The sequence below is a fragment of the Lewinella sp. JB7 genome (genome assembly GCF_024297185.1).
Taxonomy (GTDB): Bacteria; Bacteroidota; Bacteroidia; order Chitinophagales; family Saprospiraceae; genus Neolewinella.
On the sequence record NZ_JANCTD010000001.1, the window covers coordinates 453,565 to 511,235 of the forward strand.

Annotated in this window: 41 protein-coding genes (1 of these 41 running past the window's edge); 9 read left to right on the forward strand and 32 right to left on the reverse strand. The window is 62.6% G+C overall.

Going from position 1 to position 57,671, the window contains the following annotated elements; all coding sequences use genetic code 11:
• Positions 1–206 precede the first annotated feature (206 nt).
• Positions 207–458 carry a hypothetical protein gene (locus NMA52_RS01735; protein ID WP_254825905.1) on the forward strand — a complete coding sequence of 84 codons (252 nt, stop codon included), beginning with the start codon at positions 207–209 and terminating at the stop codon, positions 456–458.
• Here NMA52_RS01735 and NMA52_RS19030 read toward each other — a convergent pair.
• From NMA52_RS19030 to NMA52_RS01845, 22 genes are all read right to left on the reverse strand, one after another.
• A complete protein-coding gene (locus NMA52_RS19030; protein WP_254825906.1) occupies positions 455–1,798 on the reverse strand; it encodes an AAA family ATPase in 1,344 nt (447 codons plus the stop codon). The genes NMA52_RS01735 and NMA52_RS19030 overlap by 4 nt on opposite strands.
• Before the next feature lie 5 nt (positions 1,799–1,803).
• A complete protein-coding gene (locus NMA52_RS01745; RefSeq protein WP_254825907.1) occupies positions 1,804–2,349 on the reverse strand; it encodes a hypothetical protein in 546 nt (181 codons plus the stop codon).
• 6 nt (positions 2,350–2,355) lie between these two features.
• On the reverse strand, positions 2,356–6,624 hold the full coding sequence (locus NMA52_RS01750; protein WP_254825908.1) for a DNA/RNA non-specific endonuclease: 4,269 nt from the start codon (positions 6,622–6,624) through the stop codon (positions 2,356–2,358).
• Positions 6,621–7,808 carry a contractile injection system tape measure protein gene (locus NMA52_RS01755; protein WP_254825909.1) on the reverse strand — a complete coding sequence of 396 codons (1,188 nt, stop codon included), beginning with the start codon at positions 7,806–7,808 and terminating at the stop codon, positions 6,621–6,623. Before NMA52_RS01755 ends, NMA52_RS01750 begins: the two co-directional genes overlap by 4 nt.
• The gene (locus NMA52_RS01760; RefSeq protein ID WP_254825910.1) at positions 7,808–11,794 is read right to left on the reverse strand and encodes a carboxypeptidase-like regulatory domain-containing protein; all 3,987 of its coding nucleotides are present in this window, start codon (positions 11,792–11,794) and stop codon (positions 7,808–7,810) included. Before NMA52_RS01760 ends, NMA52_RS01755 begins: the two co-directional genes overlap by 1 nt.
• Before the next feature lie 12 nt (positions 11,795–11,806).
• Entirely contained in the window at positions 11,807–15,103 is a 3,297-nt protein-coding gene (locus NMA52_RS01765) for a hypothetical protein (protein WP_254825911.1), read from the reverse strand.
• A complete protein-coding gene (locus NMA52_RS01770; protein ID WP_254825912.1) occupies positions 15,100–19,224 on the reverse strand; it encodes a hypothetical protein in 4,125 nt (1,374 codons plus the stop codon). The genes NMA52_RS01765 and NMA52_RS01770 overlap by 4 nt, the downstream gene beginning before the upstream one ends.
• A gap of 7 nt (positions 19,225–19,231) precedes the next feature.
• Positions 19,232–19,645 carry a GPW/gp25 family protein gene (locus NMA52_RS01775; RefSeq protein ID WP_254825913.1) on the reverse strand — a complete coding sequence of 138 codons (414 nt, stop codon included), beginning with the start codon at positions 19,643–19,645 and terminating at the stop codon, positions 19,232–19,234.
• A gap of 7 nt (positions 19,646–19,652) precedes the next feature.
• Positions 19,653–19,949 (reverse strand): PAAR domain-containing protein, encoded by a 297-nt coding sequence (locus NMA52_RS01780; protein WP_254825914.1) that lies wholly within the window; start codon positions 19,947–19,949, stop codon positions 19,653–19,655.
• 2 nt (positions 19,950–19,951) lie between these two features.
• Positions 19,952–21,670 carry a type VI secretion system tip protein VgrG gene (gene vgrG / locus NMA52_RS01785; RefSeq protein ID WP_254825915.1) on the reverse strand — a complete coding sequence of 573 codons (1,719 nt, stop codon included), beginning with the start codon at positions 21,668–21,670 and terminating at the stop codon, positions 19,952–19,954.
• The gene (locus NMA52_RS01790; RefSeq protein WP_254825916.1) at positions 21,667–22,362 is read right to left on the reverse strand and encodes a hypothetical protein; all 696 of its coding nucleotides are present in this window, start codon (positions 22,360–22,362) and stop codon (positions 21,667–21,669) included. The genes vgrG and NMA52_RS01790 overlap by 4 nt, the downstream gene beginning before the upstream one ends.
• 3 nt (positions 22,363–22,365) lie before the next feature.
• Positions 22,366–22,545 (reverse strand): DUF5908 family protein, encoded by a 180-nt coding sequence (locus NMA52_RS01795; RefSeq protein ID WP_254825917.1) that lies wholly within the window; start codon positions 22,543–22,545, stop codon positions 22,366–22,368.
• Between the two features lie 10 nt (positions 22,546–22,555).
• A complete protein-coding gene (locus NMA52_RS01800) occupies positions 22,556–22,990 on the reverse strand; it encodes a phage tail protein (RefSeq protein ID WP_254825918.1) in 435 nt (144 codons plus the stop codon).
• A gap of 1 nt (position 22,991) precedes the next feature.
• Entirely contained in the window at positions 22,992–23,420 is a 429-nt protein-coding gene (locus NMA52_RS01805) for a phage tail protein (protein WP_254825919.1), read from the reverse strand.
• 30 nt (positions 23,421–23,450) lie between these two features.
• The gene (locus tag NMA52_RS01810) at positions 23,451–25,163 is read right to left on the reverse strand and encodes a phage tail sheath C-terminal domain-containing protein (RefSeq protein ID WP_254825920.1); all 1,713 of its coding nucleotides are present in this window, start codon (positions 25,161–25,163) and stop codon (positions 23,451–23,453) included.
• A gap of 12 nt (positions 25,164–25,175) precedes the next feature.
• On the reverse strand, positions 25,176–26,615 hold the full coding sequence (locus tag NMA52_RS01815; RefSeq protein WP_254825921.1) for a phage tail sheath C-terminal domain-containing protein: 1,440 nt from the start codon (positions 26,613–26,615) through the stop codon (positions 25,176–25,178).
• Positions 26,616–26,621: 6 nt separating this feature from the next.
• Positions 26,622–27,392, reverse strand: coding sequence for a hypothetical protein (locus NMA52_RS01820; protein WP_254825922.1), 771 nt, complete (start codon positions 27,390–27,392; stop codon positions 26,622–26,624).
• 2 nt (positions 27,393–27,394) lie between these two features.
• Positions 27,395–28,033, reverse strand: coding sequence for a DUF4255 domain-containing protein (locus NMA52_RS01825; protein ID WP_254825923.1), 639 nt, complete (start codon positions 28,031–28,033; stop codon positions 27,395–27,397).
• 102 nt (positions 28,034–28,135) lie between these two features.
• Entirely contained in the window at positions 28,136–28,759 is a 624-nt protein-coding gene (locus NMA52_RS18965) for a response regulator transcription factor (RefSeq protein ID WP_305884737.1), read from the reverse strand.
• Between the two features lie 179 nt (positions 28,760–28,938).
• On the reverse strand, positions 28,939–29,958 hold the full coding sequence (locus tag NMA52_RS01835) for a Gfo/Idh/MocA family oxidoreductase (protein WP_254825924.1): 1,020 nt from the start codon (positions 29,956–29,958) through the stop codon (positions 28,939–28,941).
• Between the two features lie 140 nt (positions 29,959–30,098).
• Positions 30,099–33,536, reverse strand: coding sequence for a T9SS type A sorting domain-containing protein (locus NMA52_RS19035; protein ID WP_254825925.1), 3,438 nt, complete (start codon positions 33,534–33,536; stop codon positions 30,099–30,101).
• Between the two features lie 831 nt (positions 33,537–34,367).
• The gene (locus NMA52_RS01845) at positions 34,368–35,732 is read right to left on the reverse strand and encodes a T9SS type A sorting domain-containing protein (RefSeq protein WP_254825926.1); all 1,365 of its coding nucleotides are present in this window, start codon (positions 35,730–35,732) and stop codon (positions 34,368–34,370) included.
• 389 nt (positions 35,733–36,121) lie between these two features.
• Between NMA52_RS01845 and NMA52_RS01850 the strand changes: the two genes are divergently transcribed.
• Positions 36,122–36,907, forward strand: coding sequence for a M48 family metalloprotease (locus NMA52_RS01850; protein ID WP_254825927.1), 786 nt, complete (start codon positions 36,122–36,124; stop codon positions 36,905–36,907).
• Positions 36,908–36,956: 49 nt separating this feature from the next.
• Here the strand turns inward: NMA52_RS01850 and NMA52_RS01855 are convergent, their stop codons facing one another.
• From NMA52_RS01855 to NMA52_RS01865, 3 genes are read right to left on the reverse strand one after another with little or no spacing between them, the layout of a single operon-like run.
• Positions 36,957–38,036: a hypothetical protein gene (locus NMA52_RS01855; protein ID WP_254825928.1), complete on the reverse strand. Its 1,080-nt coding sequence runs from the start codon at positions 38,034–38,036 to the stop codon at positions 36,957–36,959.
• Positions 37,966–40,314, reverse strand: a complete 2,349-nt coding sequence (locus NMA52_RS01860) for a pyridoxal-dependent decarboxylase (RefSeq protein ID WP_254825929.1) — start codon at positions 40,312–40,314, stop codon at positions 37,966–37,968. The genes NMA52_RS01855 and NMA52_RS01860 overlap by 71 nt, the downstream gene beginning before the upstream one ends.
• Positions 40,315–40,324: 10 nt before the next feature.
• Positions 40,325–41,173 carry a hypothetical protein gene (locus tag NMA52_RS01865; protein WP_254825930.1) on the reverse strand — a complete coding sequence of 283 codons (849 nt, stop codon included), beginning with the start codon at positions 41,171–41,173 and terminating at the stop codon, positions 40,325–40,327.
• 177 nt (positions 41,174–41,350) lie between these two features.
• Between NMA52_RS01865 and NMA52_RS01870 the strand changes: the two genes are divergently transcribed.
• The 5 genes from NMA52_RS01870 to NMA52_RS01890 all read left to right on the forward strand — a co-directional run bounded on the left by NMA52_RS01870 (position 41,351) and on the right by NMA52_RS01890 (position 46,453).
• Positions 41,351–43,405, forward strand: a complete 2,055-nt coding sequence (locus tag NMA52_RS01870) for a tetratricopeptide repeat protein (RefSeq protein ID WP_254825931.1) — start codon at positions 41,351–41,353, stop codon at positions 43,403–43,405.
• Complete coding sequence (locus NMA52_RS01875) at positions 43,402–44,001, forward strand: DNA-binding response regulator (RefSeq protein ID WP_254825932.1); 600 nt, start codon at positions 43,402–43,404, stop codon at positions 43,999–44,001. Before NMA52_RS01870 ends, NMA52_RS01875 begins: the two co-directional genes overlap by 4 nt.
• Before the next feature lie 104 nt (positions 44,002–44,105).
• Positions 44,106–44,639 (forward strand): cupin domain-containing protein, encoded by a 534-nt coding sequence (locus NMA52_RS01880; protein ID WP_254825933.1) that lies wholly within the window; start codon positions 44,106–44,108, stop codon positions 44,637–44,639.
• 41 nt (positions 44,640–44,680) lie between these two features.
• A complete protein-coding gene (locus tag NMA52_RS01885; RefSeq protein ID WP_254825934.1) occupies positions 44,681–45,433 on the forward strand; it encodes a DUF5602 domain-containing protein in 753 nt (250 codons plus the stop codon).
• A 99-nt stretch (positions 45,434–45,532) separates the two neighbouring features.
• Positions 45,533–46,453, forward strand: a complete 921-nt coding sequence (locus NMA52_RS01890) for a sugar phosphate isomerase/epimerase (protein ID WP_254825935.1) — start codon at positions 45,533–45,535, stop codon at positions 46,451–46,453.
• A gap of 23 nt (positions 46,454–46,476) precedes the next feature.
• On the opposite strand, the gene NMA52_RS01895 is transcribed toward NMA52_RS01890, so the two are convergent.
• Both NMA52_RS01895 and uvrA read right to left on the reverse strand, forming a co-directional pair.
• Positions 46,477–48,630, reverse strand: a complete 2,154-nt coding sequence (locus NMA52_RS01895) for an ATP-binding protein (protein WP_254825936.1) — start codon at positions 48,628–48,630, stop codon at positions 46,477–46,479.
• A 58-nt stretch (positions 48,631–48,688) separates the two neighbouring features.
• Positions 48,689–51,595 carry an excinuclease ABC subunit UvrA gene (gene uvrA, locus NMA52_RS01900; protein WP_254825937.1) on the reverse strand — a complete coding sequence of 969 codons (2,907 nt, stop codon included), beginning with the start codon at positions 51,593–51,595 and terminating at the stop codon, positions 48,689–48,691.
• A 175-nt stretch (positions 51,596–51,770) separates the two neighbouring features.
• Between uvrA and NMA52_RS01905 the strand changes: the two genes are divergently transcribed.
• Entirely contained in the window at positions 51,771–52,631 is an 861-nt protein-coding gene (locus tag NMA52_RS01905) for a nuclear transport factor 2 family protein (RefSeq protein WP_254825938.1), read from the forward strand.
• Between the two features lies 1 nt (position 52,632).
• On the opposite strand, the gene NMA52_RS01910 is transcribed toward NMA52_RS01905, so the two are convergent.
• Complete coding sequence (locus NMA52_RS01910) at positions 52,633–54,219, reverse strand: sulfatase (protein WP_254825939.1); 1,587 nt, start codon at positions 54,217–54,219, stop codon at positions 52,633–52,635.
• A gap of 66 nt (positions 54,220–54,285) precedes the next feature.
• On the opposite strand from NMA52_RS01910, the gene NMA52_RS01915 reads away from it, so the two are divergent.
• Positions 54,286–54,744, forward strand: coding sequence for a DinB family protein (locus NMA52_RS01915; protein WP_254825940.1), 459 nt, complete (start codon positions 54,286–54,288; stop codon positions 54,742–54,744).
• 69 nt (positions 54,745–54,813) lie between these two features.
• On the opposite strand, the gene NMA52_RS01920 is transcribed toward NMA52_RS01915, so the two are convergent.
• The 4 genes from NMA52_RS01920 to NMA52_RS01935 all read right to left on the reverse strand — a co-directional run.
• Positions 54,814–55,539, reverse strand: a complete 726-nt coding sequence (locus tag NMA52_RS01920; protein ID WP_254825941.1) for a hypothetical protein — start codon at positions 55,537–55,539, stop codon at positions 54,814–54,816.
• Between the two features lie 51 nt (positions 55,540–55,590).
• Positions 55,591–56,808, reverse strand: coding sequence for an AraC family transcriptional regulator (locus NMA52_RS01925; protein ID WP_254825942.1), 1,218 nt, complete (start codon positions 56,806–56,808; stop codon positions 55,591–55,593).
• 77 nt (positions 56,809–56,885) lie between these two features.
• Positions 56,886–57,149, reverse strand: coding sequence for a PepSY-like domain-containing protein (locus NMA52_RS01930; protein WP_254825943.1), 264 nt, complete (start codon positions 57,147–57,149; stop codon positions 56,886–56,888).
• A gap of 75 nt (positions 57,150–57,224) precedes the next feature.
• Positions 57,225–57,671, reverse strand: the 3' portion of a protein-coding gene (locus NMA52_RS01935; RefSeq protein ID WP_254825944.1) for a DUF1080 domain-containing protein. 312 nt of this gene lie beyond the right edge of the window; only the last 447 of its 759 coding nucleotides appear in the window; its start codon lies off the right edge, out of view; it ends in the stop codon at positions 57,225–57,227.

A 57,671-nucleotide genomic window follows, 5' to 3' on the forward strand; every position in this document is an offset into this window, starting at 1 on the left:
GTGGTCGCTGGTAGTTCGTTAGTCTCGCTCCCGGTGGTCCCTGGTCGGGAAGTTTTTAATAGGGAAGTTGGGGGTTTTGTGAACCTGTAGGCCGCGAAATGGCTTGCCCGACTAACCGACTAACCGACTAACCGACTAACCGACTAACCGACTAACCGACTAACCGACTAACCGACTAACCGACTAACCGACTAACCGACTAACCCATGACTACCGATCACGAAGCAATTAAGAACTGGACGAAGAAGCACAACGGCGTACCCGGCGTCATCGAGGAAGCCACCACCGCAAACGACAGCCGACCGCTGGCGATCATCTGGCCGGAGAATCGGAAGGAGGCCAAGTACCGGGAGATCAGCTGGGATACCTTTTTCGATCACTTCGAGTTGCGACAGTTGGCGCTCGAATTCGACGGGCAGGGGATGTCGAAGGATCACCGCTTCGTGAGCCGGGGCTAGGGGGCGGGAAATAGGCGATCTTCCTTCTCGTATTCCCGCTGAATGGCGGAGTGCAGTAAGGGTGCGGTCAGTACGTCCTTTTTATCCGCTACCGCTTGGTAGACGCAGTGCCGTACGGCGTTGGCGATGCTGGCGCCGGTGAGTTCGTATTTGTGGGCTAAGGCCGTCAGGTCGACCTCCGGACCCGGAGGGAGGTGTTCGGGCAGCATATTCCGCCACAAGCGGTACCGCTCGGCCGCGTCGGGCAAGTAAAAGGCGACGATCGATTCGAAACGACGGGTGAATGCTTTGTCCATATTCTGCCGGAAATTACTGGCGAGAATGCAGAGACCGTCATAGTTTTCGACGCGCTGGAGAAGAAAGCTGGTTTCCTGGTTGGCGTACTTATCCCGACTGTCCTTCACGTCGCTACGCTTGCTGAACAGGGCATCGGCCTCATCGAAGAAGAGGATCCAGCCCTTGCTTTCCGCCCGCCGGAAGAGTCCGGCGAGATTCTTTTCGGTTTCGCCGATCCACTTGGATACGACCATCGACAGGTCAACCCGGAAGACCGGCCGGTCGACCGATTTGCCCAGCAGAGCGGCGGTCAGGGTCTTACCGGTACCGGGGGGGCCGTGAAAGAGCGCCCGGTATCCGCGTCGGTTGTGCCGACCGTATTTCGGATCGTCGGCCAGCGTTTCGTAGTGGTTCAGATAATTGCGCAGGTAACCGATCTCCTTCAGGGTGCGGTCGGGGAGCACGAGGTCCCGCCAGTCGAGCGTCGTGTCGACGCGCTGGGCGGGAAATGCGGGAGAAAAGTCGGGAAGCGCGGTCCGGCCCGTAAGCATGCGCTCGACGAATTCGGGGTTAGCGATGAGTTGTCCGGCTAGTGGTGGCTCACCGGGCGGCGGCGGCAGAAGCTGGATGATCTGTCGCTGACGTAGCGTGCCGTGGGGCAGGAGCAACTCCCGCAGCGCCAACTGAAGGGGCAGGTTGTCTCCACCCAGTAGAAAGAGGGCCGTCTCTCCCGTCGGCAGGACGCCCCGGTGTTGCTTGCCGCGGAGGCCGCCGAATGCCGGCAGATCGACTCCCGCCGACAGGTAGGGTGCCAGGCACGCGTCGAGCATCCCCGGCCGCACCTCCGGAACGAGGGCAAGCACGATGATGATCTGCTCGGGGACGGAAAGTGTAGTCTGTAGAAGGTATTCCGACAGGGGCGACCCATCGTCGGGGACCCGGAAGGGAACGACTTTCGGCTCCCGCTCGGGCTGAAACCGGGCGATCAGTCGGGCGTGCAGCAGCGATTCGAGATACTCGAGGAGGGTAGGTAGACAGGCCGGGTGGGGGGTAGGGGTACGCACGGCGATTATTTATCGGCGAGATAATCCCGGACCGCCGCGGGGTCGCTGGTCGGGGGGAGCAGGCGCACGATTTCTTCCGGCGATCCGACGGCAGCGAAGGTGATCCGGGCATCCCCGCTGTGAAAGAACCATTCCTTCACGGGCTCTTCCCCCCAGGGCCAGGTATAGTCGGCCAGTATCCCCGGCTCGCTCCCGTCTCCCCCGGTCCACCAGAAGCACTTCTGGTAGTCCACCCGCTCGGAGGACTCCAGCCAGGGGGAGGAGGCGTACACGGCGTATAGTTCACCGAAGTCGGCGGTCCGATACCGGCTGATCTTACAGCAGCGGCGGCGCATGGGGGCCGTTGCCAGGGCGGCGTAGCGGGCGGCCTGCTCGGCCGGCCAGGGGCCCGTCCGGGACGCGTAAACCGCCCGCAGACCGGGGTGGCGGTGGTAAGACTTCAGGGACTGCAGGGTTGCGTTGTACGCTTCCGGCGACGGGGCGGTGTAGGTTACCTTCAACTGGCTTTCCAGATCGAAGAAATGAGCAACCGCCTGTCTGATCTTATCCATAGCTGATCAAAGACTTTCCGTCTTCATTTCGTCGGGGCCGGTTTCCAGTATCGGAAGCACGTCGAGGAGGGTGTGGTTTCCGAGGTAGATTTCGGCGGAATAGGTGATGTTGTCGCACAGTCTCATTTCCTGTTTCCCCCTTAAGATATCGAATAATTGCTGGGCGATCTCCGCGCGACGGTCGGCGATCTCGGCGGCATTGGCGGCGGTGATCAGGTCACGGACCTTATTAGCGGTCTGTTGGTGATCGAGGACTTCGTAGGTGGCCCGCACCGTTAGGCGCATATTGACGGGGTAGCCGGGATACTGATTTTCCCAGTTGCTCAGGTTCTGGGCGAGCTGGATCTCGATGTTCTTCATGTTCACCTGGTTGAAGTCGCGGGAGGTGTGGATGATGTTCAGACCATCCCGGTAGCCCGTGCCCTGGAACCAGTCGGCGATCAGGTGCGAGCGTTCCAGGCGGATGCGCTCGTCGCGGTGTTCGATCTGCCCGCCCTCGCTAGTGGTGACGGTGAGTTGTCCGCGGGTCCCCGGGGCCTTGGTGACGAGATTGTCGCCCACGACCACGTGCTCGAACATCTGGCCGTTGATGTCGGGCATGCCCACGGAAACCGTGAACGTCTTCGCGGCCGGATCCGCGGCGGAACGGTAGGAATAATCGATGACCAGTTTGCTGTGCTCGATGCGGGGCACGGGCGGCGGGTCGATCTTGTATTCCTGGTGTTCGGCGGAGAGTTTAAGGGTTTCGGCGAAGTAATCCTTCGCGAGGTTGACGGCCTGACCGATCGAGCCGCCCGCCAGCAGCATGCGTTGCAGTTCGTCCCGTAGCGGTTGCCCGAGGGCCACCGCGCCGGACTCGCCGGGGGGAGCTTCCCGGCGGTGAATGGTCCGGCGCCGCGCGCGCGCGAAGGCTTCCGGCGTCGTATTCGGTCCCATGAGCTGAGCGTCCGTCGGGGGGGTAGCACGTTCGGCACGCGCGATCGGCAGGGCGAGGTTGAGGCCCGCCACGAATATCTGGGTGAAGTTGCGGGCCTGCCACGGGCGCTCGAGCGCGTCGGTGCCCAGGGGAGCTTCGTGGAGAGACTTGATCGTCCCGGGACCCTCGACCAGGGCACCCTGGAAGCCCGGCCAGTTTTTCGTGGGTTGGAAAGCCGCGTAGCTGTCCTCCCGCTCGGTCACCTGGGTGGTGATGTCGGGCTGAGCTACGGAGTCCGACCGCCCGAGCTCCTCGGTGTAGAGGACGATGAGGGACGTCTCGCCGTAATATTCGAACAGTTGGGTAAGGATCGGTACCAGTTCCCCCTCCTTAGCTTCCGCTTCCGCATCCTGTTGCTCGGCTACGGCCCGGTCGGCGGCGGCATCTTCCCCCTCCTCTACCGTAAGCGCGTCGACGATCGCTAACTGGGCCTGCTCGGCTTCGGTGAGGGTGAGGTCCAGTTTCGCGGAGGCCTGAGTGAGCAGCCCCCGGATGGTGTTCCGATCGGCCACCGGGCGCTCCTCCACCCGCGCGATCCAGTCACGAATCTTTACGTCGAGCTTCGTGGGCGTGCTGGCGACCATCACGTCCAGCCCGCCGGAACTGTCGATCCACAGGCGGTGGCCCTCGCCGTCGGAAGAGAACCGGAATTCCTTGCCCACTTCGGTATCTTCCAGCGCTCCCTCGTCCCCGCCGTCCTCCTCATCTTCTCCTCCGATACCGAGCGCGGCCAATAAGCCGCGCGCTTGCTCCACGAGAAATCCGATGGCCCGGTCGACGGCCTCGAGCACTACGGCCTGGAATCCCCCCACGACCTCGGCGATCTTCTCCGGCAAATCGCCCAGTCCGAGAAAGCCGGCAATGAAGTCAATGACGGGCACCAGCAATCCCGCCAGAGCCTGCTCGGTCTTTGCGGCCATACCGGCGATGTTTCCGGCGATGAGATCGGCGACCCCCCCGACGATCGTCTGGACCAGGGTGAAAATGCGGGCCGCGTTTTCGAAGATCCACTTCAGGACCTTGTAGATCGCCTCGATCGCCTGGAGTATGGCCCCGGCCGGATTGAACAGCCCCAGGATCCAGACGGTGGCAATGCTCACGATGGTTTCGACCATATACGACACCGCCGCCTCAATGATAGTGTTCAGGATGGCCGCCGGATCGAGCCGTTCCTTGATCATTTCAAAGATGCCCCCCGGGCCCTCTTCGATCAGCAGGGTCAGCAGCTCGTAAGCCTTCTCGATCAATTCGACGTTCTGCTCCCCGATATGGCGCACCAGGATGATGCGAATGTTCGGCCAGGTAAGACCCATCAACTGGAGAAAGAAGGTAATGATGCTCTTCAGGGATGTATCGGGGGGCAACTGTACGCCGACCGTGCCCATGGCGGAGAAGAGCCAGTTGATGAAGCCGGTCATCAGGTGACCGAAAAAGTTGTCGAAGAAATTGCTGAACCCGAGCCCCACGGCCGAGAGCAGGTTATTGGCGAAGTTGATCGGATCGTCGGCAATGTCGCTGGCCACTTCCTCGATCTGCGCGAGTAAGGCCCAGAAAGCCCCGGGGGCGATCCCCACTACGGTGAGCAGTCCGTTAATGATGGCCCGTACCGGGTCGTCGATGAAGGCCTCGATGGCGTCGGCTACCTTCTGGATGAGGCCCTTCGCCGCTTCCCGCAGGGCATCGATGCGCTCGCGGGCTTCCTGCACCGCGTCGCCTGCCTGGGTCACGAGATCGTTGGTGAAGTTTTGCTGGGTATCGTGGACGTTGTCGCGCATGGTGTCCAGTCGACCCTGAAATCCGGCCTGCTGCTGGCTGGCCCAGTCCTGCAGGTTGTCCGGCAGCAGTCGGAAGAGTTCGGCGATATCCCGGTCGGCCTTATCGATAATTTCCTCGCAGGCGATTACGATACCGTTCACGTAGGTGCTCACCTCACGGATCAGGGTGCAGATGTCGCGGCCGAAGGTGCGCTCCGCGGAGGTATAAATATTGGTGATGCTGGAGGGTAGGCCGGTCACGTCGTCCCAGATGGAGACGATAGCCCCCCCGATGCCCTCGTGGCGCTCGTCGACCATTTCCTTGGCCCTTTGCAGCTCATTGTCGAAGGCGGTGGCAATCCTTTCCTTCCCGGTGTTCCACAGGCTCATGGCGGCGGGCACCATGGGCGTCAGCAGGTCGTTGACGGCCGTCTGGGCCGTGGTGAAGATGGTCTCCGCCGCCCGGGCCGCCGCGATGCGTTGTTCTTCCTCGGACCCGGCCATGGCGATCTGCTGGGTCAGGGCCCCGTCGACCGTCGTACCCCGACTGGCCTCCAGCGCGGCGATGGCCCGGGCTTCCACTTGCCGCATCTCGCCCCGACTGGCCGCGATGGCTTCCTCCTGTTCCTGCAACACCCGGGCGGGGTCCTCGGCGGCTACCTGCTCCAACTCGGTCATCCCCTCCCGCGCGTCGGAGAAGGGGGGCGTGGGAATTTCCCGGGTGACGTCGTTGTCGATGTTGGCTTCCTCGATGCGGGCCGCGGTGGCCCGGGCATCCTCGTCCAGGTTCACGTCGGCGTCCATGGCGGCGGGCGGAGTTACGCTGGCGGCGTTGACTTCCGGCGCGCTCACCTCCCGCGGGGTTTCCGGCAGGGGGGCGCTCACCTGGGTCGGTTCTCCGGTGGCGGGATCGTTCACGCCGGCGTATTCTCCGGAAACGCGATCACCATCTTCGGATATGTCGTCGTTCAGGGCGTCACCCACCGCCTGGGCTTCCGCGGCGGGGTCGGTCCGGCGGAGGCTGTCCTCGTCGGGCGGACGCCGGTTTTGGATGGCATCCTGAATATCGGCGCAGAGCTGCTCGATTTCCGGACTGGGTTGGGGCTGTTCGCGCAAGGTAGCCGCGATCGCTCCCTGGGCGCGGGAGGTGGTTTCTTCGGTGGGTTCATCGACGTTGGCGCGGGCGGCGGCAATGTCTTCGTCCGGTGCGGGCAGCGTTTGGTTGGCCGTTCCGGTGGCACCCATGCGTGAGGTCGCCCGGCTCGCACGTGCCTGGGTGCGGCTTTCCAGGTCGGGCGGTGGGGGTGGGATGATCAGTTCGACCTCGGGAGGGGCGGCCTCGGCAACCTCCAGTAGCACCTCCTCCGTGGGCGGAGCTTCCGCAACTTCCACGGCCATTTCCGGGGGCGGGGCCGCGGGAGCCGGTTCCACCAGGAGAGCGGGGCGTTCCGGTGGGGGGCTCAGTCCGCTGCGGGTCGGAAGGAGCGGTTCGCGCCGCCGGGCCGGTGGGGCCGGCGGCCGTTGTGCCCGGGCGTGCTCCCTCATGACCAGTCGACATGCAGGATGCGGGTCATCCAGGGTGTCTTGACCAGGCTGATGGCCCACGGCAGCCGGTCGAGGAGAAGATCGTGGGGGTGGCGCTCTACCGTGAGCCGCCAACCGCCGTCCACGGATGCCAACTTTCCGGCGCGCTGAAGAAATCCCTCCCGCAGGGCCGTGATGCTGGTATTTTTCAACACCGACCAGTGGCCGATCACGTCGCGCAGGAGTTCGTCGGCGGCTTCCCGGTGGGCTTCGTCGAGGCTTTGCTGCGGTTCGAGGTAGTCGTCGGGGTGCAAACCGAGCAGGAGCTTCGTGAGGGGCAGGTCCCATTCCTCGCAATCCGCGTTTCCCCATACCAGGTAGTGCAGGAGGGTGGCGGCGTGTCGGGGACCGCTACTGTCGACCGCATCGAGCAGGTACTTCAGGTAGGGGTGCAGCAACACGATGCCGGCATTGCGGGGGAACCAGGCGGGCGGGGTGGGGGCGCCGGCCGGTCCTTCCCCCGTTGGACGGGGTACCACCGTCCAACCGCTAGCCGTTGGACGGGGTAGCTCATCCACCGGCGTCGATGTCCCGAATCCCGCCCGCCGCAGTAGGTCGGCCCAGGCCCGGGCCGTAGACGGTGGGTGACGAGGATCGGGGGAGTCACCGGACGTGCCGGTCGGGATTCGCCGGTACAGCCAGGGAAGCCCGCTTTCCGCGAAATTGTGTTGCACCCGCGTTGCCCGCCCAAATACAACTTCCGGTTGCCGCGACCACTCGGTGAACAGGGTACGCCACTCCGCCGCACCGGCTCCGGGCAACCACGTCGCCAATCCCGCACGCAAGTGCTCGATGGTATCGTAGGGCCAGGTCAGGTTTCCTGTACGGAGAAAGTGGAGCAGCGCATCGAAGTAGGGGAGCTCGGTAAGCGGAGTCCCCCGGACGGGGAGGTGGTGCGATAATGCCCGGCCGATCGCTTCCTCGATCGCTCGCGGGGAGTCGTCGAAACCGACCTCGATCTCCAGCCGGTCGACGTACACCCGGTCGGGGGAAGAGTCGGCAAGGTCGAGTTGCCGTTGCAGGGCCGGAAGGAACACCGCTTCCTGGAAGCGCTCCAGTCGTGCATGCCACGCCCCCGCCTCCTTCGGGCCTATACCCGCCGCTTCCGCGGTCAGGTACTGACGGGCGATGTGGTGGGTAGCCATCAGTTGAAGTCATCGTGGGAGTCGACGGCGAAGCAACCGGTTTCCGGGTCGACCATCAGTACCCAAATCAGAGAATGGCCCTCTATGTTAGCGTAGCGGGAGGTGACGGATTTGCCGATCGCGAGGCCCGGCTCGGCCAGGGGGATGTCCCACCAGAATACCGGCTCGTCCACTCCGTCGGAGGGCTGAGCATCCAGGAACAAATCCCGGCCGTCCGCGTCGAACTCGATCGTAACCGATAGTTCCTTCTCGCACTGGGGTCGCGGGTCCGCATCCCGGTCGCAGCGGTCGATCCGGAAGCGGTCGAAGGCGGGAAATGGCTCGTTCTCGCCGCCGGGTCGCACCCCGTCGTTGGTGTATTCATATTCGTGGGCCCGTTCCACCTTGGTGCCGGTGCTGCCCTGGGTTTCCACGTAGCCTACGGATACCCGGAGCTCGAAGCGGTCGCAGGTGAAGAACTCGGCGGTGAGGCGATTGAACCGTTCCGCCACGTCGGCGGACAGTTGTAGGGACCGCTCGTCGTTTTCCAGGCCGATCGGCCCGTTGATGTCTGCATCCACCGACTTCATGATGGATTCGAGGATCGGCTGCATGGCACTGCCGAAATTCCCCAGGGTAAGCGGTTGGTTACGCGACAGGATGACGGCGATGTTTCGGTTGAGGGCGCGCAGCGTAGGGTCGTCGAAGGCGAACACGTTGCCGTCGGCCGTAGTCAGGCGTAGATCGTCCACGGTGAGGCGGAAGTCCTCGTACACGACCGATTCGTTGACGGGTTGCTGAGCCCACAGCGGATAGCTCTGGCGGGTCGCGATGCCCCCGCACGGCAGACCACACTCTGGGTCGGTGACGTCGCAGGTATGGGCGGGCACGTCGATGGTCTGGCTGCAGGGTTCCGGGGAGTCGTCCGTTACCGTTAGATCAAATCCCTTACCGCTGGGGATGCCGCTGATGGTGGCTACTTCATTGGTTTCGACCCTTTGGCTCGTGCCGTCCGGCTGGGTAAACTGGTAGGGGGGCTTTCCGCCGCTGACGGTAAAGTCGTGGGTATAGGTCAGGTTATCGTCCGCGCAGTTCGGGGAGCCGACTAACTGGACGGACAGTACCGGCAAGAGGGCTACGGTAAGGGGCACTTCCTGACCGTCGTTGTCGGTCACGGTGACCTCGGCCCCGTTCGGCAGGACGATCGGATCGGGGGGCAGGGGTTGCCGGTTACCGTTGGCGTCCCGGATGAAGTAGGGGGGAACCCCGCCACTCGCGGTGAAGCGCACCGGCGCCGTTACCCGCTCCCGTACCTGGCTGCTGCATCCGGCCTGTTCGAGACTCGCCCGCAGTTCCTCGGCCGGCGGCTCGGGGGGCGTAGGGGGAAAGACGTGGATGGGCGCGCCGCTACCGCAGCAACGGTAGGGCAGGTAAAAATCGGCGATGACGATATTCGTTCTGATGCCCGGAATCGGTGTTTCGCCCGTCGGTTGATCGTTGCCCAGCAGGTCGATGACGTGGAAGTCTTCTTCCCGGGTCACGACGTACTCCCGGCTGGCGCTCACCAGAAAACTCAGGCTCAGGCGCAGGGTCACCGGGAGGTTGTTCACGGTAAGACTGAAGCGCCCGTCGGCGTTCGTGACCGTGCCGATGGTAGCATCCCGGACCACGACGGTAACGCCGGGAACCGGCTGACTTCCGATCAGTACCCGGCCCGCGATCCGAAAGCTGCCGGTGCGGGGGGCGGTTCCGTCGCCGCGGCCCTCTCCGTGGTACACCAGCACGAAGGTGCCGCCCGGGGGGGCGCCGGCCCTGAACTGAAGCCCGGGGTGCTCGTCCTGGAATTTTACGAACAACTGCCGTTCCAGGACTTCCTTCCGCCGGGTTACGTAAGTATCGTATAGGGCGCGCAGGGCGTCCAGGTCGCCGGCGGTGATGAGCTCATCCAGTTGGTCGGAGTACTCCTCGAGGTCGATCTTCGGATTCGTGGTGACGCCCCCGCTCTGGGCGTCGTTGAGCCCGAGTGCGGCCACGCGGGCGAAGAAGCGGCCCCCGCCCTGAATGGTGGAGAGGGCATTCTCGGCGGCGCTAAAGTCCAGATCACGTAGCCGCAGGGCGAAGCTGTCTTCCAGCCGGACCATACGGTGGATGGCCAGGAGGTGCACGAAGTAAAACCCGTTCAGGCCGGTGCCGAAGGGAGAGGCTGCCGTATGGAGATCGTAGTTCTGCTCGTAGAATTCGCCGACGGTGCCCCGCAGGTAGCGATAGCTTCCCAGCCGCTGCAGCAGGGGTGCGCGGGGAGTTCCCAGCAGCGTTGGTGGCTGCGCCTGCCCCTGGTCGTCCAGGATTTTCGTGTCGTAAAAGCGCACGGCCACCTCCGCCAGTCGCCCCAGCAATCCGGCCCGGAAGGTGGCGTACTGACTCTCGAGATCGGCGAAGTGCAGCGCATGATCCGCTACGTTCGTTTCTGCTCCCAGATTACCGGTCCGCAGGGCCACCAGGTCGATGGGGAGACGAAAGGCCGTGATCTGATCCCGCAGTTCCTTTACGACCATGGGAAAGGGTTGTCCCACCGCCCCCTCGATGCGCAGGAAGTTGCGGGGTTCCGGATCGTACACCAACGGCCGGCGTACAAAATCGTCGGTGGCGTTCCAGGTTGGTGCATCGTAACCCAGGTTCTGGTCGGCCCGGCCCCGGCGGGTGAGGCGGTAGTTCCAGTATGTGAGCACGGCGCTCGCGTCGTAGTAGTAGGGAATCGCTTTGTCGGAAAGCGGCCGGCCGAGGAAGGACGGCGTGATGCGGATCGTTTGTCGGAGCGGCGCGGTGGGCAACTCGGTGGGTTGCACCAGCGCGACCAGGCGTGCGAAGAGCGACGCCAACTCCCGCCCCGCTTCGGACTGGCGATTTTGTACCGGCGAACTCACCCACACGTGTCGCAGATCGTTGGAAATTCCGTTGGCCGTAAAGTGGTGCAGCACCAGGTGGCGCGGAAAGATCCGGTCGTCCGGACAGCAAAGGCCGAACAGATCTTCGGCGCGGTCGCGCAACTCATCGTAGGCCGCGATGATGGTGGCCAAGTGATCGAAGTAGTACTGGTAGCTCAGGGCCTGAACACTCTGGAGCAGACTCCCGTCGTGCAGGTGGCTCAGCCCGGTCACCAGGCCCGCGAAGGGATTGGCCGGGTGCCCGCTCAGCAGGGGAGCCAGGGCGGTGTAGGCGGCGTCGAGGGCCGATTGCACGCGGGCGAGCAGGGGGGCGGACAGGGCCGTACGGTAGGCTTCAAATAGTTGTCTTGTCGTGGCCGGCCGGGTGTTCATGACGTCGAAGCGCGGGCCGCGGAGCGTGACCAGCCCCAGTCGTTCGGCCTGCGTCTGGAAGAGCGCGTAGTACGCTTCCACGCCCGGATTGTCCAGGGCGAGCACCCGGCGGATTTCCTCGATGTCGCGGCGGCGGGCGAGCAGGGGGCGTATGGCCGTTTCTACGGTCTGCCCCTTATCGTCGCAGCTTGTGGGCGTGCAGTTGCTGTTGTCCCGCACCCGGCATTCGAACAGCAGTAGCAGGACTTTCTCGTCGCCCTCCCCGGCATCAGTATCCTGATTTATGCCGGTGAGAAAGTCGTGATCCAGGGCGACGGCCTCCCCGTCATCGTCGCGGTCGGTGGTCAGTTCCCAGAGGGGGTAGGTGTCCCCGCTGTTGTCCGGAAGGTCGAAAAAGTCGTAATCGATATCGTCCGGCATCGTGTAGGGGCGCCGGAATTCGAGGGGCTCGTCTTCGTCCCAAATGATGAGGTGACCGGCCGAGGTGACGCCGCAGCCCCGGCTGATGGTAAGCTGGGTGCCGGCGTCGTTGAGAGTAGCTTCGAGTCCACACACGATGCCGATGCCGATCAGGTGGGTCCGGGTCAGCCGCTCCTGCTCGCCCAGGTAATCGTAGAGTTGATTCAGGTTGCCGCTGGTCAGGATCTGGTTGGGCGCGAATTGGGGGTAGGCGGTGAAGTTGGGTAGCATGGCGGTTGAGCTTTAGAGGGTCCCGAGGGTGGTTTGGTCCAGGCGTACGGGGTTTTCGTCGTCGCCATCATCGCAGTCGTGAAGGGTGGCGGTGGGATAGGCGCTGCGCAGGGACTGGAAGACGAGCAGCAGGCGGTGCAGGCGGGCGCTGACGTCGAGCCAGTCGGTGTAGAAGGGTTCGAGCAGATCGCGCAGCTCCGCGAGACGGGCGGCATCGGGTAGCCCCCAGGCGTTGAGTAGGGCGGGGTCGCGGGAGCCGATCTGATCCAGGGAAGCGGAGAATTCGGGCCACACGTCGTCCATTAGGGTCGTGGCGGCGGTGCCGGTGTCGGCGTCGGTGGCGACCAACTGCGCGACGTGCGACCGGTAAACCTCCCCGAAGTAGCCGAGCAGCAGGCGGGCCCGTTCGGTGGTGGCGCTGATGGGCAACCAGTCCAGTACGGCGGCCGTCAGTTCGTCGTTGAGTTCGGTCCAGGCGAAGGCGGCGTTGGCGGTGAGCCAGGGGCACCATTCGGCTTCGAAGCGGCTGAGTTGCCGCGCCAGTTCGTCGGGTACGGGGCAGCGGCAGCTGTTGAGGAGGTCTTCTAGCTCCTCGGGCGTGTATTCACTCTCCCCCTTGGCGTCGCTGATCCAGCAAATCTTGGGCAGGAGGTGGACGGGCGTTTCCCGGCGGATGAGCCGGTCGGCGTAGCGGCGCAGGTCCATATCCTCGCTGTAAGGTTCGACGTCGGCCGGCAGCAGGTAGGTGATCCGGAAGCTGTAGGGGTCTTCCATGCCGCGGTGATTGCAGTCCTCGGCCAGGCAGACTTCCATGAGCGCGTCGCCCGGAAATTTGGGGCGCAGCAGGATGTGTTCCACTACGAACAGGCGTTCCCGGGAGAGGCGTTCACGCAGGAAATCCGCCAGGGCATCCGCTCCCCCGCTGGCCTCCTCGATGCGCAATTCGATGGCATCCCAGGCCGCGACTTCCGCCTCGGTGGCGGAGGGGTACAGCTCGGGCAGGGGTTCGGCATCGATGAATACCGTGCCGTCGTCGGGGTGGGTGAGGGTGAACTCGACCGACCAGCCGTCCGGATTACGCTGTACGTCTAGTGTGAAGTACGCCCTCACGTCCTCCATACCCAACAGACGCCGCAGTCGTTCGCCCAGCCCGGCGCGGTTGCGGTAGCCGCAGACGGCCTCGCCGAGGCGGTAGTTGATGCCCGTTCCCCGGCGGGAGCTGATTTCGGGCAGGAAGCGGAGGAAACGGATCTTGTCCTGGATCAATTTGTCGGCGCCGTACATCCGCCGCGTCGACTGATCATGGATGAGCAGGGTATAGTCCTGCATCCGCTCCCCGAAACGGGCGAGCACGTGATCGAGGAACCGATTGCGACGATCGGTGAACTCCGCCTCCCCTTCGAGCAGATCGCCGAGGGTCGCCAGAAAAGTGGTAGGGTCGACCAGCAGATCGGTCAGGTGTTCCAGGGGCGCGTCGGTGGCGAAGAGATCGGGCAGTTGGTAACTGCGCTCCACGTTTTCGTCGGTGCTGAACAGTTCGCCGAAGTAGGTCAGTTGGTCCGCGGTGCTGGCCGTAATGATTTCGAAGGGAAGGAGGTAGGCCGCCAGTTGACGGGCCTGGGCACGCCGGAGGTCCGTCACACGATCGGGGAGACCGGCGTGACCGAGGCCGTAAATTTCCGGTAACGTCCGCTGCACCGGAAGGTAGGCGGGCGTTCCACGGTGAAGGCCGGTCGGGACGGGGTAATCGAGCTGACTTACGGGCAGGGCCAGGGCGCGGTCGGCGGCCCGCAGTTGGTTGAGTACGGCGGTTAGTTCGGCCCGGCGGGGGAGGAGGGGCAACCCGTCCTTGAACACCGAAACGGCACTGGCCGCGAGGTAAAGCGACGGGTAGTGGCCAGGGCTCACGTCGAAGCACCAGAGATCGGTCGTGGGGAGGGGGCGGCCTTCGGCGTCGTATACGGTGAAGTGCAAACCCTCGATCGCGGCGACCCCCGGAATGTCCATGAGTTCGTTGATCAGGTCGCTGACGTAAATGCGGGCGCGTAGTACCGCCCGGTCCAGATCTGCCTGCAGGATAAAGCCCTGCCGGAGGGCTGGCCCCTCGAAAATGCGTTCGCTGGTGTAGCCGGCGGCCTCGAGTTCGCCGAGGGTCCGGAAGGGTACGCCGGGATTGAGCTGCCGTTCCAGCGTACGGTAGAACCGGGCCAGGGTAGCTTCCACGTCGGCCGTCGGGTCGAGGTGAAGGTCGGCGCAGACGGACACGTCTTCCGCCCGGACGCGGTCGAAGCGGCAGTAGTCTTCGCCCACCTTACGATTGTCGTGGAGCAATTGCTCGGTGTCGGCTAGGGTGGCGGCGCGCGCCCGCAACTTGCGGTGGTAGGTATCGACGAGGTTGCTCGCCAGGAGCAGGGTGGTGAGGGTGGGGCCGTCGGTGCCGGCCGGCAGCGGCTCGCGTTGCCACAAGCGTAGGGTCGCTTCGGGCAGGGTGAGGGCGATGGTCTGGGTGCCGACCTGAATGGTGAGGGAGAGATCGAGGAAAAAGATGTCGCGCAGGCCCCGGCGCAGGTCCTCCGAGTCGACGGGCTCGGCGAGGGTCCGGTCGCGACTGAAGCGGTCGATCGTAAAGCCGGTCAGACTGGCCTCCGGGTCGCCGGCCAGCCGGTAGGCTTCGGGGGAGAGGTCGCGCCAGTCGGGGAAGCGGAGTTCAGCATCGATGGCGACCGGGGCCTCGGTTCCGTTGGGGAGCAACAACTGGCCGTCCACGCGGTCGGTGTTCAGGTTGCCCAGTTCGGTGTCGGGAGCGAATTGAATCAGGACGTCGGTGAACCCCCTGACGATTACCGGTGCCTCGTGCTGACCCGGGTAGCGCTGGGGAAGGATACGCCAGCGGGGGGCAAAGGCCAGTTCGCCATCCTTACATTCGGGGTAGAGGACGGGGCCGCAGGCGCACTGTTTGCAGGTGACCCAGGCGTTGCTGAGGCCGAGACTGTCGATCAGCAGCCGGCGAAAATCGTCGTTGGTTACCGGCGCGTTGGTCAGGATGCGGCGGGCGGTGAAAAAGGGTTGGCGGTAGTCGATGCCCCCGCCCGCGTCGGTTAGGAGGTCGGCCACGTCGAACTCCCCCCGGTAGCCGATTTCGGCCAGGGCGTCGGTGAGGTGCTCCAGCAGGGTGATGCCGGGGTCGTGGGCGTTGTAGTCCGTCCAGCGCGTGCTGGCGAGTTGTTCCACCGCCGCGTACCCCTGTCCACGGAGGGCGAAGTAGTCGGCCGCGGCCGTCGGTTGCTTGCGGGGGTCGATTACGTTCATTGGATGGGGGGATTGTCCGTGATGGTCACGCTTGTCCGGCGGGGCGTCCGGCGGGGCGGCTGGCATACTTCGGCCGGACCCGTGTCGGGATCGGCGTAGACGGTCGTCAACAGGTGAGTGGGGGCCGAAGCCAGCACGCTCACCAGCTTGGTGGAGCGCAGCCGCTCCGCCCCGTTCTGGGCCGGATCACCGAGGTGCAACAGCACGAGGTTCTTGACGAAGTTGACGTAGGGGAGCTCCTCCAAAAAGTTTACCACTCCCGACTGGTGCACCTCCGCGGCGAAGTCGATGCCCTGCAGGCCGCCGTCGTGCCAGGGAGAGATGTAGTCAATGAGATCCGACTGAATCTGGGTTTCGGCCCAGCTAATGTCGGTCCCCTCGTGGTAATTAATGTCGGCCCGTACCCGCACCTCCTCGAAGAGTGGATTGCGTACGTGCAGGGTGGCGTGGCAGCTAATCCGTGCCCGCAGGAAGTCGGTGATGCCCTCGCGGGTGCTCAGACTCACGTAGGGGCGCAGGCCCGAACTCGCGGTGGTGCCCATGGGGAGCACGGTGAAGTGGCCGGCCCGCAGTTCGTGGTAGGTGTAGGTGCCGGCTACCGCCCCCGGCTCGAATTCGACGTGCTGAAGGCAAATGACCCGTTCCACTTCGGGGAAAGCTCCGAGCACCAGGTGCTCCACGTCCCACTCGGTGATGGCCCGGTCCTTATGTCGCAGCCGCTCGCTCAGTCGGGTGAAGTAGGCGTCCCGGCTTTCCGGCGCGGCGCCGTGAAAGGTGGGGTAGGGCTGAGCCACGGTCTTGATGCCGGGCAGGGGGTGCACGAGTTTGGCGATGGTGCCCGCGGGTAGGGGGATATCGGTCGCGGTCTGAGCACCACTGAAGGACTGTACCACTTCCACCCCGTGGGCGTGTACCCCCCGCAGGAGATTTACCGCGTCAATCTTCTCTTCTACGCTGATCCGTACCCACTGGAGCGCGTCGCCGAAGCGGGTATTTTGCGGGCGGATGCCGGCGGGCAGGTCGAGACGTACGAGCCCGGAGCGCAGTAGTCCTTCGGTTCCGTCCGCCACCTTATCCGTCGGGAAGATCACCCACTGGTTATTACTCAGGTAGTGCCACCGGAGGTGGTCCTCGGGCTTTTCCAGCAGGGGGTCGGCGGTGCCTTCCACGATCTGTAATAACAGCGAAAGTTGGGATCCGGGGGTCCACTGCTCGATGCCTAAGTACAGCGCTCCCGCGTCCGCGCCTACCGCCGTTCCGGATTGCGGCAGCGGAGTAGGCAACACGGGGTGGGATCCCGCGGCGGCCAGGGGATCGGAACCGAAGGGGGTCAGGTGAAACAATTCGTGCATGCCCTCCTGGGCGGCGAGTACGCTCGCGGCGGCCAGATCCACGGTGTAGTCCAGCGTAAGTTCCGCGAACAGGGGATTGAAGGGAACGGCGGGGGCGCCGGAAGAATTCGCGACCAGCACGGCCGAGGAGGCGGTGGATACGTTGCCGAGCAGCGGGGCCAGGGTGTTGTCGACGGTGCTGCGGTAATCGTCGATGGCGGCCGGAATGGCTTCGGCCAGGGTTTCCAGCGCACCGGGAGCCCCGGCGTTGAGGTCCTCTACGAGCTCCCCGAGCTTTTGTTTGAGGAGCTCGACGGAGGCGGGTAGGCTGCTCACCAGATTGTCGATGTCCGTAGCCGACATCGCACTGCCGGGCAGGCCGGCCACGAAGGTGATGAGGGGCTGCAGCGATCCGGCTACGGCATCCGAGAAAGCCTGGGAGGAGTTGGTGATGGTCTGGGAGAGGGCGGTGTACACCGTGCCGGAGAAGTTTTCGATGGCCTGGGCCGCCGAGGCGGAAAAGGCCAGCTGGGCCTGGTTGGTTGCCTGGTAGAAAGTGGCCGCCTCCTGGGCGATGCTCTGTACGATGCCCAGATTTGCCGTTTCCCCGGCTGCCTTCCCCGCCGCCCACTCGGCGAGTTCCGTGGGGTAGTCGGCATGCCCCCAGTCGCTCAGCAGCTTCAGCCGCGCATAGCCCCGCGCATCCCCCGCCCGGTAGGGACGATCGTCCCGGTTCGTGGGGGCGGTGGCGTGGTCCGCCCCGATGGTCAGGGAGAGAGACCCGCCGTTCAGGCTTACGGCACCACCACCCACCGGCTGGAAGCTGCCGTGCGTCAGCAGGGCGGCGTCGGCGGTTACGTTGCCGGAACCCGCGGGGTCGGCCCAGCTCCAGTGGAAGGTGGCGGCGGTAAGTGGTTTCTGGAAGGCCTCGGCGTTTCCGATCGTCAGGATATCGCCCTTCCGCGGAAGCGGACCGAAGGGGTGGAAGGGTTTGGCCGGGTCGATGCCGCCCGCGCTTCCCGACAGGGCCAGTTGGCGGATTCCCGTGATTACCAGGCCGATACCGATGCCGCTGAAGTTGCGTCCGAACAGCTGGCGATTCACCTGCGGCGTGTGCGATTCCTGGGCCAGCTCGAGCCGTACTACGGGTTGCCGGGTACTGAGCCCCTGCTGGTGAATCTCTTCCGTATAGGGTACCACGGCCGGCGCATCGAAGGAGAGCGTGACCGTAGCTTCGGTGCCGGAGAGCAGGGTCGTCGTTTCGTGCCAGCCCTCCGCGGTCGTTAGATACACCCGCAGCGTAACCCCCGGTGCCGGCAGGCCGGCCATATTTCGGAACCGGAACGTAATGATCCGCTCACCTTCCCGCAGCAACAAATAGGGTGAAGCAATGGCGATTCCCAGTCGTGCGGCGGGCGCTCCGGCTACGAGGTGACCATCCGTCACGCTGCGGTGGCCGAAGGGGTAGAACCCCTCCTGATCCTCGGGGAGGTCCGTTTCCCCCAGGCCGTCGGCACTGTCCACGACGGTAGCGGCGTAGTACCGGCTGCCTTCCGCGGAGGAGAATACCTTCCGGTTCTCCCCGGGGAAATCATACACCGTCGGGTCGTCCGCCACCCGCAGTACGGCCCGTTTTTCTTTAATAACGGCCTCGCTGACCGTCACGGCTTCTTCACTCAGGAATATGCGCTCCCCCCCCGCCACCGGGTCCTTGCCCCCGCGGAAGGCGGTTCCCACGGGCAGGTAGGTGGATGGCAAATTTTTGCGTGCTTCCAGGTAGAGCAGGGCACGGGGTGGCCGGGCGGCGGCGGGCAGGGTGCGCAGGACCCGCTGGTAGTAGAACGAAAGGTGGCGGTCCGTAAGCCCGTTCAGCATGTCCCGTTGCGCTTCCCGAACCCGCAGGAAAGCCAGGAGCAGGGCCAGGTGGGGAGCGTGGTGGGGGTCGGTCTGCAGTCGCTGCCATTCGGATTGGGCGGCGGAGCGCAGGTGCAATGCCGCACTGACGAAAGCCTCGTAAATCCCGTGAAAGAATACGTGGCCCACGGCGTGCAGGATCTGGTCCTCGGCATCGGTCGTGCTGGGAGTGTCTCCGTAGACCACCTCGTCCGTACCCACCTCGGCGAGGTAATCGGTCCAGGAGAGGCCACCGGTCCAGCGGGCGCTCAGGGTAGGCGATCCGTCAATCACGTCCTGGGTGGCGAAGAGTTGTCCGCCCGCGGCGTAGGCGTCGCGGAGGTAGTCCGGCACCTCGTCCGGCCCGAATCCCGAAAAGTAGATCGCCGCCCCGGCCCGGTGGTAGGCGAACCAGCGGCGCAGGGCGGGGGCGAGTTGGTGAGTGATGAGGGCTTCGGCGCGCTCGCGCAGCGGCGTGCCGGAGGGTAGGCGGTCGGTAAGTCGGTCCAGGTTGACGGCCGCCGAGGTCAGGAGATCGAACAGGCTATCGAATAGCTGTTCCACGTCGATGGTGCCCTGCCGGTCCTCGATGAGTTCCCGGTGTTCGGCCAGCCGCTGCCCGAGTCGCTCAATCGGCCAGGTGATCAGGCGGGCGGCGGCCACGGCCCCCTGTTTGTCGTAGAAGGGGGCCCAGTTGCCTTCCACCGCGTCCAAAGCATTGACGTAGTTCAGTTGGCGTGCCAGTCGCCGCACGAATTCCACCCAGGTGGTATCCGCCTTTTCGTCCACCCGCACGTAGGCTTCCGCCAGGGCGGCGGGCAGCCGCGCACCCCGGAACGTGCCGTCGGGAAGGAGCGGGCGGGGATTGCGGGTCGGGTCGGTGGCGGTGAGGGGCATAGCGGGATCAGATCTGTTCGATGAGGCTGCCTTCCTCCAGGTAGAAGGGGTACACGAAGTTGTGGCGGGTGTTGTTGGCCCGGATCCGGTAGTCGACGACGAGTTCTACCCTCCCTTCGGTAAGGAAAGCGGTATCGAGGGCCAATTTTTCGACCAGAATGCGGGGCTCGTACTGCAGCAGGGCGATACGGATGCGGTCGAAAAATTCCGTCTGGGTGGTAGTGTCCATACCGGCGAAGAGAAGATCCTGAAAGGCCGCGCCGAAGTCGGGACGCATGGCCCGTTCCCCGGGTAGGGTGCCGACGAGGATGCGCAGGCTTTCGGCAACGTCCCGGGGGCCGCTACTCATGTGCACGTCGCCGGTGACCCGCGAAAATTCGGGGGGGAAGCTCCAGCCGGTACCGAGGTATTCCTGATTCATGGTGGGATCAATTGATGAGTACGGTGGGTAGACCCAGGGTAATGCTGCCGCCGTGGGCCGTGGTGTCTCCCTGGCGGGCGGCGGGCGTTCCGCCGATGAGCACGGTACCCGAACCCGTGGCTACGGAGTCGGGAGGTCCGACGCAAATGCAGGTGTCGCCGACTACGGCCGCTGGCATGCCGCCGATGAGTACGGTCGGTTTGCCCGGTCCGGCGATGGGGCCCCCGACGTGGGGTACGGGCGGGGTGCCCGGCGTGGAAAGCGGGCAGGTATGGAGGTCTCCGAGGCGGGCGGCGGGGGGCATGGTCAGTTGATTTGTACGAGTGAACCCTTGAGGGTGAGAGTGGCTCCGGCTTCGAAGGAGCCGGTTGCCGTGCTGTTGACTTCCACGGAGGCTCCATCGACCTTCACCGAGCCGGTCGCCTTCAGCGTGAGGTCGCTGGCGCTCTCAATGGTGATACCGGAGGAGCCGAGTTCGATCTTGTTGCCGTGCTGATCCTTGAGGGTGATGGTACCGTCCTTTCCCACCAGTTGGAGGCTGTCGCCGGAGGGGGTTTCCAGCAGGGCGGATTTGTCTTCGTCGTTGAAGGCCAGCCGCAGCCCCCCGCGACTGACGTAGCCCGTTTCCGAGTTTTCCTCGGTGGGCGGGAAGGGGGCGGGCGCGGCCGAGGAATGAAGTCCCCCCAGAATGACGGGATAGCGGGGGTCGGCGTGCAGAAACCCGACCACCACCTCGTCGCCCACGGCGGGGCGGAAGGTGAGGCCCGCGTCGTTGCCCCCGAGACCGGTCGCCAGACGGGCCCAGTTTCCGGCCCCCTCGGGGGCGGTGGCGGGCAGCAACACCTGGATGCGTTCTTCTCCGGCCGGGTCCTCGTGGACCTGAACGATGGTAGCGATGTGGAGGCCGCTGGTGGCGGGTAGCAGTCCCCCCGCGGGCGGGGCGCTCACCGGAAACCGCTCGGTAAAGCGTTCGGGCTGCAACCCGACTTGGGCCGTGGTGATCCACTCGCCCGCGCTGAGTTCGTGACGGAGTCCGCTCACGAAGACGCTTCCGTTGTACACCTCTCCGAGGCTGTCGAGCTTGACGGTGTCGCCCACGGCCACGTCCGTAGTACCCTGAAAGCGCACCGTGCCCCGTACCCGGCCAAGCGCGCTGAACCGGGCCGTGGCGGCCGACCAGTGGATCAACTCTCCCGGCTCCACGCCCCCGCCGTGCACCTGGCGGTACGGCGATTGCTCGTGCACCTCCGCCAGGGCCGGCGTAGCGTAAGTGCCCGTAGTTGCCGTGAAGGGGCTGTCTTCCTCTACCGCCTCTCCGTCCGCGGACCGCCAGGCGTAGCTCCTGACTTCCGCGAATTGCCCGCGGGCGTCTACCTCCGCGTCGAAGGCCATCAGGTTGGCGCCGTACTCCAGGTGCAGCGCGGGGGTATCGGTAAGTTCGGGCTCCACGATCCGAACGTGACCGTTTTCCACGATGACCACCAGGCCGTTCGCTTCGGCCCGGCTGACGATGAAGTCCCAGTCGGTACAGAGGTGCTGGGTAAGTTCGGGAACGATCTCTCCGGTATCGGCCACGTCGGCGGTCAGACCGGCATTCGTGATCAGGGTCTCCAGCGCGTCGGAATCCTTCTGGTCGGTGAAGTAGCGGGACTGGCGGTTGATGGTCATCCGAAAGGCCGCGTCCTTACAGGTGACGGTGAGCAGACTGCGGTCGCCGCGCAGCCGGATCCGCTGGCCGGTAATTATGCCCGAGAACACCCGTACGTTCGTGCCCTGATACCCCAGTTCGAGTTCGATCTTTTTACCCGGATCGAAGGTGCCGCTTTCACTCAGCGGAAAAGTCTGGTCGGGAAGGCTTCCGTCCTGTAGGATAAGGGTGGCGCTGGGAATCCGGTTCACCTCCAGATCGAGCACGATGGACAGCAGAGGCAGCCCCGGACCGAGGTCGGTTCCGTCGCTCAGGACCGAAAAACTCACCGCGGTAGGGGGCGCGATGGTAGGGATCAGGCGATCGGTGAGGCTCATTCGGCGGGAATTTTGACGGGGGGGAAGGCCAGCTCCCGGCCCACCCGCAGGCTGCGGTAAGTGTCCAGGCGATTAAAGTCCGCGACGGCCTGGACGTGGTCGAGGTTGCCGTATACCTGCTGGCAGAGGTTGGCGAGGGTATCCCCGGCAACCACGACGCGGCGGTGGGTGAGGTCGGGGGAGAGGAGATTGTTGATCAGGTCGCCGAGCTTGTCGGAGAAGCTGCCCTTAAAACTGACCTCGGCCACGGCCCGCACCGGTCGTCCGTCGGGGGTGAAGAGCTTGAAGGTGAAGTTGACCGCCGTGACCCGCCCCTTGAAGATCATGGTGCCCCAGATAAGGGTGAAGTGCCGCATGTCGTGGGTATCGGACTCTACGGACAGGAGGAACTTTTTGAACAGCTCCGTTTCCGCGACGACGTCGGGCCGGGCGATTCCGTCGAGGATGCCGGTGGCGTCGAAGATCAGGGTGCAGCCGAAGGTGCCGGGGGGTGTCTTTTTGTACTTGAGGGTGTTGGTGCTTTCACTGCCGTCCTCGGCGCGGACGGTTTCGTCGACCTCATACTCGATCGCGTGTTCCATGGCGTAGGTCTCGGGGTTGACCAGCACCGGGAAGGCGGGCGGGATCGCCGGCTGCTTGCGGTCGGCGTCCTTAAAGGCCAGGATCTTCATCTTTTCGAGGGGGCCGAGCATGATCTAGCGTTCGTTTTTGCGGTGAAGAATGGCCAGGGCCTGTTCGACGGCCTCCCGTACCAGGGCATCCTGCCCACTCTGCTGGGCCTGCGCCCGCTCCTCCGGGCGGAGGCGGGTAACGGGCGGCTGCCGTTCTTCATTCGCCTTGACGGCGACGATTAATTCTCTGATGACGATGGGCACGGAGGGTGGATTAAAGGGGGTGAAAGGTGCGGTAGCCGAGTTCGAGGGTTTCAATGACCAGGGCGTTCTCCTCGGCGTTGAAATCGGAGAAATTCCACTTCTTGGGCCAGGCCCAGTCGACCTGCCAGCTGCGCAGGGGTTCGCCCGCCGGGTCGAGGAGGTGAATGGTGACGTCGGTGGGGGCGAAAAGCCGGTCGAAGAAGGCGCGGGTGCACCACCGGGTCAGGGCGGAGTTAGGGGTGAGCGCGCGCTTCAGGACCAGGTCGGTATACTGGGTGCGGACCGGCAGTACGTGCTCGAAGCGGTTTTCGCCCCCCTCCACGATCGTTTCGGTGGTGTACTCCACGTTCAGTCCGCTCACGCTCTGAAAGCGGACGTCCTCGTCTCCCCGGTCGAAGCCGAAGTGTACGCTGAAGTGAAAGCCGAGGGCGGGGGGAGCAGCCATGTCAGACCAGTTGGGAGATGCCCTCGGTGGCGACCTCGATCGTCTCGATGGCCACTTCGTTGGCGTCGGCCTTCATTTCCGATGGGGTGTACTTGACCACGAAGCAGTTCAGGGCCCGCCAGGTCATGACGGGTTCCAGCTCATCGTTGAGGAGCTTGATGGTCAGGTCCCGCCGCTCGGTCGCGTTGAACTGGTGGCTATTGAACCACTGGTAGAAGTCGGCATCCGGAGCGATGGTGCCGCGCTTGAGGGTGATGTTGTTGTAGGTGAGCATGCCCGGCATCTTTTGCTTCGACGCGACGGGACTAGCACCCTCGCGGTACTCGATCACTTCGGTACTCGACTCCAGGCCGGTCACTTCCGTGAAGCCGACGCGCTCGCCGCCCCACTCGAGGAGGAAGCTGAATTTCAGTAGGGGTAGATTTGCCATGGTGGAGGATTAGATGGGTGGAGGAGTGGATTAGCTCTGGGCCTGCTGCTGGCTGAAGCGGAGGATGATGAACTCGGCGGGCCGGACCGGAGCGAGACTGATCTCGACGATCATGCGGCCGTTGGTGACGTCGTCGGCGCTCATGGTCTGACCCAGGCCGATGGCCACCCGGTAGGCGTCTTCGGCACGGGCACCCTGCAGGGCTCCGGCGCGCCACTGGAGGTTGAGGAAGTTTTCGATCATTCCCCGGACCCGCAGCCAGGTATTGGCGTCGTTGGGCTCGAAGACGAAGGCCTCGGAAGCTTTCTTGATGCTCTCCTCCAGGAAAATGAGGAGCCGTCGTACGTTGATGTACTTGTATTCCCCGTCGTTACCGGCCAGGGTGCGGGCACCGAAGATCAGGGTTCCCTTACCAGGAAAGGCGCGGATGGCGTTGATGCTCTTGCCGGTAGTGTGTACGTTCAGGTTTTCGAGCTGGGACTGCGTATAGCGTACTTCGGGGCCGAGTACGCGCAGGATACTCTCGTTGGCGGGAGCCTTCCAGACGCCCCGCGCCGCATCCACGCGGGCGTAGACGCCGGCCACCGCTCCGCTGGGGGGGTGGAAGGTGATGTCGGTTTCGATGCCGTTAGCGACCGTCCCGTAGGTGGGGAAGATGCGCCGCAGGTTGGCGTCCGGATCGAAGGCGGTAACCAGAACGGCGTGGTAGGCGTCGAAGGCGTCGCTCAGATCCGTGAGGGTGTTGGCGTCCGTCGGGTCGTAGGCCGCGATGGCGGTATCCAGGTCGGGGCGGGCGGCGGTGACTTCCGGCGGGAGGGGGGTCACGGGTGGTGCCGCCTCGAAATCGTCGAGGGCGGTCGTCAGGTCGCCGGCGTCGGCGGGGGTGTTGGTCTGGATGTCGCGGTGGGCGGCACCGATGCGGCCGATCCGCATGAAGGCCAGGATATCGGGGTCGTCGTTGTGCAAACTGGTGTGGTCGAAACCGGACAGGGTGCTCCCGTCGGCCAGCACGATGTCGATGTTTTCGAGGAGTCCGTAATCGACCGGATGGAGCAGGTTGGTGCGCAACCAAGGGGTGTACACGGCACCGTAGCTCAGTTGATTGACGCCGATCGCGTCGCGGAAATTTTGTCCCGGAGCTTCGCTGGGCGGTCCGGTCCGGGCGGTCGTGTCTGCGCGGATCAGGTCGCAGATCGTGAAGCGGTCCTGTAGGTCGCCGCACTGCAGCAGGGCCGCTTTCTGGACGTCGGTCAGGGCGGTCGCGTCGGTGGCCGCCATATCGGGGAAGAGCAGCAGGGTAGGTTCGTCGACCTTCGCGATGGCTTCCAGGGCGCGGCCGGCGTCGGTGAAGTCGGTGTCCAGGATCTCCGCGTCGCCGGTACCGGTAAAGGTGTAACCACCGGTAGACACGACGTAGCAGTCTCCACCGCCGTTGGCATAGAATAGGCGGATGGCGTCGTACAGATAGTAGCGTACCTCGAGATCGGAACTGACGAAGGCCCCACTCGCATCGAGGGTGACGGTGGACACGGCCGCGGGAGGGCCGAAGCCGAAGATCGCCTCGTATTCGAGTTGACTACCGATGCGGATGGGTTGATCAACGAGCGTATCTCCGGCGGTATTGGTGGTGAACTGGGTATAGCCGAGGAAGGCGGGGATGGCCGTCTCGACGGCGGCGACCGAGGGGGGGAGGGTCGTAATCTCCTGGACGTAAACGCCCGGTACTTTCAGATTAGCAAGCATGAGGCGGGCGATTTAGCTGGTGGGTAGATGTTGCATGAAGCGGAGGATGATGAATTCGGCGGGGCGGACGGGCGCCAGGGCGATGGTGACGATCATGCGTCCCTCGATGACGTCCTGGGGCGTCATGGTCCGGCCGAGTCCGACGGCTACGCGGAAGGCATGTTCTTGTTTAGCTCCCTGGAGGGCACCGTCGCGCCACAGCAGGGTCAGGAAGTTTTCGATCATGGCCTGTACCCGTACCCAGGTGTTGGCGTCGTTGGGTTCGAAGACGAAAGCCTGGATCGCCAGCTGAATCGACTCCTCGAGCATATTCATCAGGCGGCGTACGGAGATGTACTTGTACTCCCCGTCATTTCCGGCCAGCGTGCGGGCCCCGTAGACCAGGATGCCCCGCCCGGTGAACTTCCGGATGGCGTTGATCGATTTTCCGGAGATGGTGTCGACGTTCAGGTCGCCGAGCTCCGACTGGGTGAAGACCGCGGTGAGGTCGTCGGCCCCCGCCACGCTGACGTTCGCCGGTGCTTTCCACACGCCGCGGGTGCTGTCCACGAAGGCGTACAGCCCCGCTACGGCGCCGCTGGGCGGGGTGGCCAGCGGGGTGTCGTTCAGGCCGCGGAGGAGGCTGCGGAAGGTGGCGGACTGCTGGTAGAGGTTCGCTTCCGCGACCGCCCGGGCCGCCGCGTCCGCCGCTCCGGTCACGGCCGTGAGTAGGGGTTGCTCGCTGGCCAGCATGGCATTTTGCAGGGTTTGCGCGGCTCCCGCGTCCCCGACCGAAAAAACCGCCCCCGCGTTGGCGAGAAAGAGGGCGTCGTAGGGTTTAGGCAGGCTGGTGACGAGCCAGGGAGTATAGGCGGCGCCGTAGCTGAGTCCCACGGTACCGGTGTTGTCGCGGAAGTCCTGGCCGTCCAGGGCGTCGGCGGGAAGATCGAGGATGGCTACCCGGTCCATGCGTTCCTGGCAGTGTTGGAGGGCCCGATCGTGTACCCCGTAGAGCTGGTTGGGGGCCCCGGTGAGGGAGGCGGCATCGGGAAACAGCACCATGGTGGGTTCGGTCCAGCTCAGCAGGGCATCGATGCCGGCGAAAAAATCGGCCTGTTGCGGAGTAGCGCCGGCCGCGAGGAGGTTGCCGACGGGCACGATGTAGCAGTCGCCGCCCCCGTTGGCGTAGAAGAGTTGGATGGCGGGGTAGAGGTAGAACGACTGGCTCAGGCCGGCACGTACGAACTGAAGATTCTCGTCCAGGACGACCGTGTTGATCGTGGGCGACAACCCGCGCCCGAACAGGGTTTCGAACTCCAGGAGCGAGCCGATGCGGACCGGCTCGTTCGCCGCGCCCGGCCGGCGGGTAGTGTAGCCGATGAAGGCCGGTAGGGCCGTTTCGACGGCGGCCACGGAGGGCGGGAAGGTGGTGATTTCCTCGACGTAGACGCCGGGACGACGGTAATTGGCCATGTCAGCTTAGGGATTAGAGGATTGGAAACGCAGGTCATAGGCGGCCCCGGACCAGTCGGCCAGCCGCAGATCGATGACTCCCAGCAGGGCGGGGTCCCGGCGGAAGCCGACCAGCAGGTTCACGTTGGTGATATTGGGGCCGGTGAAGCGGTAGAGGCCGGCCGGCAGGTCGGACAGGTCGAGTGTGTACGTGGTGGGATCGGGTGCCGCGCCCGCTACGTCGACCGTGCGCAGGACCGGATTGCCGGCGAGGAGGGGATCACGGACCAGCACCTGTCCGTCGGTGCCGGCCGTCACCTGGGGGAGGCGGACGTGGGTGGATTGGCTATCGACGTAGTGCACCGACCGTAGGTTTCCTCCGGTGAGTTCGAAGGTCGGGGACGCGGGAGCGGTCGCATTAGTGAGGTGGAACAGCCGACCTTCCAAGGTGGTTACGCCGAAATCAGTCGTCGCCGCGAACCGGGGATCGCGGAGGTAAACACCGAGTTGCAGCCGTACGGCGGGGTCGGTTTCCGCGTAGGTATCCTTCGCCAGCATCCAGCCCCCGAAGGTGGAGGTCTTCCACTGGAGACCGCGGCGCGTCAGGGTGGCTTCTCCGGCGGGCGTGGGGCGTACGTCGAGGAGGGTACGCACATCGTAACTCAGGTAATCGTTCCGTTCGCTGACGCTCAGGGGATCCGTAGCCGCCACGGGTACGAGGGAGGCGACGGCCCCGAGGTAATCGGGGTGCCAGCAGCGCAGGGTGAGGAGTTTTTGGTAGCCGATGCGGAATCCCATGGTCAGTTGATGGTTTCGTTGAGGACGATCTCCGTGACGGGCGGCCCGGTGCGGTCTTCGTCCGGCAGCAGCTCGATGTTGGCGGTCTGTACCAGGTAGAGTGCCGACGGCAACTGCTTCCCGCCGAGCATGCTCCACAGGTGGTTATGCTCCTCGAAGGTGGGGGAGAGGAGGCTGAACTTGAGGCGTTGGTCGCCGTAGACGCCCCCGGCGGGCCAGGGGACGATGCCGTCGTCGGTCAGTTTGTTTTGGTGCTGAAAGACGGCCATCACGTTGGCCAGGAGCGTGAGTGCGTTGGCGTAGTTGTTGTGGTTGGCGGTGATGAGCACGTAGAGGTTCACGCCTACCGGAGGGTTGCGGTAGAGAATGCCGGTGGAGTCATCGGCGGCCAGGGGGTTGGCGCGATAGTTGCGCTGATTTTTGCGACTGGGGTCCTCCTCCGTCCGCACCAGCGTGAGTACGATGGAATCCGTCAGCGGCTGCTCCTGGTCGTTACCGTCGATGCCCGGAAGCTCGGGTCGGCCGATATTGCCGACGACGGTGCGGTTCAGGGCGGTGGTCTGGATTTCCTCGAGGCGATCCTGAAGAAAGCCCCGGATCGCCATCAGCAGATCGGATACATTGTCTTGGACGCGCGGCATCGGGGAATGGGTGAGTGGTTTACCCTAAAATTCCGCTCGCTACGCTTTCGTTACATCCCGGTTTTCCATGATTTTTAAAATTCATGGAAAACCCTTCCCCTCCTATACGGCGCAGAGTTCACGGCGCATGGCTTCGCGGACGATGCCGGCGGTATTGCGTGCCCCGAGTTTTTGCATGAGGTGGGAGCGGTGCGTTTCCACGGTACAGCGACCGATGAAGAGCTTACCCGCGATCTCCTCCGTTGTGTACTCCTGCACGATGAGCTCGAGCACCTGCCGCTCCCGTTTGGTGAGGGGATCGACGAAGGCTTCGGTGCCGTGCCTGAGCTCGCGGTTGAGCCAGGCCGATTGTAGAATGGGATCCACGAAGCGACGGCCGGACACCACCTCGCGCACCGCCTGCTCCAGTTGGGCGGGGGAAGCACTTTTGAGTAAATAGCCGCATAGGCCGGCGGAGAGTAAGCGCTTGAGCAATCGCATGGAGATCGGGCCCCCTACCACCAGGCCGTGGCCCTCGGCCACGTAGTGGGTAAGGGATTCCAGCTCCCGCAGGGCCGGCCGCTTACGGGCAACGGCAATGATCAGATCGGGGGCCGAGGAGCAACGGGAAGGGGATTCTCCCCGGGGCAAGACCGTGACGGTGCAGTCGGAAAACAGATTTTTCAGTTCGCTGATCATTCCGGATCGGTAGATGGGCGATCCACCCGTGAGTGAGATGTCAAACATGACACGAAATTTGGTGGAGTGGGATGGGTTTGCAAAGGTGTCGGTGCGGCGTAATGGTGTTGTAACTTACAACAAAAGCCGCGAAGCCCCGCGCTAATTCGACAAAGAAATTGTCGCTGCTGCTACCCACCTTCGTTACGCGCGCACCCTGGTTAAGTGCACCTTCCCTCGCTCCCGCTTCACGCGGAAACCGCCTCGATAATTTCCAGTTGTGCCACGACGTCATCCAGGGGGACGGCGGGCGCGGCGTTCTCGGTGATCACCCGGTACAGGTTGTCGAATAGGCCCATCCAGTGGCCGGACAGGGTGTCGACGGGGCCGCGTACGGTGAGCCCACCCACTTCGGTGTGGAGCATTCCGCGCTGTTCCGTCGGCTCACCCCCGAAGCCCGCCGCTCCGGGGCTTAGTCCCGCGCGCAACTGATCTTCCTGCACGTCGATACCGTACTTCACGTAACTCCCCCGCCGCCCGTGCAGGGTGTACCGGGGGGTGGGCTCACGGACGAGCAGACTACACGACAGGTTGACGTGGAGTGGTGCCGCGTACCGTAGTTGCAGGCGGAAGGCATCGGGGATGGTGGAGTCGTCGCGCTCCGTCCACGTCCGGCCACTCACCTCCTCCGGACGGCCGAACAGACAGATCGCCTGATCCAGGATGTGGGCACCGAGATCGTAAAGCATGCCGGCACCGGGACCCGGCTTTTCCTTCCAGGGCTTCGTGTTCGGTTCCGGCTTCCAGCGGTCATACCGGGCCTCGTAGTTGACCAGCTCTCCGAGCGAATCCCCGCCGAGCAGTTGCCGGACCGTAAGGAAGTCACTGTCCCAGCGCCGGTTCTGAAAGACGTACAGACACCGTCCCTTTGCCGCGGCCAGGTCGCGCAGTTCCCGGACTTGGGCGGCGGTGGCGCAGGCGGGCTTATCCACCAGTACGTGCTTGCCGGCCTCCAGGGCGGCTCGCGCCAGTTCGTAGTGGGTCGCGTTTGGCGTGGCAATGCTCACCAGATCGATGTCGGGGTCTTCCAGCACCGTTTCCGCGCGGTCGGTGGGCTCCAACCCGGGAAATACTTCCGCGAGCTCAGCGGCCCGGCTGGTCATGACCCGACCCACCCGGAACCCCGGATGAGCACGGTAAAAGGGAGACTGAAGGTAGCGCCCGGAAAGGCCGAAGCCAAGCAGGCCGACGGTGATGGAAGGTTGCATGCGGGGGTGTTTCCCGGCTAAGATAACCGCACCGGCATAATGCGGACTTCAACCGCGAGCAACGACCGTACACCCACAAAAAGCCCCCCCTTGTACCGTGGTGCAAGGGGGGGCGCAGTGATTGATCCGTCTTACGGGAGTTAACGCTCCACCCGCAGGAAGGAATGAGCACTTCGCCGTCCTACCGCGGGAGTGAGGATCACCCGGTAGTGACCTCCGGGAAGATTGCCTACGTTCAATTCTACCTGGTTGTCGCCGGGTAGGGCGTGGACCACGCGATTACTGATTCTTCTGCCCAGTGCATCGACGACTTCCAGCATAATCCGCTGATCGCTCGTCGAACCAAAGCGCACGGTCAGGAGGTCGCGGGCCGGATTGGGGTACAGGCTGACCCTGGCCCGGGCGACGACCGTATGGACCGTAATGACCTGGGTACACGAATCGAGGTATTCGCAGGAGTCGCTTGCCACCCAGGTCCGGGTCAGCGTATAGGTTCCGTTTTCGTCCGGATCGCTCTGCGATTCTCCCCGGTAAATCGGTTCCACAACCGAGCCGCATACCTCCCGGATCATCGGCGTAGCAACGGGAGGTACATCGTTCGGACTCTGCACCGTAGTATCCGGGGGACACATGACGAATATCGGCGATAGGGTATCGGTGATCCGGATGATCTGGTCGTAACTGCTGGAGTTGCCACAGCTGTCCGTGAAGGTCCAGGCGCGAAGAATCGTGAAGCGATTCACGCAGAAACTGTCCGGAATCACTACCTCGCTCGGGGCTACCGAGAAGGTGCTATCGCAGTTGTCCACGGCGGTCAGTAGTTGGGCCGGGGGCAGATCTTCGGCGCACTCCACTACGGTGTCGCGGGGTATGGGATCGATCAGCACGGGGGCCAGGGTGTCGAGCACGTTTATGGTCTGGGTGACACTCGTGTCGTTGCCGCAACCGTCCCTGAAGGTCCAGGTACGCAGGAGGGTGAAATCGTTGGGACACGTTCCCTGCCGGAGGGTATCTACGGATGGCGTTGCGATGATGAGACCGGCGCAATTGTCCGTAGCGACGAGGGTGTCGAAATGGAGGGAATCCGGTACGTCATTTCTGCACAGTAGTGATAGGTCCTCCGGTGCCTCAGGCGGTACCGGGGCGGTCCGGTCCATCACGGTGATTCGCTGGCTGACTCTGGAGAAGTTGCCACAGCCGTCCGTAAAGGTCCAGGTGCGGATCCGGGTAAAGTTATTCGCGCAAACACCCGGAAAATCGATATCCGCCGGGACGCCAAGAATCAGACCGTCGCAGTTGTCCTGCGCGAAGAGTGGTGGGGCGACCGGGATGTCGATGGCGCATTCCACTACGATGTCGGCGGGCGCCGGGGGGGGTGCCGGCGCGGCATTATCGGATACCTGAATAACCTGCCGGGCGACGGATCGGTTGCCACAGCGGTCCGTGAAGGTCCAGGTACGAATGCGGATGAAGTTATTCGGACACCTACCCGGCACGTCGAAGTCCACTGGGGCGGCAAAGACCAGGCCGTCACAGTTATCGAAGGCGAAAAGCCCCGCGGCCGCGGGGATGTCCTTTGCGCACTCCACGTTGACGAAGGGGGCCACGGCGGGCGGAACCGGAGCGGTACGATCAAAGACGGTGATCCTCTGGCTTACTTCGGAACTGTTGCCACACTGGTCCGTAAAGGTCCAGGTACGGATGCGGGTGAAGCGGTTCGGGCAGATGCCGGGTATATCCCGGTCGAAGGGAACGCCCGCGATATTCCCGTCGCAGTTGTCCTGAGCGACGAGCATCGCCGGGGCGGGAATGTCGATCGCGCATTCCACTACGATATCACCGGGTGCCTGCGGCGGAACCGGATCGGTCAAGTCGAACACGAAGAAAAACTGGAAGATGCTTTCGCTGTTGCCGCAGTCATCCGTGAAGGTCCACGTGCGAATGCGCAGCAGGTCATTCGGACAATCGCCGAAGTAATCCTCATCAACGGCGACACCCGCGACCGTACCGTCGCAGTTGTCCTGGGCGGTTAGGTTCACCGGGGCGGGGATGTCATCCACGCAATCCAAAAACAGCGAAGCCGGCGCGGCGGGCGGCACCGGAGCTTCATCGTCGAATACGGTGATGCGTTGACTGACCTCCGCGCTGTTGCCGCAGCCGTCCTCGAAGGTCCAGGTACGGACCCGGGTAAAGCTATGGGCACAACCGCCCGGAATATCCCTGACCGACGGGCTTACCGTGATCTCGCCGTCGCAGTTGTCGGTGGCGGTTAAGGGGATAGCGCCGGGAATATCATCCGCGCACGCTACGGTGGTATCGGCGGGCGGCGGGGGTGGTACGGGTGCCAGGCTATCCCGCACGACGACGTTCTGGATGACGCTGGCGGAATTACCGCAGCTATCCGTGAAAGTCCACTTATAGACCAGCGTGACGTCGTTTTTGCATTTTCCGTCCATTTCCGTTACCGACGGAGTGGCCATGATCAGGCTGTCGCAGTTGTCCGTGGCGGTAAGTACCCGAAGACTTAGGGAGTCCGGCACCTCGTCCCTGCACACAAACTGGAGGTCACCGGGTGGGGCTTCCGGCGCGGGTGGGGTGGTGTCGAGTACAGTGATGGTCTGAGTGACGCTGGTGTCGTTGCCGCAACTGTCCGCGAAGGTCCAGGTACGCAGGATTTTGAAGTCATTCGGGCAAATACCATTCTTAATGGTATCCAAAGCAGGTACGGCTTTGATCACGCCGTCGTCGCAATTGTCCGTGGCGGTCAGCGTATCGGGACCGAAAGATTCCGGGAGTTCCTTCCTGCACTGAAACGTGAGGTCGTCGGGTGCCGGATCGGGTACCGGGGGGCTGGTGTCCGCTACCTTGATGGTTTGGGTGTATGATTTCGAATTGCCGCAGACATCCGTGAAAGTCCAGGTGCGTAGGATCGTATACTGATTTATGCATAGGCTATCCACGATTTTGTCCGGATCGGGTTCCACCGTGATCTCGGGGTCGGACGCACAATTATCCTCGGCCGTCAGCGACATTCCCGCCGGCACGTCGTCGGCGCACTCCACTATGGTATCCTGAGGTACCGAGCCGATCAATTCGGGGGGGACGGTATCCAGTACGGTGAACGTTTGCGTAACGCTGTCACTATTGCCGCAGGCATCCGTGAAGGTCCAGGTCCGGTATATGATATAATCGTTTACGCAATCTCCGCTCTCTACCCTGATGGTCGGATTGGCGGTGATGAATCCATCGCAGTTATCCTGGGCCGTTAGCGTTCTGTTGATGAGCCGGATCGGTGCGTCCTCAATGCAACTGTAGGTCGAGTCGGGCTGCACGTAAGGCATGTCCGGAGGGATGGTATCCTTTACGGTAATTATTTGCGTAATACTTGCGCTGTTGCCGCAGCTGTCGGTGAAGGTCCAGGTGCGTGTCCGGGTAAAGGAGTGCTCACACGGGCTGCTCGGAGTATCCTGATCGGTCGGGCTTACCGTTATCCCGCCGTCGCAATTGTCCTGAGCGGTCAACAACTCCGGGGAGGGGATATCGTCCGCACACTGCACGAGGGTATCCTTTGGCGCCACGGGCGGCACGGGGGCTATTTTGTCATCTTTTTGCGTGATTGTCTGAGTGCATGTCGTAGTGAGTCCATCGGAGTTGGTGCCCGACCACTTGCGCGATATAATCCGGCTACATTCCGTAACGGTTATCTCGTCTTCGTAGGTAAAATTACCGTCGTCGCAGTCGTGATTGAACCATGGCCTACCCGTTCGCGAAGGGTTCGTAGAGGTGTTACAATCGATCACGATGTCCGGTGGGCAACTGATGATACAGGTTACCTCCGCCTCCGTACTAACCGGCAGCGTAACCGTGGGAGAGTGCGGGCTGGAAGGGAGGATAGCGGACGTGGCGCCGGGGCGCCCGACCGTAGTTGTCGCTAGTACGATCAACGAGAGTAACCCCATCCGCGACAGCCCACGGAGGAGCCTGTTTTTAACGGACGGACGGTAAAGCCGAATCGAGTAGAAGTTGTCCATAGCAATGTGTTTTAGCAAGTGACAGAGTCCGCTTCCCGGTGCCGGACCAGGGCCACCACGGGTGGGTCCGGCCGTCAGCGGCAGCACGGGAGGAAAAAATTCTAATTCGGGGGGGTGAGGATCTAACGGGTGTAAGGGGGGCGGGGCGGTACGGCTTTATAATATAAGTGTTATAACTTGTTATTGAAAGGATAGGAAAGCTTTTTTTTCGATCACTATGCATTTTATGTCCTTTATCGTCCGGTCACGCATAAGCCTGTGGGGTGGGTCGTACTTACGGGGCGGCGGCGCGCGGGAGCCGGCTATCCCAAAACAAAGACCCCCCATCCGCCGCGGCGGATGGGGGGTCTTCAGCAAGCCCTACGGGACCGGATCAGCTTACCGCTGCATCCGCAGGAAGGGGTAAACGGTCCGCTGTCCCTCCGTGGGGGTGAGGATCACCCGGTACAAACCGGCGGGCAGGTCCGCGACGTTCAATTCGATCCGGTTACCGCCGGGGATCACCTCTACGGCGCGCGTTAGCTTAGTACGGCCTACCGCGTCGATGACCTGCAGGTCAACCCGCTGCTCGCTGGCGGAAGTAAGTCCCAGCGTCAGTTGTTCGCGGGTGGGGTTGGGGAAGACGCTTACCTCCGAAATACCCTCCGTGAGGGAGCCGGGGGTGCCGACGTTGACCTTACCGCTGCGCCCGCGGTACTTCTGCCCGGTGCTCGTACTGGTGCTAAGGGCCGTAGGCTCACCTTCCTCGCAGCTGCCGTCCATCTGCAGGCCCAGGAAGTCCAGACCGGTCTGATTACCGGCCTTGATCTTCACGTCGGTGACGTGCTCCCGGAGGTCACCCTTCAGGAGGTAGCTGAAGGTGATGCACTTGTTGGGATCCTTCTTCATGACGCCATCCGCAAAGCCTTCGAACTGGACGTCGTAGCGGCCGTCGCAGCGACCGGTCCTGTTGTTGATCTCCACTTTAAGGCCCCTCAGGCTCGACGAGCTTTCCAGCAGATACTCCTTCGGCATATTGCAGGGGATGGAGAAGCGGATATTGGAAATGTCCTTACAGTTTCTCCCGATCAGACACAGCTCGTAGGTGAAGCGGGTCGTATTCCTTTCCTCGTTGTACTCCATCGCGTACTCCAGGGAGTAGCAATCGTTGGTGAGCTTCTTCTTGACGGTAATCTTCTGCTTACACACCGCCTCATTACCACATTCGTCTACGGCGGTCCACATCCGGGTGATGGTGTAGCTTTCGGGTCCGCAGGATTCGTCGATGGTTTCTCCGTTGTAGGTCACTACGACCCCCGGACCCGCGGTCGGATTTGCCACCGGGGGAATTTCCGCTGCGCTGTTCACGGTAACGTCAGCCGGGCAGTCCTCGAATGCGGGGGGCGTATTGTTCGTATCATCATTCCTGAAGTAGATGATCTGGGTGCAGGTGCTGGGGCCATAGCTAGGGTCGAAACCCGAAAACTCCCGGTAGATTACTTTAGAGTAACCGGGTAGGGAGCCAACTACGTCGACATAGGTATAGTCCCCAGGGCCCGGATTCGGGATTGCGCAGACCGGTTCGAAGTACGGGCGTCCGGTTATGCCCGGATCAGAATTAGCGCCGCAGTCCAGCATGATATTGGGCGGGCATTTAATAAAGCAGGTGAAGTCCGCGGAGGCCAGCAGCCCTCCGGAGAGGAGGAAGCACAGCAGCGCCGTGGCAAGGGCTTTGCCGGTGAGTGATGAGTAGAAGTTTCGCATGGCAGGTTTGTTAATAGTGTTCGAAAAACTGATGAAGGCAACGCGCACGCGGAAACCGGCCGATGACTCGGCGGATGTATGGGTTCGGTGCGGTTGCTTGGGTAGGAGGGGTGTGAACGGGGTTCCGGTAGTGCAGTCGCCCGCAGGCGATAAATCAGCTATGGTGTGCCTTCCGGTGGAGGGGTGTAATCAGCTTCCTTAAATTACGTGTAAATCGGCTCAGTTCAAAATGTTAGGAGATAAATTAATGGGCGTTTAATGTATTCGTGAGCGCTTGTGTCAACAACAATTTACGCCAATACATATATATCGCGCTCCGGGGCCGCTCACTTTATTTTTCGGCCGAACACGCCGCCCGGTTTGCCTCGTTTCAGTAGGAAACTATGTCCGTGAAATCCGCCCTTGTTCCCCTTCTTTTTCTACTCCTTTCTATCTGCACTGTCGCCTGTTCGGAAGACGGTGACTTCAACGTCTTTTCCGTACAGCAGGATCTGGAACTGGGACAGCAGACCGACCAGCAGATCCGCAGCGAGCCCCGGGAGTTCCCGATTCTTTCGGTTCAGGACTACCCCGAAGCCTACGCCTACCTACAGGGTATGGTCGACGAGATCGTCGCGGAGGGTAACGTTCCCTACGCCGACCTTTTCCCCTATAAAGTTGCCATCATCAATAAGGACGTGGAGAACGCCTTCGCTACGCCCGGCGGTTACCTGTACGTCTACACCGGTCTCGTGCAGCGCCTGGAAACCGGCGACCAGTTGGCCGGCGTGATGGCCCACGAGATCGCCCACGCCGCCGAACGTCACTCGACCAACCAGCTCACCAAACAGTACGGCATCTCCACACTACTGAGTCTGATCTCCGGGGGTGACCCCGGCCTGCTCAGTCAGATCGCCAGCGGCCTACTCACCCTGCAGTTCAGCCGCAGCGACGAGTCCGAGGCCGACGATCGCTCGGTCGACTACCTCTGCGCTACCGACTACGCCGCCAACGGGGCGGCCGGCTTCTTCGAAATGATCCAGGGCAGCGCCAACCCGCCCGCCTTCCTCAGTACCCACCCCAACCCGGACGACCGGGTAGCGGAGATCAACCAACGCGCCGCCGAGAAGAACTGCGGCACCCAGTCCGCCGAACTCGCTAAATTCCGGGAGTTTCAGCGAAATCTACCCGGGTAAGTTTGCTGTTTAGCATCCGGTTTGCTCCCGCGGCCCCGCCCCCGCCTCCTTACCGCCCGATCACCCGAAAGGGTACGTTGAATTCGGCTACCTCCCGGTAGCCGGTGGATAGCTGATCGGCTACCCGATCCAGGCGCCGGGTAACCGCGAAATCCCCCGCCGCCAACTGGTGGTATCCGGAGAGTTCCGAGGCCAGCTCAATGGCTTCCCCCGCTACGTCGATGCTCGTCGGACCGTTCTGGTATTCTTCCTGCCGGGGCGGGGCGTCGAACAGCAAATTGCCGTCGTCGTCGATGAGGGGCGGCCCGGCCAGCGCATCGTCCAGATCGGCATAGTCGAGTTGGGCGACCTTATCGCAGGAACGGACGGAAAAGATCACCATCTCCGTCGAATCCAGCGCCCCCTTAAACGGCAGGGCCGAACCCGTGAAGTCGGTAGGGGACAAATCCGCGAGCTCCCGGGCGGCCCGCAGGGCCAGGCGCGCGGACACCCGGGCCGGCTGATCGTCATCCCACCCGTACTTCTCCCGCAGTTCGACCGGGACGAAACCGGACGGCCACACGCCGATCACCGCATCCCCGACGGTATTGAGGACCAGCCCCAGGTGCTTCTGAATGACGGCGGCCGTCGTGCACTGAAAATCCGACAGGAGACGACTGTAACGGTAGAGGTCCACGTCCGGGTGGTTACGGATCCGGCGGGAGTGCTTGACGTCAACGACCATGATCGGGAGTTCCAGCGTTACCTGTCCCGGACAAATGCGTAAAAAGAGGTCGCAGGTGTTGCAGTAGAATTTGTTCCGCCGGTTACGGGTGATGACGATGGGTCCGAAATTCGGATCGTCGTAGCGGGAGCCGAAGGGAAGCTTACAGAGTACGCAGGCGTCGGCGGGCCTGCTGCGCTGCTCCGCCCGGGCATTTCCCGCGGCGTGCTTATCCATGACGACCTGGCGGATCGCCATACTCGGAAACTTGCCGGGCAGGGGTCCGAGGCCGACTTCCCGCAGGGCCATTTCCGGTCCGGCGTAGGCAAACAGGACTTCCCAGGCGTGGTTAAAGTCAAGCAATTCCTGGAGCGATGCCGTCTGCGTCCGCTGAAATTTTGTGGCGTGACCGATCAGGGGTTGCATGGTTCGAGGATTTTGGTGGGTGATTATTGGGATCATACAGTTCCCGGGCCACTTCCTCGGCGGCCCGTGACAGGTGACCGATCACTTCGGGGACCATGTTGCGCGTACCGTTGTCCGTATCGGACAGAAAGGGATTCATGATCGTGGTGATGAGGAAATTCATGGCCAACTGACTGTCCTGGCGTACGCCCAGTTGCGTGCGCAGGTAGCGGATGGGGGCTTCGGAGTGCTCGGCGTCCAGGGTGGAGCTGGTCACGTAGAGCTCCGGAACGGGGTCACCGATCCTCTGGACGCTCAGTTTTTCGAAAATGGCGTTGTTGAAGGTATTCGTCTCCTTTGGGTCCGTATTCGCCCCGCCCGGTAGGATGGGGTTGAGGGCGTAAGTGATGATGTTCAGGTCCGGTCCGGTGCGGCGGAAGATTTTCATTTCCTCCGGATGCTTACCGAGCCGGTCCCAGAGTTCAGCATTAGAGAGCCCCGCCCAACTCCGGACTACGGCCAGTTCATCCGCGGTGAGATCGGTGAGCACCGCTACGGTGAAGTGGTCGGATTTGAGGGCAACCAATTCCGCGAAGGCCAACTTCGCGTTGAAATTACAGCGACCCAGGATGCGGCCGTAGCCGCCCTGATCGAGCGACATGATCTTGTGGCTGAAGTGTACGCCGGCCGCGGCGGCCCCCGGCTTGGATCCCTCGACTCCGAATACCCCGACCGTCGGGGCTTTCCCATCGTGGTAGACGACGGGGGCGGTGATCTGGATCATCTCCGGCATCCGACGGTCCCGGTACAGCAAACCGCCGGCCGGGTAGGGCGCGAAACCGGACTTATGGGGATCGATGGTAATCGTATCGGCGTCCCGCAGCCGGAGGAGCTGTCGTTCCGTGTATTCGTTCAGACCGGTTTCCACGGTATGCACGAAGTGGCGGTTGGAGCCAGCGCCCTGAGCAAGCTGGGCCCGGGCAACCAGCGCGGCAAGCTGATCGCCCGTCACGCCAGTGCTCACGACGGTGCTCCGGTGAGTGTTCAACTGCCGGTCACCCGCGGAACCCTGCTCCGGTTTGTGGAGCAGGGAGGCGAAGTACCCCCCCCAGGCGCCGTCGGCGTGCACGAAAAAATCCGTGCCCTCCCCGCGCAATTCGTCCCGGAGATTCAGGACCGCGGTGAGGTCGTCGACGGCACTTTCCTCCGTCGTTCCCATGATGGCGACTACGGTCAGGACCGGTACGCGCGCCGCCGAAAATTCGCGGATGCACGCGCTGAGGTGTTCGGTATCCACGCGGGCGTTGCGTTGCACTTTCACCCGATGGAAGGCACCGCCCCCGAGTCCGAGCAGGGTGGCGGCCTTGAGCAAAGAGTAGTGAGCGGTAGCCGCGCCGACGATCTTCATGCCGGCCACGGCCCGCCGGAACGCGCCTCCCGCCTCCAGGAGATCGTCCAGCTGGTCGGCGAAGGCGGTCATGCCTAAATACTGCACGGTGTAGCGGTCGATCCGCTGCAGAAAGTCCTTGTTGAGCATAAGCTGCTTGGCTTCCTCGGTGAGCTGGTCGGGCAGGTTAAGAATAACGTCGGCGGAGAGGTTCAGGAGTTCCCACCAGTCGCAGTCGACGAGGCGCTTGGGCTTCCGGTCCGGCCCGGTCGGTACCACTTCGATGCCGTCCAGGCACCCCAGGTCCGAGTCCAGCCGGAGGGCGGCGTAGAGGGCTGCGGGGTACAGTTTGGTGTTACGCGCCGACCATAAGGCTTCAATGTTCGCGATGCTGCCCCCGCAGGTGATGTGCCCCCAGGGGGTACGCTTTTTGCTCGACCGGTAACCGACCATTTTGCAGAGCTCAGCGGCCACTTCTATTTCCAGGGCGGTGGTGACGGGGCTGGCCTCCGCGGCTACGTTGTTTTGGTTGTAGAGCAGGGCGGCAAAATAGCCGGCCAGGGCGGGCAGCGTTTGGTCCCACAGCATGTGCCCCTGGTAGCGATAGCTGCTGAAGGGCACGCTGTGTTCCTCCAGTTGTTCGATCAGGTGTTGATAATTCTGGTGGATGAATTCGCTTTCCTTCCGGTAATCCTCCGTGCCGGGGTCCGCCCAGGCGGGGTCCTCGGGGTAGATGGTCCGCCGCCCGTCCACGGACTCCTGCAGGGCCCGTTCGAGCAGGGATAGGAGTAGGGTACGACTTTCCCCCCGGGGCCCCAGAAACCAGGCGCCGAGTTCTTGCATTCCCTCGCCCTGGGGTTCCGACATGATCTTGCGGAGATCCTGAATCTTGGTTTGAATGAGTGTGCTCACGGTGGTGGATTTAGTCGATTTGAGTACTGTCCGGACAGGCCTGATTTTCCCAGTAGTTGAGGATCTTGGTGGAATACCACCAGTTGCGCGCTACGTGGATCTCGAGTTTAGGAATCTGGTTCTGTGGGTGCCCCTTCACGTCGTGGAACTCGGTAAAGCCGAAATACAGCACCTCGTGGACCGAATCGTCAGCGAAGGGGCAGGCGCAGTTCGGAGTTTTCGGGTCGACGGGCAGGCCCGGTACGGACAGATTGACCGTCGCTACGAGCTGGTCTTCGGTGATCCAGTCGGGGGCCGTGGCTAGCGACGCCAGGTGATCGTAGTCCGGTTGCCAGCGCACGGAGTGCAGGATATGGGCCTCCTTCCCCCGGCCGAACAGGATGTACTCCTCGAACCGGCGGGACACCTCGTTGCGGTTGAGGTGCCGGTAGTGTACCGTTCGCACGATGGTCACCTCTACGTCGCTCAACCAGGGGGTGATGTTATGCATCTCCCCCCAGGGAGGCTGAGGCAGCGAATCCGGCGGGTTACTGTCCGGAATACTGGTCCATACGTCGGCCCGGAAGGAAGTCACGCGGCCGGCGACCACGGACGGCAGGGTGAATTCACCGCCCTCCCGGTTGCCGAAATAGTGGGCATGGTCGGTGGACTTCCGGTCCGCCAGGATCACCTTCTTCTTGTCGGGGGGGATTTCCACTTCCAGGATGAACTCGTAGCAGTGGGGTTCCATGTGCGTCATGATTTGGTGGCACAGGAAAAGGGTCTGTTCGCCCACCAGCGCGAAGGCGTGCTGCTGGGGCACGTTCTTGATGGTCTGTTTGCCCTTCATTACGGGGTGTGGTGCGCTCATGAATCCCATAGCAGAAAATGTTTGTGTATTAAAGTACCGGAAAAGTGGCGGATGTGCAGGTTTAAACATTAAAATTATCTAGCTAGCACTAGGTGTGAATGGCTTTCCCAAATCGTTTATACCCGATTCCGCATTCGGTAACCTGGATACCTGCCAAGTTTGCCCGATCCCCTAACTTTAGGCAGGATGTCCTCGCTCCGCTTACGCACGCCCCTACTCACCAGCCTGACCGGTAACTTCCGGTGGGTATTGCTCCTTGTGGTAATCTTCAGCACCCGCGCGCCCGCCCAGGAGCTTCCCCCCGATACCGCCCGCCTGCGCCAGACGCTGGAAGCGGCGGACACCCTTTTCACCCTGCAGCCCCGTCAGGCCCTCCACCTGCTGGCCGGGGTCGAAGACCTGCTGCCCCACGGCACGATCAGGCAACGGGTAGACTGGCTCCACTACCACGGCGCCGCCTATCAGCGACTGGGGATGATGGACTCCGTAGCCCACTTTCACCGCCGCGTTCTGGCCACGATTACGCCGGAGGAAGACGAGCGGGCCTACGCCCGTGCCCTCGCGAACCTCGGTACCGCTCACCGCGCCCGGGGCGAACTCGACAGCGCCGCCCACTGCTACGCACGGGCCCTGACGGTTTTTGACGTGGGCACCGACAGCTTTCCCCGCGGCACGGTACGCAATAGTCTGGGGCTTATCCACTACGCCCGGGGCGACTACCGCGCCGCCATGCAGGTCTACCTCGAAGCCCTGAACCTGTTCGAGGGACTCGGGCACGCCGGAGCGGTCGCTATCGTGAACAACAATCTCGGACAGGTCTACCACGCTCAGCGCGACTACGGCAAGGCCATCGGTCACTACGGCGCCTACCTGAAGGCGAGTCGTGACGGCGGCAACCCCCGCGGCGAAGCCACCGCCCTCAACAACATCGGCGTAGCCTACCTCGACCGCAACGAACCCGATTCCGCGGAAACCTACCTGCTGCGGAGCCTCGCCGTAAAGGATTCCATCGGACTCGACGCGGAGATCGCCACCACCCTGAATAATCTGGGAAAGATCGCCCACGCCCGACAAGCGTACGCCGCTGCGCTGAATTATCACCGGCGCGGACTCGCACTGGCCCGTGCCCACGATAACCCCAGCGACGCCGCCTACTGCCGCATCGGACTCGGTCGCGCTCACCGGGCTCTCGGACAACTCTCCGACGCCCGCACGCACTACCGCCGGGCACTGGAACTGTCGGACGACATGGGCAACCCCCAGATCGCCTACGAGGCCCACCACGGTCTCTACGAGAGCTACGCCGCCGCCGATCCGGCCAAAGCACTGCCCCATCTGGAAGCGGCCTTCGCGCTCCGCGACAGCCTGCTCAACGCCGAAAACGTCGAAGCCCTCACGACCCTGCGCCTCGAAAATGACTTCCGCCAGCGGGAACTGCTGAACGAGCAGCGAATGGCCAACCTGGAACTCCGCCAGGAACTTTCCGCCGCCCGCCTCGCCAACCAGCGCCGGGTGATCCTGGCTCTCCTGGCGGGACTCGCCCTACTGTCCCTACTGGGATACCTGCTCTGGCGGCAGCGCAACCGCATTCGCGACCAGCACCGGGTGATCCGGCAGGCCCTCCGCGAAAAGGATACGCTGCTCCGCGAGATTCACCACCGCGTGAAGAATAACCTGCAGGTCATTTCCTCCCTGCTGGGTATTCAGTCGCGCCACGTCCGCGACCGTGCGGCTCGCGATGCCCTGAACGAAGGCAGGAGCCGGGTGCAGACCATGGCGCTCATCCACCAAAATCTCTACGGACGGGACAACCTGAGGGGCATCGACATCCGTGACTACTTCGGCAAACTGCTGCAGAACCTGCTGGCCACCTACCGGGTGTCCCCCGGCCGCATCGAGGTGGTCGCCGACATCGAACCGCTGGTGCTCGACGTAGATACGCTGATTCCCCTCGGCCTGATCCTGAACGAACTCATGTCCAACGCCCTGAAGTACGCCTTTCCCGCCGGGGAGAGCGGCCGCATTACGGTCAGCATCCGGGAGGGGGAAGGGGGGCTGCACGTCGTAGTCGAGGACGACGGCGTCGGTATGGCGGACCCCGCCACCTTGATGACGTCCGACAGCTACGGTTACGAACTCATCACCGCGCTGATCGACAAGCTTGAGGGCGAACTGAGCGTACACGGCCGCTCGGGTACCACCGTCGACATCGTACTCAAGGAATATACCCTCGCCGCATGAGCCTCGCCGCCCTCCGCGTCCTGATCGTCGAGGATGACCCGATCATCCGGACCGACCTACGGTCGCTGCTCACTAGTCACGACATTGCGGTCGTCGGCGCGGCCAAAAACTCCGTTCAGGCCTACGACCTGCTGCGTTCCGCCGAACCCAATTTCGCGATTCTGGACATCAACCTCGGGCCGGGCCCCGGCGGGCTGGAGATTGCCGAGGTACTGCGCGAACGCTACCGCCTGCCCTACATCTTCCTTACGTCCTACGCCGATCCCGCTACGCTGGAGGCGGCCGTGGAGCAGGGGCCCTACGGTTACCTCGTCAAGCCCTTCCAGGACGATACGGTACTCTCCACCCTGACCGTCGCCTGGAGCAACTACCAGCGGCTGCGGCAGACCCGGGGCATCGACCTGAGCAGCTGCCCCGAACCCCTGACCGAGCAGGAACAGCGCATCGCCCGCCTACTCATCGAAGGCCTGTCGTACCGGGCCATCAGCGAGCGGCTCTTCATCAGCCAGAACACCCTCAAGTACCACGTCAAGCACCTGTACGCGAAGTTCGGCGTAGCGGGAAGGGCCGAACTCGTAGCCCGTATTTACCGCTAGACTACCCATTTGGGTGGGGCGCGGCGCGCGGGAGCGGCCCAAATTTGGTGAAAGCAGTGAAGCCTGGCTTCCTGCCCGATCACTTCACCAAATATCCGCATAGTATGAAACGCATTGCCTTTCTCCGAACCACCCTGGCCGCCGGCGCGGCAACGGCCCTCCGACCCCTCTCCGCCCGCCCGGCCCCCCCGGGCGACCCCGTGCTCGAGCCCCGCATCGTGCGCAGCGACGAGGGCCAACGGGTCAACGTCCTGGGCGACCGCATGACCTTCAAACTCACCGGCGAGGATACGGCGGGCCGGGTCACGGTGATCGAGGAAACGAACGATCCCGGCGTCATGATCCCTCCGCACGTACACGACAACGAAGACGAGATATTCCGGGTACTCGAGGGCGAACTGGAAGTCACCGTCGGTGGGGAGACCACCGTACTGCGCGCGGGCGATACGGCCTTCGGACCGCGGGGGGTAGCCCACAGCTGGAAGACCGTCGGCACCGGCACCACCCGCGTCATCCTGACGGCCTTCCCGTCGGGGATCGAAACCATGTTCGAGGAGATCGGCGGGCTGCCCGCCGGCCCGCCGGACATGCCCACCGTGTTCGGCATCTGCGAGCGCTACGGCATCCGGTTCGTCTGACACGTGTGGGTACTCCCGTTCACTTTCTAAATCGTATGGCTATGAAAACCCAGAGTAGTTTGTTCGTTCTCTTTATCCTGCTGCTGTCGGCCTGTAAGGAAGACGCGGCCGTACGGACCCTCTTCACCGGCCCGGAGATCACGCTCGGCAACGGGCGGGCGTGGATGGCGGTCCGCACCGACCCCGCGGGTCAACCCCTGAGTCTGGCGGTCGAATTCGATGCCGCCGCCCTCGAAGGTCTTCCCACGGGTCAATTCCCGCCCCCGTCCTACGTGCTGCGACTACCCGACGGGGTCGATCTGCCCCCTTACGATCACGTCACCCTGGACTGGAACGAGCACGGGCACGAACCCATGCACGTTTACGACAAGCCCCACTTTGACGTACACTTCTACTTCATGTCGGAAGCGGAGCGCGACCGGATCGGTCCGGACGATTCCCTGGCCTTCAACCAACCGCTTCCGGCCGCCAACTTACCCGTGGACTACCTGGAAACCCCCGGCGGGGTCCCCGGCATGGGAGCTCACGTGGTTGACCTCCGGTCTCCCGAGATCAGCGGCGAGGGCAGCTTCACCCATACCTTCATTTACGGCAAGTACGCGGGGCACCTCAACTTCCTGGAGCCCATGGTCACTACGGAATTTTTGCGCAGCAAACCCGACGTAACGGCCGAGGTGCGGCATCCGCAGGCGTGGCAGGAAGCCGGCTATTACCCCACGAAGTACCGGATCTCTCACGATGCGGCCACCGACCGTTACGCGATCACGCTGCAGGGTTTCGTGCGCGCCAACTGAGGAATCACATTTTACCAGGGGTGTAGAAGGCCGGTCGGGTAAAGAATCGTCCGCGAACTTTTCTTTACATTGACCGGCCTATCACTACACCAACTGCATATGATCAACTCTAGACGAACCTTCCTACGCGTGGCCGGTGGACTTTCCGCTTCCGCCGCACTGCTTCCCCTCTGGGCCTGTGGCGACGGCGGCGGCGACCATGCAAGCACGGAAACCACCCCTCCGGAAAGCGAGGAAAGGGCCGGCGGCGGCGATCTGGGCGCTTTCGGCATTCAGTTATACACCCTGCGGGACATGATGCCCGGCGACCCCCGGGGCACCCTAAAACAAATCGCCGACATGGGGTACAAGCAGATCGAAGGCTACGAGGGGGCGCAGGGTATGTTCTGGGGTATGGAGCCGCAGGAGTTCAAAGACTACCTCGATGAGCTGGGCCTTACCATGGTGTCTACCCACTGCAACATCAACGAAAACTTCGCGGAAAAGGCGCAACAGGCCGCCTCCATCGGCGTCGAATACCTGATCTGCCCCTACATCGGAGCCCAGGACGGAAAGGCGGGCTGGGACGCCGTGATCGAAAAGTTTAACGAATGCGGGCGGATCTGCGCCGAGCACGGCATCCGCTTCGCCTACCACAATCATGCCTACACCTTTGAGGAAGTGGACGGCATCGTGCCCCAGGCTTACCTGATGGATAACACCGACGATACCGTCGACTACGAAATGGACATCTACTGGGTAGTGACCGGCGGCGCGGACCCCGTCAAGTGGCTCAACGACTATCCGGGCAAGTGGCGGCTGTGCCACGTCAAGGACCGGAAGAAGGGTGCCGGCCCCGACGAGCACGAGGCATCCGTGGACCTCGGTAAGGGGTCCATCGACTTCCCCCGGATACTCGCCGTAGCCGAGGAGCAGGGCATGGAGTACTACATCCTGGAGCAGGAAGATTACGAAAATTCCACCCCCGTAAAGAGCGCGGCGGCCGGAGCCAGGTACCTGGCCGACTTTACCTTCGCCTAGGAGTGACGGCGTAGGAATTCGCTTTACTGATCCGGACAGGTATAGAAGTAGAAACGGGTGCCTACGCCGACCTCGCTCTCGATCCAGATATCTCCTTCGTGGAAGTTGACGATGCGCTTGACCAGGGCCAGCCCGATGCCGGTGCCCTGGAACTCATCGGCGTTCGGGGAGCGGGTGAATAGGTCGAAGACGCGCCCGTACTGGTCCTCCGGAATGCCGATGCCGTTGTCGGCAACGAAAAAGACAGGGCATCCGTTCCGGTACTGACCCGTAAAGCCAACCTCGATTCGGGGGGCTTCCCTTTGCGAGCTGTACTTGATCGCATTGGAAATCAAGTTGGTGAATACGGTGATGAGATGGTTGCGGTCACCGGTGATGGGGGGCATGTCCGGCTGCACGGTACACGTGAACTTTCGCTGTTCGGAGGTGGTACGGTCGGCCAGGACGCGCTCCACGAGCTGTGCTACGGAAAGCTCATTGATGATGATGTTGGCCCGGTCGATCCGGCTGAGCGCCAGCAGGTCCGACATGAATACCCGCATCCGCTCCGCGTTATCCTGAATGACCTTCAGGTGAGATTTTCCCGTCGTACCCAGGACATCCCCGAAGTCTTCCTCGAGGATATCGGCGAAACTGGAGATCCCCCGCAGGGGCGCCCGCAGATCATGGCCTACCGTGTAACTGAACACCTCCAGGTCCTCGTACGCCTGGCGGAGCAATTCGTTGCGCTTGCGGGCAACGGTGTAGCGTTTCATGACCACGTCCTGGATGAATGCCTGGATAGCCTGGGCCGTACCGATATCGTCCTGTGACCAGGGGAGGGAATAGCCATGCAGCGTCTGGTCGCTAAGCTGAAACCGGCGCGCACCGGGATTACGCTCATCGTCGGTACTGCCGTAGGTGACCGTCTGGATCATTTGGGGTTTAAACCAAATGATCCACTGGTTGGCTTCTACGTCGAGGGGTAGGAACAAGAGTCCCGCCGAGATTTCGGCGCAGTCCTGGGCGGGGGGGCAAAGGTGGGCAAGGTGATCGGTGGACCAGACGGATTCTCCCCCCGTAGTCTGCTTCAACCACTTCATGATCGCATTGATCTGCTCTTCGTGGGGGGTGACGCCGTGCAGCGTCAGTACCTCGTCGGAACAGATGGCGGCCCCGTGGGTACCATCGAGTAGGTCCAGTAAGGTGGTTTCACCGCTCGTCAGGCCGGAAGCCAGGTTGTCCGAATTAACGATCGTGTCCTGCAGCTGGTCCCGCAGCCGGTTGGCCGACTGCCGCAGCCGCAGCGCCCGCGAATAGATATGGTAGGCAATCTTTTGTTGGACGACCCGGCCGACAACCCGTAGAAAAGCGCGCATTTGGTAGTCGAGGTAGAGCGGCTCTACGGCGTGAAGGTAAACCGATCCCCACAGCTTTCCGTCGACGATCAGGGAGAGATAGGCTACGGTGCGCAAACCGTTGTCGCGCAGGTACTGGACGTAGTGCACGTTGGGCTCCCGGGCGGCGATGAGCCGGCGGATGATCTCCCGTGCTCCGGGACCGTAGCTCCCGGTCAGGCCGGGTAGGTCGCGACGATCGTCGACGAAGTTATGCACCGTATCCACGACTTGGTTATACCTGGACGCGGCGGGCACGTCGCTCGAGGTAAACATGATATTCAGCAGAGAGGGAAGATCGTTGAGCTTTCGTTCGTGGGTGATTCGGCCGTTGTACCCCTGATCGAACTGCATAACGATCGCTCGGTCATACCCCAGGTGGTAGGTAAGACCGTCAGTAAGGTGCTGCAGCAGGGTGTCGATCGTCGGTGAACTTTCCAGTTCGGTAGTAAAGTCGTTGAGTCGGGCGGAGTAGTCTCCGGTATGGGGCCAAAACCGGCGGGGTTCCACCTCAATGACCAGTTCTTTGGCAAAAGCGTACACGATGGCCTGATATTCGTTGTTAGGCCACTTCTCCAGATCCTTGAGCACGAAGACCCCCGGTGCGTCTTCCCGTACCGTATCTCGCAATTCCGCGACGGTGTCCGCGTGAAACAGTTTATTCAGGGGTTTCCCCAGTAAGCAATCGGACGCTACACCGCAGAACTCCGCGGCGTGATCGCTGGCCGCGGTAATTGTTAGATCACCCCGCTCAACAACTAGGACGAGGGCATACGACTGAACTTCGAGGGCAGTTTTCAAGGAGACGCTAAAAATTTCCGTGAAACTAACCGTTTACACCTGTTCGCCGTACCCAGAATTAAAATTGGTTTCCTAGTTCCGCCCGCAGAAAGCGACCGGTATGGCTTTGTGTCACCTTGGCGACGTCTTCCGGGGTGCCTGTAGCGACCACTTCCCCGCCGCCCCGGCCCCCTTCCGGACCCATGTCGATTATGTAGTCGGCAACCTTGATCACGTCCATCGTGTGCTCGATCACGATCACGGTGTTGCCCTTGTCTACCAGTTTCTGCAGGACCTTGAGTAGGTATTTGATATCCTCGAAGTGCAGTCCCGTAGTGGGCTCGTCCAGGATGTAGACCGTCTGTCCGGTATCCCGCTTACTTAATTCCTCGGCCAGTTTTACGCGCTGGGCCTCGCCGCCGGACAGGGTAGTGGCCCGCTGACCCAGGGTGATGTAGCCCAGGCCCACGTCCTTTAGCGTCTTCAGCCGCCGGTAGATCTTCGGGATGGGCTGAAAGAAATCCGCCGCCTCGGCCACGCTCATGTTCAGAACATCGGTGATCGATTTGCCCTTATACAGGATCTCCAGCGTCTCCCGGTTGAAGCGCATACCCTGGCAGTTTTCGCACTCGACCTCGACGTCGGGCAGGAAGTTCATTTCGATCGTCCGCATTCCGCTGCCCTTACACACCTCGCAGCGGCCGCCCTTGACGTTAAAGCTGAAGCGGCCCGGCTTGTACCCCCGGATCATCGCTTCCGGCAGCTTGGTGAACAACTGGCGGATATCGGTAAACACCCCGGTATAGGTCGCCGGGTTCGAGCGGGGCGTGCGACCGATGGGCGACTGGTCGATGTCGATCACCTTGTCGATGTGCTGCAGGCCGTACACCCGTCCGTGCTCCAGGGGCTTCTTGACGCTGTTGTAAAAGTGCTGCCGCAGAATGGGGTAGAGGGTCTCGTTGATGAGGGTCGATTTTCCGCTACCCGATACGCCGGTCACGCAAGTGAGAGTGCCGAGGGGAATTTTAATGTCGACGCCCTTCAGGTTGTTTCCGCCGGCCCCCTTCAGGGTGAGAAATTTACCGCTGCCCTTCCGCCGCTTCTCGGGCAGTTCGATCCGCTTGCGGCCGGAGAGATAGTCGCTGGTGATACTCCCGGCGTTTTTCTCCTGCAAAAAATCCGCCGGCTTGCCCGCCGTGACCACGTAGCCGCCGTTCACGCCGGCCCCCGGCCCCAGGTCCAGGAGGTAATCGCTCGCCATCATGATGTCCTTATCGTGCTCGACCACCAGGACCGAATTGCCGATGTCGGTCAGGTCGCGTAGGGCCGCGATCAGTCGCTGGTTGTCGCGCTGGTGTAAGCCGATGCTGGGCTCGTCGAGGATGTAAGTGATGCCGGTGAGCTGGCTGCCGATCTGGGTCGCCAACCGGATGCGCTGGGCCTCCCCACCGGAAAGGGTACGGCCGGGGCGGTCGAGACTCAGGTAACCGAGACCTACGTGCAGCAAAAATTGCAGGCGGAAGCGAATCTCCTTGAGGATGTCGGTGGCGATCAGCGTCGTACGCTCGTCCATGCCCTCCTCGGCCGTTTCCATCCAGACGCCGAGCTCCCCCAGGTCCATACGGGCCAGTTCGCTAATGGTCTTGTTCTTGATCTTAAAGTGTCGTGCTTCGGTACGTAGCCGGTCGCCGTCGCAGGTAGGACAGGTGTCGATGGTCATGAACTCCTCGGCCCAGCTCCGGATGCGCTCGCTGGTGGTCTCTTCGTACCAGCGCACGATCATATTGACCAGACCGTTCTGCTCCACGTCCCAGACCATATCGTGGGCGCTCTTATCGTACTTGCTCTTCTTCTTCCTGCCGCTGCTCTTACGCCCGTAGAGAATGACGTTCAGGGCTTCGGGGTCGATCCGTTCGATGGGGTCGCTAAGCTTAAACTTCTCGGCCTTGGCGATGGCCTTGATCTGCTTAAAGGTGGTGTTGTCGCGGGTATCCCCCAGCGGGGCCAGTCCGCCCTTATTGATGCTCACCGAACGGTCGGGGATGATCTTGGTGATGTCCGGGCTGTTCACCTGCCCGAGCCCCTTACACGTGGGGCAGTAGCCGTAGGGGGAGTTAAAACTAAAGGTGTTGGGGCTGGGCTCCTCGTAGCTGATGCCGTTTTCGGCGTCCATCAGATTCTTGGAGTAGGGGGCGGTCTCCCCGGTTTCGGCATCCTGAATGAAGACCAGCCCTTCCCCCATTTTCAGGGAAGTGGCTACGGCCTGCCGGAGCCGGTCGAGCCGCTCGGGACCCATCTTGATGCGGTCCACCACGAGTTCGATGTCGTGCACCTTGTAGCGGCTCACCTGCATACCTTCGCTCAGATCTTCGATCTGCCCGTCGACGCGCACCTTCGTGTATCCCTGTTTCCTGACCTGGTCGAACAGTTCCCGGTAGTGCCCCTTACGGCCGCGGACCAGGGGCGACAGCACCACGATCTTGCGCCCGTCGTAAGATTCGGCGATCTGGTCCAGCATCTGCTCTTCGGTATACCGCAGCATGGGCTTTCCGCTTACGTGGCTGTAGGCAGTGCCGGCCCGGGCAAAGAGCAGGCGCAGGAAATCGTAGATCTCCGTAACCGTGCCTACGGTCGACCGCGGGCTCCGGTTGGTGGTCTTCTGCTCGATGGAGATGACCGGACTCAGGCCGGTGATCTGCTCCACGTCGGGGCGCTCCATCGTTCCCATAAACTGACGGGCGTAGCTGCTGAAGGTTTCCATGTACCGCCGCTGCCCTTCGGCGTAGATCGTGTCGAAGGCCAGGCTTGACTTTCCGCTGCCGCTGAGGCCAGTAATGACGACCAGTTCGTTGCGGGGCAGTTCGACGTCGATGCTCTTCAGGTTATGTTCCTTCGCTCCGATCACGCTGATGAAGCGTTCGGTATGCGGGATTTGGGGGGCTTCTTTGGGCGGGGACGCGGGAGCGGTAGTCGTTGGGGAAAGCATAGACCCTACTAACCCCAAAGAGGGTGGGGTGGTTGTGCCGTGCCGACGACGACCGCGCTGGCCAGGGTGGCAGGCAGCGTGAGCGAATTCGTTTTACTTTTAGCACCCGAGCCCATCATAACGCTCGTTCGTCCACTCCCCCGAACCAAGCTTTCGCAAGCCATAATTCCGCCCGATGCCCTTCCGCCTCCTTTTCCTGCTCCTAATTACGGCCCTCAGTCCGTTCCTCTCCGCCCAGGATACGCCCCGGGCTACCCTCCTCCAGCTGTTTGACGGCATGCGCGCCGGAGACTCTACCGGCATGGCCATCCTGTTCTACCCCGGCGCTAGCCTGCAGTCCGTTTCCGTCGACGGGGCGGGGAACACCGTCGTTACCCCGGGCAGCATCGATCAGTGGCTGGCCGGTCTGCACCGGGCCGAAGCCGGCGTTCTGGACGAGCAACTCCACTACACCGAGATCCGCACCGACGGTCGACTGGCCACCGCCTGGACGCCCTACACCTTCGTCCTCAACGGAGAAATTCACCACTGCGGCACCAATGCCTTCCAGCTCGTGCAGTCCGCCGAGCGGTGGCGAATCGTCAACATCATGGACACCCGCGATACCAGCGGTTGCACCCTGCCGTCGACCACCCCCGTCGCCCAGCAGCTGGAGGACCTGGCCACCGGCTGGCACGCCGCCGCGGGTCGGGCGGACGCGGACACCTTCTTCGACGCCCTCACCCCCGACGCCGTCTACATCGGCACCGACCCCGGCGAACACTGGACACGGGACGAGTTTTACGCCTTCGCCAAACCCTACTTCGAAGCGGGCAAGGCCTGGGACTTCACCGCCACCGAACGGCACGTGTTCCACGATCCCGACAGCAACGTAGCTTACTGGGACGAGCTCCTCGACACCTGGATGGGACCCTGTCGCGGCACGGCCGTCGTGAAGCGCGACGAACGCGGCGCATGGAAGATCGCCCACTATACCCTAAGCATGACGGTACCGAACGAGCGGGTGGAAGCGGTGATAAAGGCAATTAACGAGTAGGCTAGTCCGTCACCCGCAACTCCTCCCGCAGCTCCCGCAATGCCCCCTGCAACCGCTCCCGCTCGGCCGCCAGCGCCGGGTCGTCGATGCGGTTTTCCATCTCCTGCGGATCTTCCTCCAGGTCGTACAGTTCGTAGCCCTCGAAGCCGGGCTCGGTGAAGTGAATCAGCTTATACCGGTCACCCCGGACGCCCTCGTGGCGGGCCACCCGGTGGTAACTGTCCATTTGTTGGTAGTAGCGGTAGTAAATCTCATCGCGCCAGTCGTCGGGGGTGGCGCCCGTGAAGAGTGGGGTCAGGCTACGTCCCTGGGTCTCCCCGGTGGCGGTTACGCCGGCCAGCTCCAGGAGGGTGGGGGCCAGGTCGATGTTGAGCGTCAGCGCGTCGGTTTCGCGGCCGCCCTCGATCATGGCCGGATAGCGGATCATGAGGGGCGTCCGGTGACTTTCCTCGTACATGAAGCGCTTATCGTACCAGCCGTGCTCACCGAGGTAGAAGCCCTGGTCGCTGGTGTAGATGACGATAGTATTTTCGGCCAGCCCGCTCTCGTCCAGATAATCAAGCACGCGGCCCACATTATCGTCCACGCTCTTTACGCTGGCCAGGTAGTCCTGCATGTAGCGTTGGTAGCGCCAGCCGAGTTCTTCGTCCGTACCCTTCACGCGCTGCCATTCCTGACCGACCCTTTGCAGGAAGGGCTCCCAGGCGGCCCGTTGACCGGCGGTCAGGCGGCCCAGCTGGCGGTCGAAATTCTTTACCTGGTCGAAGTTGGGGTTTTTGATGAAGGTAGCGCCACCCGTTCCCGGGTCGGGGTTCTGAAACTCGCCGGTCACCTTCAGGTCGTTGCTGGTAAACATGTCGGCAATGCGCATGTCCGCGTGGGCGGCGGCCGGGCGGCCCGCGTAGTCGTCGCGGAGGGTAGCGGGCTCCGGGTATTTTTTATCGAGCAGTCCGGCCAGGTCGCTGGTGTCCGGCATCCAGTTTCGGTGGGGAGCCTTGTGCCAGTACAGCATCAGGAAGGGCTGGTCGCCGGCGGCGTTGCGCTCCAGTTCCTCCAGGGCGTAGTCGGTGATCAGAGTAGAGGTGTAGCCCGTGTCGGCCGTCAGAGTATCACCGTTGTGGACGAAGACCGGGTTGTAGTAGCTGCCCTGCCCGATGAGTCCGCGAAATTCGTCGATGCCGCGGGGTACGGCCTGCAGGTGGTGCTTGCCGATGAGGGAGGTACGGTAGCCGGCCTCGTGCAGGGCTTCGGGGAAGGTCCACTGATCGGGGTTGAAGGGACTCAGATTGTCGATCTTCCCGTTGAGGTGGCTGTACTTGCCGGTCAGGATGGCGGCCCGGCTGGGGGCACAGATGGAGTTGGTCACGAAACTGTTGCGGAACAGAAGTCCGTCCTCGGCGATCCGGTCCAGGTGGGGCGTTTCGATCAACTCGTCGGTGTAGGCCGAGATCGCCCGCTGCGCGTGATCGTCGGACATGATGAAGATGATGTTCGGGCGGCGGGGCGCGGGTTCGGTGTCGGTAGCGGTGGAAGCCGTGCAGGCCGGTAAGAGCACCGCGAGCACCAGCGGAAGGATGATCATTCGCATGGGAGGGAAGATAAGCGCGGCACCCTAAACGGGCACAATACCCCCGGGATTTCCTTACTTTAGATTATGACCTACCCTTCCACTTTCGCCCCCGATACGTTGCGCAATAACGTCAATCGCATTCATCAGCTAAGCCCACAGACCAAACCCCGGTGGGGCAAGATGAACGCCGCCCAAATGCTGGCCCACCTCAACGTAGCCTACGACATGGAAACCGGCGCCCTGCCGGTCCGGAACAACTTCCTGATGCGCTTCTTTCTGAAGGCATTCGTCAAGCGCGGCGTGGTAGGGCCGGATCCCTATCCCCGCAATAGCCGGACGGCCCCCCAGTTCGTCATCGCCGACAAGCGCGACTTCGAACGGGAACGCGCCAAGCTGATCGCTCACCTGGAGCGCGTGTCCGCGGAGGGGGAAGCGGCCTACGAAGGCAAGGAGAACGTGAGTTTCGGCCCCATGACGGCACAGGAGTGGAGCGTCATGTATCAGAAGCACCTGGATCACCACCTGGGACAGTTCGGAGTATAGGCGGGCCCTATCCGCGATGAACCGTGGCCCGTTGTGGACCGTGACTTCCTGCAAGGCCTCCCCCGCTCATCACCGATCGCTCGCCTTCAGCGGCAGCAGGCGCGCGCCAACCACCTCCCGGTCGAAGGTGACCCGTATACGCACCATCCGATCCGAGGGATTTAGAAGGTGAAGGTTTTCCCGGGGCCGAATAGTCACCGTCTCCCGCCCCCGGAGGCCGAAGCCCTGCAGTTGTTCCCCGCTGCGCTTGTCCCGGCCGCTCACCTCGATCTCCCCATTGCCCGTGCGGATGGTGGTCGTAAAACCCCCGGCACTTCCCTCCCCAAGAACGAGCTGCTGACCGGGCGGAATGGTCTCACGGTAAGCGGTGAGGCCCGGACCGAGATCTTCGAATACCGGTGCCGCCCGACGGTTGGGGCGCCGGCCTTCTTCCCCGGAGCCGGTCATTTCTTCTCCACCGAGGGGCTCGTACCGCATTCCCTCTACTCCTCTACTCATCACTACGTACACCGTCGCCTCGCGCTCGGCGGCGTTGACGAGGCGAACATTCTGTCCGCCGCCCACCACGACGCTTTTCCGTTCACCGGGGAGAAGGGTGAATGCATCCTCGACTTCACCTTCCCGGTCGACCAACCGAACGGAAACGGGGTGAGTCCCGGTATTGGTCAGACCGGCCCGGTAGCCGGTGTCCGTATATTCTCCCAGGACGAAGGCTTGCTGCGCGGGAATGGTGAGCCCGGCCGTGCTTTTGCAATAGGTGAAGAAGATGGGCAGCAGGAAGATTAGATAGCGCATGGGGAGGGATTTTGATCGCCAAAATGACGGTTACCCTACGTGTACCGCGCTTCAGCTTATGATTTGGGACGGGTCGGATTCTGATTTGAGTCGCCGGATGGCCTCCCCAGGACTGTAGCCGTAGCATTTACGGAAGGCGCGGTTGAAAGTGGACTTAGAATTGAAGCCCGAGTCGAGAGCCAGACTCAGGAAAGTGTGCCGCTCGTGCTCCCCACGGCGCAATTTTTCCGTGAATTCCCCGCAGCGAAAGGTGTTGACGTAATCGTTAAAGTTCTTCCCGAGGGATGAATTGACCGCCCGACTAAGATCGGCCGCATTCGTTCCGATGCGTTCGGCCACTTCCCCCAGGCGCAAGTTGGGCTCCAGGTAATCACGGTGAACGCGCATGCGGGAATCGAGTTGGCGGAGAAGCTCCCGGTAATCCTCCTCCTTGTTTTTACTTTCCTGGTGGCGCCCTCCCGCCGAATCAAACCGCAAGGCACCCAGAGCCGCGGGGTCGGTAGCATAAAATTGGATGGCCGCCAAGTACATCAGGCCACTCAGACCGAAGTAATAGAACCACTGGTGGATGTAGGTGCCCTCCGTCAATCCGGCCAGCGCCACCTGAAGTAGGAATAAGCCGCCTAGGCCGATTACAAAGAGGTAAAGCGTAAGCCGCAGCCCCCTCAATTCCGCGGGCGTAGGATTGCTGAATTCGCGATTCAAATATTGCCGGTACAGACGATAGCCGCGGATAGTAACGAACAAGTAAAACGCTAACTGTACCCAAACGACCGCGGTTTCCAGGGTGTCGTACCATCCCAGCTGGCCGTGCAGGAATTCCTGGGCGGGTCCGCGGGTGCCGTGGAAGTACGTAAAAGCACGCCCGGAAAAGACGCGGTAGTAGCCGACATCGTAAGCGAAGGCCGCGAGATAAGGCAGCAGCAGGATGAGCCACGGGAGGAAGTGGACCCAGTACCGGGGTGACCAGCGAAAATCCGTATTAGTCGTACTGCGGAAGTACAGCCAGATCAAAGGTCCCAGCAGCGCCAGATTGTTCCACTTGACGTAGAACATAAGGGTCGTGCGCCAGTCGTGGCTATCGTACCATCCCGCGAAACCCAGCATCCACTGGCTGATCAGTAGTCCTCCGGTGAGCAGGATATGGCCGGCAAACAGCTCGCTGATCCTCGATTCCCGCCGGGCGCGCGCGAGCAGCAGGATGGCGTACACCAAGGCCTGTACCGTGCCGAGCAGTAACAGCGAGGAATAGAGGTTGAACTGGAACATGCCGAAACCAGGTGGTTTCGCATAAGTTAATCAGTTCCTACAGGACCGGGGGGGCAAGACGACCGACCGGGCGGGAATCAGTCCTCGAAGTCGAGCACCTTCCCGTCGAATCCGTATTCCAACTCCATCTTGTCGCCGTTCACTTTGAACTCCACTTCGTAGTGGTCGTCGTCGACGTCCCACTCCACGTCGGTGGCTCCGGGATAGGCGGCGCGGAAGGCGGTCTCGATGGCGGCGGGGATGCCGTTGCCGGGGATATCGATGGTCTCCTCTTCGGTTTCGACGTTACCGCAGGCCAGCACGGCCACTATGAAGAAAAGGGTAGTGGCAAACTTGAGCATGTAAGGACTATTCTGGGGGTGAGCCGATGGGATCATGAAGATCGCATTCGGGGTTTCAACGCAAGAAGTGCCGCCTCATTGTTTGTTAACACTTTTCTCTACCAGCCAGACATTGCGGTAGAATAGTTCCGCCCCTTCAGCCTGCAGAGCGATTTTCCCCTTACCCAGAGCAACCCACTTTCCGGACCGCGGATCGGGGCGCTCCGACCCGGTGAGCTCATTCACCAGATGACCGTTCACGTAAAAGCGGGCCGTTGCGCCGTCCACCTCCATATCGATGGTGTTCCAGCCGGGCACCTCCCACGAGAAGCTCCGGGCAAACTTGGCGTAGCGCTCTCCGGCCCTTGTTTCCGGGTGTCCGGAAGAAGCGAAATTATGGGCGTCGGGATGCAGGGTCGACGTGGCGCGGGCTCCGATCAGCCAGGCATCGCCGGTATCGCCCTCCTGAATCTGGCACTCCAGTCCGCTGGGCCAGAAGATTCCGGTGTCGAACACGTGAAAGAGTACGCCGGCATCCCGAAC

What these genes read in the sequence shown, in the direction of transcription:
- NMA52_RS01735 (WP_254825905.1), top strand. Translation starts at nt 207, where the DNA reads ATGACTACCGATCACGAAGCAATTAAGAACTGGACGAAGAAGCACAAC.
- NMA52_RS01745 (WP_254825907.1), bottom strand. Translation starts at nt 2,349, where the DNA reads ATGGATAAGATCAGACAGGCGGTTGCTCATTTCTTCGATCTGGAAAGC.
- NMA52_RS01750 (WP_254825908.1), bottom strand. Translation starts at nt 6,624, where the DNA reads ATGAGGGAGCACGCCCGGGCACAACGGCCGCCGGCCCCACCGGCCCGG.
- NMA52_RS01755 (WP_254825909.1), bottom strand. Translation starts at nt 7,808, where the DNA reads ATGGCTACCCACCACATCGCCCGTCAGTACCTGACCGCGGAAGCGGCG.
- NMA52_RS01760 (WP_254825910.1), bottom strand. Translation starts at nt 11,794, where the DNA reads ATGCTACCCAACTTCACCGCCTACCCCCAATTCGCGCCCAACCAGATC.
- NMA52_RS01765 (WP_254825911.1), bottom strand. Translation starts at nt 15,103, where the DNA reads ATGAACGTAATCGACCCCCGCAAGCAACCGACGGCCGCGGCCGACTAC.
- NMA52_RS01770 (WP_254825912.1), bottom strand. Translation starts at nt 19,224, where the DNA reads ATGCCCCTCACCGCCACCGACCCGACCCGCAATCCCCGCCCGCTCCTT.
- NMA52_RS01775 (WP_254825913.1), bottom strand. Translation starts at nt 19,645, where the DNA reads ATGAATCAGGAATACCTCGGTACCGGCTGGAGCTTCCCCCCCGAATTT.
- NMA52_RS01780 (WP_254825914.1), bottom strand. Translation starts at nt 19,949, where the DNA reads ATGCCCCCCGCCGCCCGCCTCGGAGACCTCCATACCTGCCCGCTTTCC.
- vgrG (WP_254825915.1), bottom strand. Translation starts at nt 21,670, where the DNA reads ATGAGCCTCACCGATCGCCTGATCCCTACCATCGCGCCCCCTACCGCG.
- NMA52_RS01790 (WP_254825916.1), bottom strand. Translation starts at nt 22,362, where the DNA reads ATGCTCGGCCCCCTCGAAAAGATGAAGATCCTGGCCTTTAAGGACGCC.
- NMA52_RS01800 (WP_254825918.1), bottom strand. Translation starts at nt 22,990, where the DNA reads ATGGCTGCTCCCCCCGCCCTCGGCTTTCACTTCAGCGTACACTTCGGC.
- NMA52_RS01805 (WP_254825919.1), bottom strand. Translation starts at nt 23,420, where the DNA reads ATGGCAAATCTACCCCTACTGAAATTCAGCTTCCTCCTCGAGTGGGGC.
- NMA52_RS01810 (WP_254825920.1), bottom strand. Translation starts at nt 25,163, where the DNA reads ATGCTTGCTAATCTGAAAGTACCGGGCGTTTACGTCCAGGAGATTACG.
- NMA52_RS01815 (WP_254825921.1), bottom strand. Translation starts at nt 26,615, where the DNA reads ATGGCCAATTACCGTCGTCCCGGCGTCTACGTCGAGGAAATCACCACC.
- NMA52_RS01820 (WP_254825922.1), bottom strand. Translation starts at nt 27,392, where the DNA reads ATGGGATTCCGCATCGGCTACCAAAAACTCCTCACCCTGCGCTGCTGG.
- NMA52_RS01825 (WP_254825923.1), bottom strand. Translation starts at nt 28,033, where the DNA reads ATGCCGCGCGTCCAAGACAATGTATCCGATCTGCTGATGGCGATCCGG.
- NMA52_RS18965 (WP_305884737.1), bottom strand. Translation starts at nt 28,759, where the DNA reads ATGTTTGACATCTCACTCACGGGTGGATCGCCCATCTACCGATCCGGA.
- NMA52_RS01835 (WP_254825924.1), bottom strand. Translation starts at nt 29,958, where the DNA reads ATGCAACCTTCCATCACCGTCGGCCTGCTTGGCTTCGGCCTTTCCGGG.
- NMA52_RS01845 (WP_254825926.1), bottom strand. Translation starts at nt 35,732, where the DNA reads ATGCGAAACTTCTACTCATCACTCACCGGCAAAGCCCTTGCCACGGCG.
- NMA52_RS01855 (WP_254825928.1), bottom strand. Translation starts at nt 38,036, where the DNA reads ATGCAACCCCTGATCGGTCACGCCACAAAATTTCAGCGGACGCAGACG.
- NMA52_RS01865 (WP_254825930.1), bottom strand. Translation starts at nt 41,173, where the DNA reads ATGGGATTCATGAGCGCACCACACCCCGTAATGAAGGGCAAACAGACC.
- NMA52_RS01870 (WP_254825931.1), top strand. Translation starts at nt 41,351, where the DNA reads ATGTCCTCGCTCCGCTTACGCACGCCCCTACTCACCAGCCTGACCGGT.
- NMA52_RS01875 (WP_254825932.1), top strand. Translation starts at nt 43,402, where the DNA reads ATGAGCCTCGCCGCCCTCCGCGTCCTGATCGTCGAGGATGACCCGATC.
- NMA52_RS01880 (WP_254825933.1), top strand. Translation starts at nt 44,106, where the DNA reads ATGAAACGCATTGCCTTTCTCCGAACCACCCTGGCCGCCGGCGCGGCA.
- NMA52_RS01885 (WP_254825934.1), top strand. Translation starts at nt 44,681, where the DNA reads ATGAAAACCCAGAGTAGTTTGTTCGTTCTCTTTATCCTGCTGCTGTCG.
- NMA52_RS01890 (WP_254825935.1), top strand. Translation starts at nt 45,533, where the DNA reads ATGATCAACTCTAGACGAACCTTCCTACGCGTGGCCGGTGGACTTTCC.
- uvrA (WP_254825937.1), bottom strand. Translation starts at nt 51,595, where the DNA reads ATGCTTTCCCCAACGACTACCGCTCCCGCGTCCCCGCCCAAAGAAGCC.
- NMA52_RS01905 (WP_254825938.1), top strand. Translation starts at nt 51,771, where the DNA reads ATGCCCTTCCGCCTCCTTTTCCTGCTCCTAATTACGGCCCTCAGTCCG.
- NMA52_RS01910 (WP_254825939.1), bottom strand. Translation starts at nt 54,219, where the DNA reads ATGCGAATGATCATCCTTCCGCTGGTGCTCGCGGTGCTCTTACCGGCC.
- NMA52_RS01915 (WP_254825940.1), top strand. Translation starts at nt 54,286, where the DNA reads ATGACCTACCCTTCCACTTTCGCCCCCGATACGTTGCGCAATAACGTC.
- NMA52_RS01920 (WP_254825941.1), bottom strand. Translation starts at nt 55,539, where the DNA reads ATGCGCTATCTAATCTTCCTGCTGCCCATCTTCTTCACCTATTGCAAA.
- NMA52_RS01925 (WP_254825942.1), bottom strand. Translation starts at nt 56,808, where the DNA reads ATGTTCCAGTTCAACCTCTATTCCTCGCTGTTACTGCTCGGCACGGTA.
- NMA52_RS01930 (WP_254825943.1), bottom strand. Translation starts at nt 57,149, where the DNA reads ATGCTCAAGTTTGCCACTACCCTTTTCTTCATAGTGGCCGTGCTGGCC.